This is a genomic window from Frankia canadensis (assembly GCF_900197875.1).
GTDB classification, from domain to species: Bacteria; Actinomycetota; Actinomycetes; order Frankiales; family Frankiaceae; genus Frankia; species Frankia canadensis.
Genome location: NZ_FZMO01000057.1, coordinates 1 through 57,671, shown reverse-complemented (window position 1 = coordinate 57,671; position 57,671 = coordinate 1). Strand labels below are relative to the sequence as shown.

Genomic DNA, 57,671 nt, shown 5'->3' with positions numbered 1-57,671 from the left:
AGCCGCGCGGCCAGCGCCTTGCGCAGCACGAACCGGGTCTGTGGCAGCGGGCCCTCGCTCGCGTCGACGAGCAGCAGCACGCCATCGACCATCGACAGCCCGCGCTCGACCTCGCCACCGAAGTCGGCGTGGCCCGGCGTGTCGATGATGTTGATCGTGATGTCGCCGTAGCGGACCGCGGTGTTCTTCGCGAGGATCGTGATGCCCTTCTCGCGCTCCAGGTCCATCGAGTCCATCACCCGGTCGGTGAGCTCGGCGTGCTCCCCGAAGGCGCCGGACTGGCGCAGCATGGCATCGACGAGCGTGGTCTTGCCGTGGTCGACGTGGGCGATGATGGCCACGTTACGAAGATCGGCACGAGTGGACACGGTGAGGCGCTCCGGGGCGGACATGGGGCTCTCGACCCCGCAAGGACACAGACAAAGGACACCGGCAACGGCCAGTGGTCGGCGGCGCATGGGCGCGCGAACCACCCCCGCCGACGCAACACCGGCCGGCGGCGGACGGCCGTACCACAACCCATGGTACGGACCGTTCCGCCCGTCCGTGCCCGGCCCACCACCGACCACCTCGCCAGCTGAGACGGAGGTCTCAGCCAGCCGGCCAGCCGACCGTGTCGGAGCCGGCCAGCACCTGATGCAGCCGGTCGACCAGCGGGCCGTCCGCCGGCATCCACCGCACGTCGTACAGTTCGGCGACGCTCAGCCACCGCAGCTCGTCGTGGTCCACCATCCGAGGGACGCGACCGGTGATCCGACCGAACCAGACCCGCAGCACCCAGCCGGGCCGGGCCAGCTCCACCTCCCCGAGCACGGGCCCGACCTCGATCTCGACGTCGAGCTCCTCCCGGCACTCGCGGACCAGCGCGTCAAGCTCGGTCTCGCCCGGTTCGACCTTGCCCCCCGGGAACTCCCACATCCCCGCGTACGCCGGCGGCTCGCGCCGGCGGGCGGCGAGCACCCGGCGACGCTCGTCGAGCAGCGCCACGGCGACGACCAGCCGTCCCCTCCCCGGCGCCGGGTCCGGCCCCGCGGCGGGCCGCGCGACGGGCTGCGCGACGGGCTCGGGCTCGTTCGACGCGGGAGCGGCCACGGCCCCGGACGTTACGCTCCGCGCCGGTGGGGTGACCGGAGGGGGAAGGGCGCAGGCACCCTGACCGCTCACATCCGCATTCATGGTGCCGGACTCTCCCAGACTCCGGCCGTCCTGGGATCGGATGCCGGCGGTTCGGGTCGCATGGCCCGATCGGGCCATGCATCCCCGGCGCGTCAGCGCGCCGACCGCCCCGCGAACCGTTAGGCAACACACCGGAGTCATCACACCGGAGTCATCCCCGGCCGCGGGCGTCGGATCCCGCGGGCCCGGACGGAGGGAGCACACACCGATGCCGACCAAACTGGACACCGCCGAGGTCACGGACGCGCTGGCGGCGCTTCCCGGCTGGCTCGGCGACGCCGACCGGATCCAGCTGCGGATCATGGTCGACGGCGACGAGGCCGACGCCATCAGCGCCGAGGTGATGCGCACCGCCGACGAGATGGACCACCACCCCGTGATCGACCGCGGGCCCGGCACCGTCACCTTCACCGTCTGGACACACTCCGTAGGCGGCGTCACGAACCTCGACATCGAACTCGCCCGTCGTATCTCGGCCCTGCTGCGCGCCGCGGGGGTGTCCTACTGATCAACCTCCCCGGTGTGCAGTGCTGATCGACCCGACCTGGGGCATGATCACCTCTGACGGATCCGTCGTTTTCGGCCGGGTCCAGGGAGGTGAGCGCAAGCCGTGGGCGCACAGGCGGCGGCGGAGATCCGCGCCGGGGGCCGGTTCGGCCGGCTTCCCCCCGGCGCGGACCTCCCCCGCGCGGGCGCTCTGCGGATCACCCCACTACCGCCCAACTTCCGCTTATCATCGGTCACACTCAGTCACGCAGCCAGCGGGCTGGGGCCGTCCTGCTTCGATGTCGATCACGATGCCTGGCACCGCGTCCTCACCCTCCCCCACGCCGGCGCGCTGACCATCACCGTCCACGAGCCCGCGCCCGAGCCCGCGCCCGAGCCCGAGAGTCTGGCCGTCACCTGGGGACGAACACCGGGCGAGGAAGCGGACGCCGCCGCCATCCGCCGCCAGGTGCGGCACGCACTCGCCCTCGACGAGGACCTGTCCGGCCTGTACGCCGCCATCGCGGGCGAGACCGGCCTGGCCTGGATCGCCGAGGGCGGGCACGGCCGGCTGCTGCGGTCCCCGACCGTCTGGGAGGACCTCGTCCGCGCGCTCGCGGCGACGAACGCCTCGCTCGCCCGGACCCGCACGATGCTCGCCGAGCTCACCGACCGCTTCGGTGCCCGCGGCCCGGCCGGCGAACGCGCCTTCCCCGAGCCCGCCGCGGTGGCCCGCGCCGTCGCCGACGAGGGCCCCGAGATCCTGCGTGACCAGGCCGGCTGGGGCTACCGCGCCGGCCCGCTCGCGCTGCTCGCGCAGCGCGTCGACGCCGGCACCCTCGACGTCGAGTCCTGGCGCCCCAACGCCCCGCCCGCCTCGCCCGCCTCACTCGCCTCGCCTCGCCTGAGTGACGACGAGATCGCCGCGGCCATCCGCGCCCTGCCCGGCTTCGGACCGGTCAGTGCGGACCTGATGCTCGGCCTGCTCGGCCGCCCCCGCGGCCTCGCCCTGGACACCTGGGCGAGAGCACGCGTCGGCGAGGTGGCGGACCTGTCCGGCCCCGCCGACGACCGGACGATCCGCGCCCGTTACGCCCGCTTCGGCCCCTGGGCGGGCACGGTCTGCTGGTTGGAGATCACCAGAGGGTGGACGGAATGGTGAACCTCCCGTCCGCCTCCGGCGGGAACGGCACCACCGCCGTCACCGCCCCCGCGTCGATCGGCCCGTACAGATGCGGAAACAGCTCCCCACCCGCCGTCGCCGTTCCCCCTGCCCGGACGGCTCCCGCCAGGCCCGACGTTCCCGCGGGAACACTCTGCCTTGCTGAACCGGCCGCCCCAACCGCACCGGGCACCGCCGGTTCCTCCGATCCGGCCGGTCCCGCGGGACTGGACTGGCTCACTGCACCGGGCTGGCTCACGGCGGTGGCCGGCTCGGCGGGCGGCTCCCAGCGCAGCGGCGCGCTCAACCGTGCCGGGTCGACCACGACCAGGAGCAGGTCGTCCCGCCCCTGGTAGAACCGGTTGGCGGTGGCCACGACCTGCGCCGGCGTGGAGAAGTGGATGAACCCCTCGCTCCCGAGGCTCGCCGGCCGATACCCCGCCGCCCCCACCGACCACGCCGAACGCCCCACCAGATGGCAGATCACCCGCTCGTCCACGTCCTGACCGTCGCCAGCCTGCCCGTCGTCGCCCGCCACGGCCACCCGCCCTCCGAGACCTCGCCGACGCGGACCGACCGCCGCGCTCTCGGCCGTTGTACCCCGTGGCCGCCGAGCCTCGCCCGCACCTTCGTGACAGACCGCCCATCCGGGCGGATCACGGGCCAGCCGGTCAGACGTTGAGGCGAAAATCGACACGTCGCCGGTCGCTCAGGCGGCCGCCGCGGCCTCCCGGTAGGGACGAACCGCCACGAGGTCCGCGGCCAGCATCTCTCGGAACAGCTCGTCCACCCGCCGGGCGACGTGACCATCAAGCCATGTCCTGCCGCAGGACGGGCATTCGTCCACGGGGATGTCCGTCACCACCGCGACCCGACCGTCCCGCTGCACGACCTTCGGCTTCAGGCCGGGGCGAATCTCGCCGTTGCCGCACTCGTCGCAGCGCACTACCGCCTCCTCCGAAGATCGCCCGACCACTCCGCCGGGTACGGCTCGTAGACCGTAATCAGTGTCTCGCACCGCCGGCTCTCGGCAACGCCGACAACGACATGCAGCGGTCGAAGCCACTCGATCAGGAGGACGAGTTCGCGGACGACGAGCAGGCCGCTCGGCGCCTCCGCGATCACCTCGCCAACGCCGAGCAGGCGCTCGAACTCGGCCAGCGCGATGTCGATGAGCTGAAGTTTGTCGAACACGTGCTCGGTGTAGCGGTATTCGAACCGTCGGACGTACGGCCGGGAGACAGGTCGGTAGTGATCCCCGCCGTCGGGCATGGGGCCTCCGCCGCGCGAGATGAGGACACGGTCGTTTCAGACCGTAGGCAACGTCTGGGGCCGTGAGGCATCGACCACGTGGCCCAGGGGTTGGCCCCACGCTGTCGCGGGACCGATGGCTCAGACGTTGAAGCGGAACTCGACGACGTCGCCGTCGGCCATGACGTAGTCCTTGCCCTCCATGCGGACCCGGCCGGCGGCGCGGGCGGCGGTCATGGAGCCGGCGGACATCAGGTCGCCGTAGGAGACGATCTCGGCCTTGATGAAACCGCGCTGGAAGTCGGTGTGGATGGCGCCGGCGGCCTCGGGGGCGGTCGCGCCGGCCCTGATGGTCCAGGCGCGGGACTCCTTCGGGCCCGCGGTGAGGAACGTCTGCAGGCCGAGGGTATGGAAGCCGATGCGGGCGAGCTGGGCCAGGCCGCTCTCGCCCTGGCCGAGGGAGGCGAGCAGCTCGGCGGCGTCGGCGTCGGCGAGCTCGGCGAGTTCGGCCTCGACCTTGGCGCACAGGACGATCGCGTCGGCGGGCGCGACCGAGTCGACGAGCTCCTTGTGGCGGCCGGGGTCGGCGAGCACGTCCTCGTCGACGTTGAAGACGTACAGGAAGGGCTTCGCGGTGAGCAGGAACAGCTCGCGCAGCTCGGCGCGGTCGATCGAGGGCTCGGAGGAGATCGTGCGGCCGGCGTCGAGCACCTCGCGGGCCGCCTTCACCGCGGCGAGCAGGGGCTGCTTCGCCTTGTCGGCGCGGGCCTCCTTCTCCAGCTTCGGCAGGCGGGCGTCGAGGGTCTGCAGGTCGGCGAGGATGAGCTCGGTGTTGATCGTCTCGATGTCGGACGGCGGGTCGACCCTGCCCTCGACGTGGACGACGTCGGGATCGGAGAAGACGCGCACGACCTGGCAGACGGCGTCGGACTCGCGGATGTTGGCGAGGAACCGGTTACCCAGGCCCTGGCCCTCGGACGCGCCGCGCACGAGCCCGGCGATGTCGACGAAGCTGACCGTGGCCGGCACCACACGGGCGCTGTCGTACAGCTTCGCGAGCTCGTCGAGACGCGGGTCGGGGACGCCGACGACGCCGACGTTCGGCTCGATCGTCGCGAACGGGTAGTTCGCGGCGAGCACCTCATTGCGCGTCAGGGCGTTGAACAACGTGGACTTGCCGACGTTGGGCAGCCCGACGATACCGATCGACAAGCCCATGGCGGATCAGTCTACGGGCCGCCGGGCGCGGCCCGCCGCGGCCGCCGCGGAACTGTCGGTGGGGCGTGATTGCCTTGCGATGTGAACACGACCAGCGCGTTCCTGACCCTCGTCGGGCTGGCCCTCGGCGCCGTGGGCGGGTTCCTCGCCGCCCGCCGGCTGGCCGATCCGCGGCACGCGGCGCTGGCGGCCGCGCACGCCACCGTCCTGCGCGAGCGGGACGCCGCGCGGGCGGCCACCGAGGCCGCCACCGAGCGCGCCCAGCTGGCCGAGGCGGACGTGAAGGGCCTGCGCACCGCGCTGGACTACGAGCGGCGCGCCGCGGACGAGCGGGTCGCTCTGGTCGAACAGAGCCAGCAGCGGCTCACCGAGAGCTTCCAGGCGCTGTCCGCGCAGGCGCTGGAGGGGGCGAGCCGACAGCTGGTGGAGCTCGCGACCGCCCGGCTGGACGAGGCCGGTGCCCGCGCCCGCGGCGATCTCGACGCCCGCCGCGCCGCCGTGGAGTCGCTGGTCACCCCGCTGCGGGAGGCCCTCGGGCGGGTGGAGGGCCGGCTGCGCGAGCTGGAGACGGCCCGCACCGAGGCGTATGCGGGCCTCGTCGAGCAGGTCCGCTTCGCCCGGGAGGCGTCGGAGAACCTGCGGACGCAGACGGCGGCGCTGGTCACCGTGCTGCGGCGGCCGCAGGCGCGCGGCGCCTGGGGGGAGATGCAGCTGCGCCGGGTCGCCGAGGTCGCCGGCATGCTCAACCGCTGTGACTTCACCGAGCAGATGACGGTCGCCGGCGACGAGGGCCCGCTGCGGCCGGACATGGTGGTTCACCTCGCCGGCGGGCGCAACGTGGTGGTCGACGCGAAGGTGCCGCTCGCCGCCTTCCTCGACGCCGCCGAGAGCGCCGACGAGGAGTACCGCGCCGGACGGATGGCCGCCCACGCCCGTCACCTGCGGGCCCACGTCGACGGGCTGGCCGCCAAGTCCTACTGGCGGAGGCTGCCGTCGTCGCCGGAGTTCGTGGTGCTGTTCGTGCCGGCCGAGGCGTTCCTCGCCCCGGCGCTCGACCACGACCCCACGCTGCTGGAGCACGCCGCCGCCCGCAAGGTGATCATCGCGACGCCGACCACCCTGATCGCGATGCTGCGGACCATCGCGCACGCCTGGACGCAGGAGGCCCTGACCGCGCGCACGCAGGAGATCTTCGAGCTCGGCCGGGACCTCTACACCCGGCTCGGCACCCTCGGCGATCATCTCGACCGGCTCGGCCGTTCCCTCGGCCGCGCGGTCGGCGATTTCAACGCCACGGTCGGCTCGCTGGAGAGCAGGGTGCTCACCCCCGCACGCCGGCTGGCCGCCATGGAGGTCGTCGAGGCGCCTCTGCCGAGCCCCGGCCCGGTCGAGACGGGTGTGCGCCCGCTGTCGGCCGCGGAGCTGCTGGCCGGCATCCCGGCCGACCGGCCCGCGCCCCCGCCCGCCGCGCCGACTGGGGAGTCTCCGGCCGCCGAGCAAGACGATGTCGGGTATCGGACCTGACCAGCGACCGTCCCGGCAACGTTTGGAGGACATCGAGGGCAAACGGCCAGAAAGACGATGACGACCCCACGGAATGGAGCGATCCGGCCACCGAAAGTTCCGGTGCACAGGCGGAAGCGGCCGTCTGATGCATCGTCCTGACGCATTGGAAATCCGCGAGCGGTACCTTGCGTTCGTGAGTGTGCCGCCACATCGGCAGTCAGCCGGGCCGCAGGGAAGGTCCGCGCGCGCCGACAGGTTCGACGACCCGTATGTCCGCGGCTCACGCGGTCGCTCGTCGGCGCCGCCGCCCACGCTGTTCACAGGCAGCCGGCGAGGTCTTACCGCGCTCGGCACCGCCCTCGTCGTCCTGGTCATCGGCGGTCTCGGTGCCCTCATCGACTCGGTGGCGTTCGGCTCGCTGTCCTATGGCTTCGGGGTGCTGTTCATCGGCGGCTGCGTTCTGGTGGCGGTGCGGGTCCATACCGACGATCTGATCGGCGTCGTGATCATGCCGCCGCTCGTGTATGCGCTCATCACGATCGGCGTCGGCTACCTCGACCCGTCCACCGGCGACGGTAGTTCCGGGCTGAAGAACAAGGCGCTCGACATCGGATCCGAGATGATCCTGCACGCGCCGATCCTGCTGGCCGCCTTCCTGCTGGTGACCGCGATCGCACTGTTCCGCGGCCGGCGCGCCCAGATCGCCCGGCGGGAGCGGGCCCGCGCCCTCGCCCAGTCCGCCGGCGACCGCCGCCGACGCCCCGACCTGTAACTCTGCGATCTGTCCGTGCCGGCACCACGACGCGAGCACGGCACCACGACGCGAGCACGGCACCACGACGCGAGCACGGCACCCACGTGAGTCCCGTCACGACATCGGCTGCCGGTAAGGTCACGGATCGGTGACGCCGACACAAGGGGATGCCGTGAGAGGGATTTCCTCCTGGTGGAACCGCTGTCGCTGCGGCCACCACCGCGACGAGCACCGGCACTACCGCCGAGGCAACGACTGCGCCCGCTGCGACTGCCGGACATTCTCCCGCGTACGCCGCGACTCCGGCTCCGCCCCGGGCTCCGCGCCCTGATCCGACGGGCACCACCGGCCCATCATCCACGCCATTGGTGCACAACGCCCACACGGTCTTCGACCAACCCACACCGCGCGTTTTCCACCACGACTCGGCCGCGAAGAGTTCTGCTTTCTTAATTTGCCTAAGGATGACCTGCGGAGACAGTCGATCGGCGAGATAGGCACCACCGCCGCCTCCCCAGCCATTGCAGCCGCTCGTGCTACATTTCATGCCGCATCACGGCTCCATCCGGACGTACTTCCGCGCAATCATCCGATGCCGCGTCCGCCGTCGCGGCGATCGCAGGGAGGCCCGCTTGTCGTTCGCTCCGGACGCCCCGCCCGGCCCACGCCGCGCCGCCGTGCCCGGCCCGCGGTGATGCCCGGCCGGCCCTCGATCCGGCGCGGCCAGGTGATCCCGGTCCTGCGCTACCGCTCGCTCGACCCGCACACCTCCCGGGGCGCCCGGCGCCGGCCGATGCCGCTGGCCACGTTCGCGCGCCACTGTCGGCTGATCACGGCCTCCGGGCGGGTGCCGATGACGGTCTCCGGTCACGTCGCCACCGTCGGCACCGCGTCCGCCCCCGGGAATCCGGTCATCATCACGATTGACGACGGCGGCGCCGAAACAATGAGCGCCCTGCGCCAGCTGGCCGAGTCCGGGCTGACGGCCACCGTGTTCGTCACCAGTTCCCGAGTAGGTGATCCGGGCTATTTCCATCGGACGGACCTGCATAGGATCCGCGGTCTGGGAATCGAGATCGGCGGTTCCGGCCATACCGGTCGGCCGCTCAACGAGCTGGCCCGCCCGGACGTGATCGCGGAGCTCACCCTGTCGCGGCGACGGCTCGCGGTGGCCGTCGGCGACGAGCCGCGCACGTTCGCCTACCCGGGCGGCGGCTACGATCTGTCCGTCCGCCAGCTGGTGATCTCCGCCGGCTACAGCTCGGCGTGCGCGGTGCGCGACGTCCTGTCCCATCCCGACGACGACCGCTTCGCCCTGGCCAGGCTGACCGTGGAGGCGACGACGCCGGACAGCCGGCTCGTCGCCTGGCTGGACGGACTGGGCCAGCCGGGACCGCACCCGGTGCTGGCACGCGGGCGGGTCTTCCGGCCGCGCCGCACCTCACGCGAGGCCGGCCCGTTCCGCCCGCGCCTCGGCGGCGGCGACTCCGACAGTGCCGACATCGCCCCGGCGGCCGTGCCGGCCGCGGACGGCTCCGACCTCTCCTACGCGGCGGCGCCCCGCGCGGTCGGCGACAGCGGCACGGCGTCCCTCGGCGGGCTGGTCCGCAGCACCATGTCACCGAGCGGGCTGGTCACCCCCAGCCAGAACCGCTCGTTGCGGTAGTGGTGCAGCCGGTGCCCCCGCCACAGGCGCCGGTAGTACGCCGAGCGCGGCGCGACGCGGCTGTGGATGAGGAAGTGCGTCCAGTCGTAGGCGAGGACGCCGAGGCCCGCGCACAGCGCCCCGGTCGCCGCCCACGGCGGCGCGAGCAGCGCCGGGACGGCGAGGACGGCGGTGCCGCTGATCACCTCGCGCGGGCGCAGGAACATCGTGTCCAGGTCTTCCGGGTCGCGATGATGCTGCTCGTGGCCGTAGCCGGCGACCTGGTAGCCGAGGGCGCCGAGCCGGGTACCGGGCCGGGCGTGCAGCACCAGCCGGTGCACACCCCATTCGACGAACGGCTGCGCGACAGCGGCGGCCACGGCGACGCCGAGGTCCCGCCGGCGCCACGGCCCGCGGGCCATCCGCACAGCGCCGAGCAGGCCCACGCAGCCGACCAGCACCCGAGGCCGCGGATGACGCAGGAAGCGCCGGACGGCCGCCGGCAGCGTGCGGACCTCCGCCGCGCTGCCGTGCGGCCCCGGCCGGTCGAGGCGGGCGAACACCACCGACGGCCGCAGCGCGGTGACGGCGGGGCGCGGCGGCGAGCCGCCCAGCCGCGCCCCCCGATCGCCTCCCGCCGTGACCTCAGAACGGGACGGTGGAGTACGCCTGCAGCTTGGTCAGCTGGTGCTGGCTGTCCACGCGCCGGATGGTGCCCGACCGCGACCGCATGACCAGCGAGGACGTGTTGGCTCCACCCGGCCGGTACCGTACCCCGGCCAGCAGCTCGCCATCCGTGATTCCGGTCGCGACGAAGAAGACGTTGTCGCTGGCCACCAGGTCGCGGGTGGACAGCACCCGGGCGGGATCGTGGCCGAGCTCGACGACCTTGCGGCGCTCGGCGTCGTCCTTGGGCCACAGCCGACCCTGGATCACTCCGCCGAGGCAGGTGACCGCGCAGGCGGCGATGATCCCCTCCGGCGTGCCGCCGACCCCGAGCAGCAGGTCGACGCCGGTGCCCGAGGTCGCGGCCATCACCGCGCCGGCCACGTCGCCGTCGGAGATCAGCTTCACCCGGGCGCCGGCGGCGCGGATCTGCTCGACCAGCTCGGTGTGCCGGGGACGATCGAGGACGACCACGGTGACGTCGCGCGGGTGCACCGCCTTCGCCTTCGCGACCGCCCGCACGTTGTCCTCGACCGACGCCGTGATGTCCACCACGGCGGCCGCTTCGGGGCCGGTGACCAGCTTCTCCATGTAGAAGCAGGCGCTGGCGTCGTACATCGAGCCGCGCTCGCTGACCGCCATCACCGACACGGCGTTGTTCATGCCCTTGGAGGTCAGGGTCGTCCCGTCGACCGGATCGACGGCCACGTCACACTCCGGGCCCTCGCCCGAGCCGACCTGCTCGCCGTTGAACAGCATGGGGGCCTCGTCCTTCTCCCCCTCGCCGATGACGACGACGCCGCGCATCGACACGGTGCCGACGAGCCTGCGCATGGCGTCGACGGCGGCGCCGTCGGCGCCGTTCTTGTCACCGCGGCCGACCCAGCGCGCGGCGGCGAGCGCGGCGGCCTCGGTCACACGGACGAGTTCGAGAGCGAGGTTGCGGTCCGGGGCCTGCTCCTGCACGGCCAGCGTGTCGGGCACGGCCGAGTCGGGCCTGGCGGCGGAGGCATGGGGAGCGGAAGGCACGGCCGTGAGCCTAGTTCGGCCGCTGCCCGGGCGCCCGTGATACGAGCGGGGGTGACGTCCGCTACCCGCCTCAACGGTACCGCCGACAACCGGAGCGCGCGGACCGGATCGCACCTCCCGTCTGTCGTACGGGCGACACGAGGCAGGCCGAAAATTTCCGTGCAACCTTCCGCCCCACACACGCGTCCAACGCTTTGATCGGGTGGCCGTCACGCGGAGGGGGCGTGACGGCCGCCCGCGCTCGTACGGGCGGTTCCCACGGGTGGCGCGCGCCCAGCGACCCACCGTGGGCGAGATCCCGGCCACAGCCAGGCCGGATGGGGCCCGTCCAGCCGCTCCCGCGCCGCCGCCGGCCGGCGCTTACCTGGAAGATGGGGACGTGGCACAACGACAGCGACGCGGCCAGGAGACGGTCCGCGACATGGTGCTCTCCCTCGGCGCGGTGATGGCCGGCGTCCTCGTCTTCGTCATCTTCGTGATACCGCGCGGCAGCGACGAGCAGGCCATCAAGGTCGTCCCGACCGCCGAGCCGATGACGGCGTTCGCCCGGCAGACCCCCTACACCCCGCTCGCACCCGCCGGCCTGCCCGCCGATCTGTGGAAGGCGACCTCGGTGCGGATGACCGTGCCCGAGGGCGGCGCCGGCGACACCGTCGCCGAGGTGACCATCGGCTACGTCATCGACCGGCCCGGCAGCCGGACGTACGCCCGGCTGCGGGAGAGCAACGCGCCGGACGCGGTGCAGAAGCTGCTCGGCGACCGACCCGCCCGCGGGACCGTGGACGTCGACGGCGTCACGTGGCAGGCGCGCCCCGACTCCGCCGGCCATGTGGCGATCAGCCGCGCCGACGACGGCCTCACCGTGGTCATCGACGACGGTGGCGGCGGCCACGGCGGCGGCGCCGACCAGCCGGACCTGGTCACGCTCGCGCGGTCACTGCGCCCGGTCGAGGCCACCGGCGGCGGCTGACGTCCGCGCCTCGTACCCCGCCCCCGAGGGTTCTGACGGGAGATCACACCTCGACGCGCCACCTGGTGGCTGGGCGACCCGCGCCGTCGCCGGCATCGGCATCGGCGTCTCGACGCGAGACCTAGGCCGCGTGTCGAGGTGTGATCTCTCGGGCCGTCCTCGTGTGGACGCCGCCGCCCGCCTGCGGCGCCCCGACACCACCCATTCATGATCAATCTTGGTGTGGGTGGCGGCCGGAACGGCGAGGAGGCGGGGGACTTCCCGTGGAGGGGGAGTGGCCGCAGGGGAAGGCGGCGTGATGCCAATTTCCTGGCGTGTCGTGTCCGGTTTGTCCCTAGGTTTCTGACAGCGAACGCGGTGACGGTGTCAGAACGCTGTCAAGGACCGCCGGCCGTGAACGGCCTCGGACCGCTGACGCGACTGCCCGACACAAAGATCGCAACCCGAGGCACGGCCTAGCTAGTGCTGGGCGACCCCGGCGGCCACGGAAGGCGGCCGGGTCGGGTGGGAGACGTGCGGGCTGCGTGAACCGTCCAGCGCGGTGGCCGCCGGAATGAGGACGGCCATTCCCACGATGAGGCCGACCGCGCGCCGCAGGAGCGGGCGGCTGGCCCGGGCGCGCGACCAGGCGCCGGCGGCCGGACCCGGCCCCGACCGGTGGGAACGGGGGCCGGGGAACGCCGCGTCGGCGGCGGAGACCGCCTGCCGACTGAAGTGATCTCCGACGGCGGGACGTCGGGGGGACGGACGTGCGCCGGGCATGTGCTGGTACCTCCGAGCCGCCCGCGCCAGGCGGGCGGTCAGCCGAGCGGGGCCCACGCAACCGCGGACCGCCGCCAATCGGAAACGTCCTGCAGTGACCTTGTACTATGGGTCTCCACCAGGCCAACCCACTTCGACCACGATTGTCGCCCGATTGATATCACGTTGCGCTGGGCGAGGGTGGCATTGCCCCCTCCGAAGCACGTGCGTGCGAGGTGTCGGATCGGCTGCGCAATAGGCTGACGCGTGCTGTTCGAATTGTGCTCGCACCGCCTGCGCCGCGCCCTGCGCCCCGATGGGGCCACGGTTTCGGGTTGGCCGGGATTTGAGCAATAGAAGGCACCCGGAGGTGGCGATGTCCGAAGGCCCGTCGTCCAACGCCTCGACGCCCGGCGGTCCGACGCCCGGCGGTCCGGCGCCCGGCGGTCCGGCGGCCGGGGACCCGGCGTTCGATGGCCCCAGGCCGTCCGCGCCGAGCTATGAGGCGGCGCGGGCCGAGCTGGAGGATGTCGTGCACCGGCTGGAGGCCGGCGGGGTGTCGTTGGAGGAGTCACTCGCGCTGTGGGAGCGCGGCGAGGAGCTGGCCCGGGTCTGCCAGTCCCTGCTGGAGGGCGCCCGCACCCGGCTGACCGCCGCCGACCAGCCCGCCACCTGACGCGCGCGCCGGCGCGCGGCGGTTCAGTCCGCGACGGCCTCGGCGCGCAGCTGGCCGCCGGCCAGGCGCAGGGCGAGCCGCTCCCCCGGCCCGACCTGCCCGGGCGCGCGCACGACCGCGCCGTCGGACTCCCGCTGCACGACGGCGTACCCGCGGTCGAGCGTGGCGGCCGGCGACAGTGCCCGCATCCGTGCCCGGGTGGACACCAGGTCGCGCTCGGTGACGTCGAGCGCGTGGTGGACGCAGCGGCGGGACCGGGCCAGCAGCGCGGCGACGTCCTGCTCGCGGCGGTCCAGGTCGCGCCCCGGCGCGGCGAGGGCGGGCCGCCGGCGCAGGTCGGCGAGGTGGCGCTCCTCCCGGTCGAGCCGGTGCTCGACCGTGCGGCGAGCGCGGGCACGCAGCTGGGCGACGGCGGCCGACTGCTCGCCGACGTCCGGCACGATCCGCTTGGCGGCGTCCGTCGGTGTGGACGCGCGCACGTCGGCGACGAAGTCGAGCAGCGGCGCGTCCTGCTCGTGTCCGATGGCCGACACCACCGGGGTCCGCGCGGCCACCACGGCGCGTAGCAGCGCCTCGTCGGAGAACGGCAGCAGGTCCTCCAGCGAGCCGCCGCCGCGGGCGATGACGATCACCTCGACCTCGGCGATCCGGTCGAGCTCGGCCAACGCGTCGATCACCTGGGACACCGCCAGCGGCCCCTGGACGGCCACCTCCCGCAGCACGATCCGCACCGCCGGCCAGCGCCGCCGGGCGTTCTCAACGACGTCCCGCTCGGCGGCGCTGGCCCGCCCGGTGATCAGCCCGACGGCCGCCGGCAGGAACGGCGGGCGGCGCTTGCGGCCCGCCGCGAACAGGCCCTCGGCGGCGAGCGTCGCCCGCAACTGCTCCAGCCGGGCCAGCAACGCCCCCGCGCCGAGCGGGCGAATCTCCACCACCGCAAGGGAAAGCGTGCCCCGCCCCGGGTGAAACGACGGCTTCCCCCAGACGACCACCCGGGCACCGTCGACCAGCGCGGGGCCGACCGCCTCGCAGACCGCCCGGGGGCAGGTGACCCGCAGGGAGATGTCCGCGACGGGGTCCCGCAGGGTGAGGAAGACAGTGCCCATTCCGGGGCGGCGGACGAGCTGGGTCACCTGCCCCTCGACCCATACCCGGCCGAGTCGGTGGATCCAGTCCCCGACCGCGCGCGAGACCGTGCGCACCGGCAGGGGCTGTTCGGGAGTCGAGGTCAGGGCCATGCGGGGCACGGTAGCGGGGACCTGTGACCGGACCCGCGAGGTCCCGTCGACCGCCACCCCCGGACCGGATCGGACGTTGTCGCCATCGGGTGATGCATCGCCCGCGCCTCTTCCAGCCCGCCCCGCGCAGCGTAGACTGCCCAGCATGGGCCGGGTCCTTCTTGCCAAGCCGCGCGGCTACTGCGCCGGTGTCGATCGAGCTGTCGTGACCGTGGAGAAGGCGCTGGAGCTCTACGGCTCACCTGTCTACGTACGCAAGCAGATTGTGCACAACCTTCACGTCGTGACGACGCTGGAGGCCAAGGGTGCCATCTTCGTCGACGAGACCGATGAGGTGCCCGAGGGTGCCACGGTCGTCTTCTCCGCGCACGGCGTCGCGCCGACCGTGCACGAGGAGGCCTCAGCGCGCCAGCTGCGCACCATCGATGCCACCTGTCCACTCGTCAGCAAAGTGCACTCCGAGGCGCGTCGGTTCGCCCGTGAGGACTACGACATCCTGCTCATCGGCCACGAGGGCCACGAGGAGGTCGTCGGCACCACCGGGCAGGCGCCCGACCGCATCCACCTGGTCGACGGTCCCGAGGACGCCGCCGGGGTCAACGTGCGCGACCCGGAGCGGGTCGCCTTCCTCTCCCAGACGACGCTGTCCGTCGACGAGACGATGACCACCGTGCACGCCCTGCGCGAGCGCTTCCCGCACCTGCAGGGCCCGCCGAACTCGGACATCTGCTACGCGACGCAGAACCGCCAGGTCGCCGTCAAGGAGATCGCCGAGAAGGTCGACCTGCTCATCGTCGTCGGCTCGCGCAACTCGTCGAACTCGGTCCGCCTCGTCGAGGTCGCCCTCGACGCCGGCGTCCCCGCCTCCTACCTCGTCGACGACTCCACCGAGGTCGACGCGGGCTGGCTCGACGGCGTCGAGACCGTCGGCGTCACCTCCGGCGCGTCGGTTCCCGAGGAGCTCGTCACCGGCGTCATGGCCTGGCTCGCCGAGCGCGGCTTCGCCGACGTCGAGGAGGTCACCTCCGCCGAGGAGCACCTCCTGTTCGCTCTCCCCCCGGAGCTCCGCCGCGACCTGCGCGCCCACGAGCGCGAGACCGCCGCCTCCTGACCGAGGCACCCGTACCTGGCCCGGCCTCCGGGCTCCATCCCGACGCCGCGACGCCTCCCGCGTCGCGGCGTCGCCGTTTTCTCCCGCGCCCACCGCGGTGACCGTCCGTGCCCGGCCAGCCGACGACGGTCGAAGGGCCGCCCCGGCGGGAAGGACTGTGAGAGCGCCCATGGCCCGGATCGGAACGGGCGCCGTCCGCCGAACATGTCCTAGGGTCGCCCCTGGGGCCGGCGTCCGCGCGGCCTTCCGCCGGAGGGTGGGCGCCGGCGTGCAGACCAGCTGGCCGCTGCCAGCCGGGGCGTCGGCCGCGGCCGCGTCGCCGGCTGCCGGCGGGAGTCGATGATGACGGAACTTCGGGAGAACGGGCGCATGAGCGAGCAGGAATACCGCATCGAGCACGACAGCATGGGCGACGTCCGGGTACCGGCGTCGGCCCGGTGGCGGGCCCAGACGCAGCGGGCGGTGGAGAACTTCCCCGTCTCCGGCCAGCGCATCTCCCGCGCGCACATCCAGGCGCTCGCGCGGATCAAGGCGGCCGCGGCGACCGTGAACGCCAAGCTCGGCGTGCTCGACGCCGACATCGCCGAGGCGATCTCCGATGCCGCCGCCGACGTCGCCCGGGGTGACTGGGACGAGCACTTCCCGCTCGACGTCTTCCAGACGGGCAGCGGCACGTCGTCGAACATGAACACCAACGAGGTGCTCGCGTCACTGGCCTCCGAGCGGCTCGGCCGGCCGGTGCACCCGAACGACCACGTCAACGCGTCGCAGTCGTCGAACGACGTGTTCCCGTCGTCGATCCACGTCGCCGCCACCCAGGGCATCGTCCAGGAGCTGATCCCGGCGCTGGAGCACCTGGCGGCGTCGCTGGGCCGCAAGGAGGCCGAGTTCGCTGACGTGGTGAAGTCGGGTCGCACGCACCTGATGGACGCCACCCCGGTGACCCTCGGGCAGGAGTTCGGCGGGTACGCGGCGGCGGTCCGGCTCGGCGTCGAGCGCCTGAACGTGGCGCTGCCCCGGGTCGGGGAGCTGCCCCTTGGTGGCACCGCGGTCGGCACCGGGATCAACACGCCGCCCGGCTTCTCCGCCGCCGTCATCGCGGAGCTGGCGGCGAGCACCGGCCTGCCGCTGACCGAGGCCCGCAACCACTTCGAGGCGCAGGCGTCGCGGGACGGGCTCGTCGAGGCGTCCGGCGTGCTGCGGGTCATCGCACTGTCGCTCTACAAGATCGCGAACGACCTGCGCTGGGCCTCGTCCGGGCCGCGGGCGGGGCTCGGCGAGATCCACCTGCCCGACCTGCAGCCGGGCTCGTCGATCATGCCCGGCAAGGTCAACCCGGTGATCCCGGAGGCGGTCTGCCAGGTCGTCGCGCAGGTCGTCGGGAACGACGCGGCCGTCGCGTTCGGCGGTTCGGCGGGCAACTTCGAGCTCAACGTCATGCTGCCGGTGATCGCCCGCAACCTGCTGGAGTCGATCCACATCCTGTCGACGATCAGCCGCCTGCTCGCCGACAAGTGTGTCGACGGGATCAGGGCCAACGTCGAGAGGTGCCGGCGGTACGCCGAGTCGTCGCCGTCCATCGTCACCCCGCTCAACAAGTACATCGGGTACGAGGAGGCGGCGAAGGTGGCGAAGCTGTCGCTCGCCGAGGAGAAGACGATCCGCGAGGTCGTGCTCGAGCGCGGCTACATCGAGGCCGGCAAGCTCACCGAGGCCCAGCTCGACGCCGCCCTCGACGTGCTCTCGATGACGCACCCGTAACCACCGTAACCAGCATGAGAGGCGGGCTCCGGGCCCACGGGGGCCCGGAGTCACGCGCGGCGATGCCTACGGGCCGGCCCCGGAGTGACGCCACTCCGGGGCCGGCGCCCGACCGTGGCCGCCGCCAGGGCCGTCATCGGCTCCCGCGCACCGCCCGTGACGCGTGGGCGGGCGTCCGTCCCGGCAGCGATGACCCGCTGGGCGCGGCCACGGCGGGGACCGTGGAAGACCCCCCAGACAGCCTCCACGATCCCCGCGCCCTGTCTAACGAGACAGCGACGCGTGCGTTACGGGTACCCGGGCACCATCTCGCCGAACGACCGGATGGCGGGGCTGGGCGGCCGGACCGGCGGCCGGCACGGAGGCGACCGCGTCGGGCGCAACGGCACATCCTGGTTATCACGGACGGAATCCGTGCCATCTACGCCGCGTGATATCGCATGGCTGAAACACTGGCGGGAAAGCCCGGAGGAGAAATAAACGTAACAAGACCGTGCAACCTGCCGACCCGACCCCTCACGGCAGATAGCCTCTGGTTCTACCGGGAGCCGGAAAGAATGCGGGGAGGTGACGGTGTTCGACTATGACGTCCTCGTCATCGGGTCCGGACCCGGCGGGCAGAAGGCTGCCATCGCGGCCGCGAAGCTCGGCCGGCGGGTCGCGATCGTGGACAAGCGGGAGATGATCGGCGGGGTCAGTATCAACACTGGCACGATCCCGTCGAAGACGCTGCGGGAGGCCGTCCTCTACCTGACGGGCATGTCGCAGCGCGAGTTGTACGGGTCGAGCTATCGGGTGAAGGACGACATCACCGTCGGTGATCTGTCCGCCCGAACCCGGCATGTGATCAGCCGCGAGATCGACGTGATCCGCAGCCAGCTCAGCCGCAACCACGTCACGCTGCTGACGGGGCTGGCGAGCTTCATCGACCCGCACACGGTGAGCGTGCGGGCGGCGGGCGAGATCGAGGACCGGCGGGTCCACGCCGAGCGGATCATCATCGCGACGGGCACCCGGCCCGCCCGGCCGGACACGGTCGACTTCGACGGCCGCACGGTCGTCGACAGCGACCAGATCCTCGCCCTCGAGAAGCTGCCGCGGTCGATGGTCGTGGTCGGTGCCGGGGTCATCGGTATCGAGTACGCCTCGATGTTCGCGGCGCTGGGCACCAAGGTCACCGTCGTCGAGCGCCGAGACCGGATGCTCGACTTCTGTGACGTGGAGATCGTCGAGGCGCTGAAGTACCAGCTGCGGGACCTGGCGGTGACGTTCCGGTTCCGCGAGTCGGTGGTCTCCGTCGAGCGGCACAACGGCGGGACGCTGACGCTGCTGGAGAGCGGCAAGAAGCTCCCGGCGGACACGGTGATGTACTCCGCCGGCCGCCAGGGCCTCACCGACATCCTCAACCTGCCCGCCGCGGGCCTGTCCGCGGACAACCGCGGGCGGATCAAGGTCGGCTCGGACTTCCGCACCGAGGTCGAGCACATCTACGCCGTCGGCGACGTGATCGGGTTCCCCGCGCTCGCCGCGACGTCGATGGAGCAGGGCCGCCTCGCCGCGTACTCCGCGTGCGGGGAGGAGGTCAACGCGCTGCGCGCCGAGCTCATGCCGATCGGGATCTACACCATCCCGGAGATCTCCTACGTCGGGCGCACCGAGGACGAGCTGACCGAGCAGGCCATCCCGTTCGAGGTGGGCATCGCCCGCTACCGTGAGCTCGCCCGCGGGGCGATCCTCGGGGACTCGTACGGGATGCTCAAGCTGCTGGTCAGCCCGGAGAACCGGCGGCTGCTCGGCGTGCACGTCTTCGGCACCGGCGCCACCGAGCTGATCCACATCGGGCAGACCGTCATGGGTTGCGAAGGCACGATCGACTACCTCGTCGACAGCGTGTTCAACTACCCGACGCTCGCCGAGTCCTACAAGGTCGCCGCGCTCGACGCGACGAACAAGATGCGGGCCGTCGCCCGCTTCAGCGCCTAGGACCCACCCGGCGCCCCCGCGCCCGGTGGCGCACCGTCCCGCCAGCGCCCGTCATGGGCCGGGCCCAGGCTCCCGGTCCCCCGCCCGTGACGGCGCCGACGGCGAGGGCACGCTACCGGGCCGCCACGGACACCCCCACGGCGCGCCAGGCCAGCGCGGACAGGCCGGCGACGGTGCTCACGCCGGAGGACATGCTCGGCCCGTTCTTCGTGTAGACCGCCATCACATAGTCGCGGCCGGCGCCGTGGACGTGCGCCAGGCTGGTGATCACCCAACCGCTCGACCGCGGCAGCCAGCCGTTCTTCAGGTCCACCGTGACGCCGGCCGGCACGCCGCCGGTCAGCCCCCAGCGCTGCGAGGGCACGACCGTGCGCAGCAGCCCGCTGACGACCCCGCGCTGCGCCGCCGTCAGCACGCCCGGATAGGCGATGGCCCGCAGCACGGCCAGCTGGTCCGCCGCGGTCGTGCGGGTCAGGCCCCACCTGCCGCCCGGACCCGCCGTCGTCGCCCGCATCCCGAGCCGGGCGAAGAACGCCTTCATCCCCGCCGCGCCGCCGGCGTCGGCCCACAGGGCGCTCGCGGCACCGTTGTCGCTCACCGAGATCATGGTGCGGGCCAGCGCCTTCTGCCGCGCCGTGAGCTGGCCGGACGCACCGGCCCGCAGCACGAGCGCGGTGAGGATGTCGAGCTTGACGGAGCTGGCCGTCTCGTACCCCGACACGGCCGGATCGGTGACGGCGACGGTGGTCCCGGCCACCGCGTCGTACAGGGCGACGCTGACGTGCCCCGGCCGCCCGCGCAGGTAGGCCCGGAACGACGCGGCGAGCCCGCCGCCCGTCGCCGCGGAGCCGGCCGCCGGCGACGTCCGCGCCGCCGACGAGGACGTCGCGGTCGAGGTGGAGGTGGAGGTGGAGGTGGAGGTGGAGGTCGAGGTGGAGGTGGAGGTGGAGGTGGAGGTCGCGGCCACCGGCTGGACCGTGAGCGCGCCGCCGGCCGGTCGAGCCCTGCGCACCACGCCGTCGCCCAGCGCGGAGGAGACGCCCCCCGGCCAGTCGGCGGCGATCCTCGCCGGCACGGTGCTTCTCGACCCGGCGGCAGCCGGACTGCCGCCGCCCGCCGGTGCGGCGCCGCCGCCCGACCCCAGCAGTGCTCCACCCCCGACGGCCGCCGCCGTCAGCCCGGCGACCACGACACCCCTTCGGCGTACCCATCTCCCCTGCACGCCGCCTGTCTAACTAATACGGACCATTACCAGAAGAGGCCGAAGCAAACGACTTCCACCTTTTACGCCGACGAAAAGCCGGCGCCGCCGAGCCACAAGGATGTTTCCTCGACGATGTTCCACAACGACGCTATAAGACCATATTGACGGCAGTCGTCACCGTGACAACCCGGCGCCGAAAACAACACATCGATATCCGCTGGGACGTCACCCCAGTTCGCCGGGAGCCAGCTCCACGACGTGGTCGGCGCGGCGCGCCGTCGCGGCGACGAGGCGGCCGTTGGGAAGGTCGTTGCCCTCGACCAGTTCCCGGGCCTGCCGCGCGTCGAGCCCACCGGCCCGGTGCCGGGCGAGGAGCCGGGGCCGGGTGAGCTCGACGTCCGCGCGCAGGTACCACGTCTCGTCGAGCGAGGGCCGCACCAGCGCCCAGTCGCCGCTGGTGAGCAGCAGGTAGTTGCCCTCGCAGACGACCAGGCGGACGTCTGGCGTGATCAGGTGGGTGCCGGGCACCGGCTCGTCCAGGTCACGGTCGAACGACGGCGCCCGCACCTGCGGGAGCCCGTCGGCGCGCAGGCTGGCCAGCAGCGCCGCGTAGCCGGCGGCGTCGAACGTGTCCGGCGCGCCCTTGCGCCCGGCGAGGCCGCGGCGGCGCAGCTCGGCGCCGGGCAGGTGGAAGCCGTCCATCGGCGCCTGCCCGACGAGCGGCGCCTGCCCGGCGGGCGAGACCCGGCCGGCGGGCGAGACCCGGCCGGCGACAGCGGCCGGTCCGGCGAGCGGAGCCGGGCGGGCGTGCCGTGCCTCGAGTTCGGCGACGAGCCGCTCGGCGAGGGTGCTCTTGCCCGCGCCGGGCGGGCCGACGATCCCGAGCAGGCGTCGGCCCGCGCTCCGTGCGAGCAGCGCGTCGGCCCGGTCCACCGCCGCGGCGAGCCCGACGATCGTCGCGGGCCGCCGGTGGCGGCCGCCGTCATCGCCGGGCGCCGGCGAGGTCAGGGAACGAGCCGGGCCGCCCGGGAGGCGCGGCTGAGCTTGGTGCCGAGCCGGCCGTCGACCTGCCCGGGATCGATCCAGCGGATGCGGTTCGCGGCGGCGTCGGGCACGGCGAGGCTGCGATCCTCGATGTGGAACAGGTACGTCATGTCGTAGTGGACGTGGGCCGGCTCGCCGAGCAGCGGCGCGGCCTCGATGACGGTCGCGTCGACGTCGAACGGGATGATCCCGCCGGGGATGACCATGTTCGTCTCGACCCCGGCGCGGCGGGCGGCGAGGCCCAGGGCGGCGCCGAGCAGGGACGAGTCGTCGGCGTCGACGTGGCCGCCCGGCAGGTGCCAGCGGGACGTCGTGCCGTCCATGACCTCCAGGACCCGCCAGTCCGGGGACACGATCGCGGCACGGCAGGTGACGTGGGCCGGAGTCGTGCTGCGCGCCGTGATCGACGGCCCGTGGAGCGCGAGCACGACGAGTGACCGCAGCAGCTCCATCTCATCCGGGTTCGCCTCGATGTAGCCGAGGGCCACACCGATCACCCCGTTGTTGGTGACTGCCACGCTCAGGGAAGGTACAGCGGTCGAGGGTTCACCACGGAACACCTGGACGGGACACGCCGAAGTTCGTACTGCACACATACCCTCACTTAGAGTGTCGAGAGATCGTGCTGTATCGGTACAAATCGGAAAGCTACCTCGCCCCCGCAGGCCTCGCCACGGAGAGCGACACCCGGCGGCGGAGACGTGCGGCGTGCGCCCGTCGCGCCGCCCGTCGTCGACTCCGGCATGTCGATCAACCCCTCCAGGATCGGATGAAGCGGACAAACACGGCAAGACCTACCCTGCCGCATTCCCCGCCCCTACCATCACGAAACCTTCCTCGTGCCGCAAACACGAAATTTTGCATCATCTTAAGGTTGCCGCCCGGTAGCCCCCCCAGGTCAGTGCTCACACCCGCTGGTCGCGGCCCGGAGCCGGCCCCCGGCACGCCTCCCTCCTGGCGCCACCGATGGGCGGTCCTTGTGCTTCCGTAGGTGCCGACCCGCCCAAAGGTGCCACCCAGACGGGGGCAACCCGTCGCCCTCCGGGTGGAGCCGGCGACGCGGCGACGCGCCCGCGCCGGCTGACGCCCTGCCGACACCGTGCGTCGCGTTCCCGAGCGCCCGGGCTAGGGTCGGCGAGGAAACCGGGGCCAACGCGGACGACCGGCGCCCGCAGGACGGACCGGCGCACAGCGGCCCCGGACCGGACGGCCGTACGGGATCTCCAGGAGGACCACCATGCGGGACAGCCAGGCTCTCGAGGCGGCGCACCGGTCGCCTCGCCCGACCCGTCACCGGGCCGCGGTGATCGCCGCCGGGCTGGCGCTCGCCGGACTCGCCGGGCTGACCGCCGGCTGCGGCTCCGACGGCACCGACCTGCCCACGACGGGCGCCACGAGCCTGCCGTCCGGCCTGCCCACGGCACTGCCGACAGGCCTGCCCACGGCACTGCCGACAGGCCTGCCCACGGGCCTGCCCTCCTCGATCCCCGGCGTGGGCCGCATCGGCGCGGCAACCGGCGCGGACGCGCTGAAGGGGACGAACGTACCCGCGGACTTCCCCATCCCGCCGGGCGCCAAGGTGAAGGTCGGCACGACCACCGGCCGGACCTCCACGGTGACCCTCACCGGGGTCGACGGCGACAAGGCGGCGGCCTTCTACCGCACCGCGCTCCCGCAGGCCGGCTACCGCATCACCCAGGACGTCGGCGTCGGCGGAGTCGCCCGCGCGATGTCGTTCACCGGGCACGGCATCACCGGCAGCATCGGTTCGGCCGGGATCGGGCAGGCGGACGCGAGCGCCCTCGTCTTCACCAGGCAGCAGTAGGCGCCGCGGCGGCGCCAGGGCCCGCCGGCGCAGGCTGGCCCTGGCCGACGGCTCAGACCGCCGCGGACGCCAGGTCGGGCAGGTCGAAGTACCCGCGGATCTCGGTCTGGACCGCCCGCGGCGGGCGGCGGGCGTCCACGACCGCGACGAACTCCTTGCGCTGGAAGATCTCCATCACCGGCTGGGTCTTCTCGTGATAGTCGCGCAGCCGCACGGCCAGCGCGCGCGGGTTGTCGTCCGGCCGGATCAGCAGCGGTGCTCCGCAGACGTCGCAGGTATCCGGAATGATCGGCCGACTGGCTATCAGGTTGTAGTCGAGGCCGCAGCGTGAGCACAGCCGCCGGGCGAGCACGCGGCGGTAGACCTCCTCGTCCGGCAGGTCGAGATAGATGACCCCGTCGATGTCGTAGCTCTCCAGAAAGAACTCCGCCTGGCGCGCGTTGCGCGGGAACCCGTCGATGATGAAACCGTAGTTCCAGTCGTGCTCGTTCAGCCGGTCACGCACCACGGATTCCACCAGATGGTCGCCCACCAGTCGGCCTGCCGCCACAGTACGCTTCACCTGGGCGCCGATCTTTGTATGGTTCTTCACGTTCCACCGGAAGACGTCGCCGACGCTTATGTGGACGAGGTCGAAGTCCCGCGCCAGCATCGTCGCCTGGGTTCCCTTGCCGCTGCCCTGCACTCCCATGATGACGAACTTCCGCACGAAGTACCTCTCCCGCTCCGACCGTCCGCCCCGCCATTCCCTGCCGGTTACCGTATCCGCTCGGCGAATGGCCGGTCGCTGCCCCGGCGCGACCGCGAAGGAGTGCCGGCGGCGGCCCGGGCCGGGCGAGAGGCACCCCTACCCGGGTCTGCGTGCCGTCCCCGCCGGGCCGTCCGCCGCGGTCTCGAGACGCGCCTCACCCGCGGCGGATGGCCCGTAGGGGGCGATCCAGGCCCCCGGTCAGGCGTCCGGCAGGTACCGGGCCGGCACCCAGGTCTGGCTGTCTATCGGGGGCCGGCTGTACGCCGCGCGCTGGCGGTCCGGCAGCACGATGCGCTCATGCGGAACGTCCTCATAGGGGACGACGGACAGCAGGTGACTGATGAGGTTGAGCCGGGCGGTACGTTTGTCGTCGGCATCGACGACGTGCCACGGTGCCTCTCGGACGTCGGTGTACGCGAACATCTCGTCCTTCGCCCGGGCGAAATCCACCCAGCGGGCCCGGGCCTCGAGGTCCATCGCGGACAGCTTCCATCGCTTCCCGGGGTCGTCGATGCGCTCCTGAAAACGCCGCTCCTGTTCCTCGTCGCTCAGCGAGAGCCAGTACTTCACCAGGACGATCCCGGACCGGACCAGTGCGCGCTCGAGCTGCGGGCAGGTGCGCACGAAATCCTCGTACTCGGCCTCCGTGCAGAATCCCATGACCCGTTCGACCCCGGCCCGGTTGTACCAGCTGCGGTCGAACAGCACGATTTCGCCGGCGGCCGGCAGATGCGGGACGTAGCGCTGGAAGTACCATTGCGTGCGCTCGCGCTCGGTCGGCGTCCCGAGCGCGACGACCCGGCACTGCCGGGCGTTGAGCCGCTCGATGATCCGCTTGATGGTGCCGCCCTTACCGGCGGTGTCGCGCCCCTCGAACACCACGACCAGCCGGTACCCGGTGTGGACGATCCATTCCTGCATCCGGACGAGCTCGGTCTGCAGCCGGGCCAGTTCCTTCTCATACTCCTTGCGGGACAGTCGCCGCGGCGTGATCCCGGCCGCGAGCGCGGCCGTGACCGAGGGATCCGCCGCCCCCGACCCGCCCTCGCCGGCCTGACCGCCCCGGCCGTCCCGAGCACCGTCACCGGCCATGTGCCCACCGCCTCTCCGCGCCACGCGAACCCCACCGGACCACCGCCGTCACCGAACCGTCAACCCCGCCGGGCCGGCCGGCCGGCGCGGACGCGCCATACCGGTGCGGGGGAACGAATCGTCAAAGAGCAGGATGTGTATCGGAATGCGGGTGGTGGGGAACGGCCGCGCGGGTGGCGAGCTCCCGTATTGCAGGAGGGGAACGCGGGTGTCGAGGGGACTGCGGCGGGCTCTCGGTGCGGCCCTGGCCGCCGCCACACTGACGGTCGGGCTCGGGGCGTGCGGCTCGGGCTCGAAGACGGCCGACCCGCCGCCCGAGGTGGTGCTGAACCGCGGGCAGGACGCGTCCGTGCCGTTCCGGACCGGCGCCGACGGCGAGGTCCTGCTCGACGTCACCACCGCGGCCCCTGGCGTCTCCTGGGGTTCACCGGGCAGCGAGTCGGCGGTGGTGTCACTGTTCGTCGACAACGCCTACGCCACCGACGTGGTCATCCCCGCCTCGTTCCCGATCAGGCGGAGCCTGGCGCTGGGGCACCTGGCCGCCGGCGCCCACACCCTGCGCGCGGCCTTCGCGGCCGACCGCTCGCCCCGAGGCGCCGCGTCGGCCCGCCTGACCAACCTCACCTTCCGCGCGGTGACGCCGCAGGACACCGGTTACCAGGCGCTCGCGCACGCGCCGGTCCTCTACGGCCGGACCGCGGCCGCGGCGACCGCCGGCACCGGCACCGCGTCCGGCTCGACCGGCACCTCCAGCACCGCCGGCACCTCCAGCACCGCCGGCACGTCCGGCACTGCGGGGGTGGCCGCGGACCCGCTGGCGGGCGGGCCGTTCCAGAACGCCGTCACCGACACCCCGCTGCTCGCCTTCCACTCCGAGGCACCGACCGCCGTCGCCGGGCACCGGCTGCTGACCTACTCGACGGTGTGGAGCAACGAGGACGGTGGCACGTCCACGCCGGAGCTCATGGCGGTGTGGGGCCGCACCACCGACATCGAGTGGACCTACCAGGTGGAGATCGACGCGGCAGGCAACGCGGTCCCCGGCAGCCCCGTGCTCCAGGGCCCCGACCACACCACCGTGCCGTTCACCGGCCGCTACGAGGGAACGCACGCGATCATCGGCACCTGCTCGATGAACAACGGCGTCTGCCCGAACCCGGACGGCCAGATGCGCTTCGCCCTGTCGGCGGCCACGAACCTCGACCCGAACGCCGTCGCCCGTGAGCGCGCGATGGACGAGAACCCCTGGACCTACTGGGTGATGTCGCAGGAGATCGCCCGCGAGGGCAAGGTCGACAACGACAAGACGCTGAACTCGGCGACGAGGATCAGCGACCCGCGCAACTACGTCTATCTGATCATCCGCAAGAGCACGGTCGGCCCGCCGAACACCGACACCAGCTGGGTCGGCGTGTCGATCGGCGTGCGGCTGTCCGGCAGCGCCGAGACGTACCGCTCGGCCAAGATCTACCCGGCCTGGGCGATCGAGCGGGACCAGCCGGCGGCGACCGCCGTCGAGCTGCCGGCCGGCACCGTCGCCGAGGACATCTCGGCGATCGAGGCCACCCGGGTCGTGGGCGCGGGCCGCGACCGGGGTGCCCGCATCCAGGTCGAGTCGATCGAGCGGGCGTTCCTGCTCGGCCCGAACGGCCAGCCGCAACAGTCGTTCCTGTTCACCCCCGCGAAGGCCACCCTCACCCCGGCCGCGCCGACCGCCGTCCTCTTCCGCCGTCCCACCGGCGGCTCCTGACCGCCGCGCCCGGATGGCCCGCCAGCGGTGACGGGCCGGCGGGTGACGGGCCGGCGGGGACGGGCCGGCGGGGTCGGCGGCTGCGCGGCGGCCCCCGGACGGGGCACCGCGAACGGTGCCGTCGGCTAACTCGCCGGGACGATCTGGGCGGGGGCGCCGATCTGGGCGGCGAGGGTCGTCCACTGGCCGTCGGCGGTGTTGAGTGCCTCGGTGGTCCGCGCCAGCAGGACCGGCGGCGGCAGCTGGGTACCGTCGAAGAGGTTGCCGCAGGCGGTGACGGCCTGGGAGTAGGCGGTGGCGCCGGCGGTCCAGGTCCGGCTGGCGGTGGCGGTCGGCGGCTGGCCGAGACCGGCGATGCCCTCGACGATCTGGCCGAGCTGGACGCAGGCGGGCCGCAGCGCGGTCCCGTCGGAGGCCTGGATGTCGGCGCGGACGGCGTTGACGGCCGTCACGATCTGGGTGCGCAGTTCCGCCGTGCCGGCGTACCACGCGCCGAGCTGGGCGCCGGTGTCGACGGTCGGTGGCGCGGGCGCGCCGGCCGCTTCGGCCTGGGCGCCGCCACCGCCGACGACGAGATACACGGCGGTGACCGCGCCGGCCCCGACGATGGCCAGGACGGCGAGGCCGCGGCGGCGCTCCTGGAGGGAGAGTTCCTCCCAGGTCCGGTAGTCGTTACGACGCCGTCGCACGGATCCCCCACATGGTGAGAAGTAACCGACAGAAAAGACGTCCAGGTCAACCCCGACGTTGCCCCGGACTGGCCGGCGACCATCGCGTCCACGCACCGTCATCTCCGCGTCATCCGGCGTCCGCACGCCCGTGACCAGCGGCGCCCTCGTTGCCACCGGGCAGTACCCGCCCCCGCACGGGTACTCCGCTCCCCCTTCGGGCCATCCCCGACGGAACGTCGCTCACCCTTGACGGTTCGCCCCGTGCGGGTTTCCCACGCTTTCCGACCGCGCGGGCACGCCGGGTTCCGCCACGTATGCCTGGTGAGAGTGACCGGGCAGCGGCCAATGCAGATGCACGTTCCACCGCGGGACGAAAAGGATCAGCCGCGAATAATGCCGTTTCGTGGACACCTGCCGAAAAACGCGCAGGATATCGAGGAGAAGCCGTCCGTGGCACGCGGTGGGATGGGGATCAAACGGCGATCATTCCGGCGAGAGCCGGTCCGCGCCGAATTATGTGCCGTGGTCACGGGGGTCATCACCGAGAACACTGGGGGCTGGAATGGTAAACACGGCACCGGTCTGGTGGGAATCCCCCGCCCTGCCGGAGGAGACGGGAAGCGCCACCGCCGACGCCTGGGCGGTGGTGGTGCTCGGCGGCTCGGGCGACCGGGTCCGCGGCGTGGTGGGGCCCTTTCGGGCCCCCGAGCACGCCCACCGGTACGCACGCGATGAACGGCTGCGGATGTGGCTCGTGGTCCCCGCGCTGTGCCTGACACTGCCCGTGGGCCAGCAGGCCGCCGGCATCGCGGTGCTGTGAGATCGGCCGCGCCCGCGGAGCCCACCGTCGCGCTCCCGGGGCCGGCGGCACCGTGAGACACCGCTCGCAGCGGCCACCCCGCCCGTCCGGGCCGCGCCCGGGCGGGCAGAATCAGTGGCCATGTCGGAACGGATGATCGAGAACTATCTCATCGACATGGACGGCGTCCTCGTCCACGAGGAACACCCCATTGCCGGGGCGGACGCGTTCATCGCCGGCATCATCGCGGCGGGCCTCGGATTCCTGGTACTCACGAACAACTCGATCTACACGGCTCGTGATCTGTCCGCGCGGCTGTCCCGCTCGGGACTGTCCATTCCGCCCGAGCGGATCTGGACCTCCGCGCTCGCGACCGCGCTGTTCCTGCACACCCAGCGGCCCGGCGGCTCGGCGTATGTCGTCGGCGAGGCCGGCCTCACCACCGCCCTGCACGACATCGGCTATGTGCTCAGTGACCGATCACCGGACTATGTCGTGCTCGGCGAGACCCGGACCTACAGCTTCGAGGCCATCACCCGCGCCGTGCGGCTGGTCCGCGACGGGGCCCGGTTCATCGCGACGAACCCGGATCCGACCGGCCCGTCCATGGAGGGCCTGTTGCCCGCGACCGGCGCCGTCGCGGCGATGATCACGAAGGCGACCGGTATCACCCCCTACTTCGTCGGCAAGCCGAACCCGCTGATGATGCGCAGCGCGCTCAACACGCTGGCCGCGCACTCGGAGACCACAGTGGTGATCGGCGACCGGATGGACACCGACGTCGTCGCGGGCCTGGAGGCCGGCATGGACACCGTCCTCGTCCTGTCCGGCATCACCGGCCGCGACGACGTCGAGCGCTTCCCCTACCGCCCGACCGCTGTCGTCGACAGCATCGCCAAGATCCCCGTCGGCCGCGACGTCCACACCATCGACGGCGCCCTCACTCCTGTCACCCCCGCCCGCGACATACGGGACGATCTCAGGTAGGCCCGCCGCACGTGGGCGGACACGCGCTTCGCGGGTGGGCACCGGGCGCGGGAGATGACAGCCGGGGTCAGGCGTGGGCGCGCAGGGCGCGGGCGTACCACTCCCAGGCGTCGATGACGTCGGCGGGCGCCTGGTCGGGCGCCCAGCCGTTGATGATGCCGACAAGCGTCCAGTACCGGCCGACCCGCCGGTCCGTGAACGCGTCGATGCGCTCGGCCGCGCGGAGGCGCTCCTCCACCCGGGTGCGGTCGTCCGGCTGGGTGCCGTCCGCGGGCCGCGCCGGGCCCAGGGCCTCGAGACGCTCGACGATGTCCAGGGCCTGCGGTGAGGCGGGGTCGACGCCGGTCCGGGCGGCCGGGCCGGCGAGCCGGCCGATGGCCTTGCCGACCTCGAACTGGGCCACGTCCGGCTCCGGTCCCTCGGCCCGGGCCCGCTCGGCCATCCGGCGGCTGCTGGCGACGAAGTCGGGGTCGCGCAGCAGCCCGGCGATCTCCACCCAGGCCGCGACCTGCTCCGGGGTCGGATCGTCGGGCATCTCGGGCGTGGCCATCGAAAGCCTTTCGCCGACCGGGCCGGGATCGTCGCCGAAGACGGCGTCCAGGTACCCGTCGACGATCCGCCGCCGTTCCTCGGCGGTCATGGTGGTCAGCTCGCTCATCCGTCCCAGCTCCTCCGGGTCGGTGGATCCGATGAACGCGCGCAGCACCGCGCGCCGCAGACGCAGCACGCGGATCTGGGCGTCGAGGGCACGGACATGCTCGGCGGCCACGTCGTCCAACGACGTCTCGGCCACCAGCACCCGCCTGATGTCGTCCAGACCCACGCCGAGCTCGCGCAGGGTACGCACCAGGCGCGCCCGGGCCACCGCGTCGGGCCCGAACATCCGGTACCCCGACGCCGTGCGCCCGTGCACCGGAAGCACCCCGGCGTCGGCGTAGAACCGCAGCGTCCGCACCGACAGCCCGGTGCTCGCCGCGAGCTGGCCGATCATCATGGTCTCCACCGTGAACCCTCCACCGACTGGAGAGTCAAGACTTCGGTGTCGGCCTGCGTGGCGTCGACTCTGATCAGCAGAAGGCGACCATCTCGCGCAACCAGGTGCGCAGTGCGGCCACCTCGCTGTCAGCGGCGACGCCAAGCGGTGTCGACCGGACGAACCGCTCGGTCGACACCGCCGTGATCTCCTCGGTACGGGCGAAACTGGGCCTGGTCAGGCCGCTGGCCGGGGAGTCGATACGCACCTGATGCTCAAGCCCTCGATCCCGCGAGGTCAGCGGGACGACAAGAGCCATCTCGATGGGAAACCGGCTGTGCGGGGCCGAGCTGACCACGATGGCGGGGCGGATCCCGCCCTGCTCGTGGCCCACCGGTTGGCCGAAGTCCACCAGCCATACCTGCCAGGGCGTGAGCCTCGGCGATCTGCTCACCTGTTGTACTCCGGATACTCCTCCGCGGCGCTGGGCAGGCGCTCACCCGCGACGCTGTCCGTGAGACGGGCCTCGGCCTGGTAGCTGGCCCACTCCTCGGGGTCCGCGCGCAGGGCCTCGTAACGCCGAAGGATCCGCTGGATCTTGTACTCACGGACGAGGCGCCGCACGACCTCGCCCAGCGCAGCGCCCTCGAAGTCCCGCACGGCGATCTCCGCCAGCTCGTCGCGAAGAGCGGAGTCGAGCTGCATCGAGGTTGTCGCCATAGGGATCATTATGGGCGCCACTATAGATCGCGCAAGTATGGGCCGTAGCTGACAGGACCGTGATCCACCCGTGGTAGCTAGCCGCCAGGCCTTCCGCGACGGGGTCCGGTCAGGAGGCGGCTGATCTCGATCTCGGCGTCGTTCTGTCGCGGTCAGCCACCCCCAGGGCCACAGGCCACGCCCCGCCCACGAACTACCTTCGGGTTGTTCCCCGGCGATCCCGGCGCCGGTACCAGCTTCCCGGGGTACGTTCAGTGGAGGTCGAGGCATGCCCCGTCCACGACATCCGATCAAGGAACTTGAGTGTCTCCTTCGAGAGGCGGAGAGACAAGGTTGGATTGTCGAGAAGGGCAGAAAATATTTCAAGATCTACTGCCCTTGCGGAGCCCACAAGCACACGGTGCACCTGACCCCGTCGAGTTCGGGCTATGAGAGGAACCTCCGCGGGCACCTGAGACGGCAGACCTGCCGGGAGGAGGACGTGCCGTGAAGTACCGGATTCTGGTCGAGCTACAGGTCGTCGGGCCGCTGGATCGACTCGACGAGGTGTCCGACCTGCTGGCCGACGCTCTCTACGATCTTCATGGCGCGGACGACACCGACCTCGGTACCAACCTCACCACCGGTTGTCTACACGTGACGATGATCGTCGAGGCGAGTGACCTGGAGGAGGCGGTCGCACGAAGCCTCGCCGCCACCCGCTCAGCGGTTCACGCGGTCGGCGGCGCGACGCCCGGCTGGGATCGGTCGATCCGTGAGGTCGGAACGCAGGCCCGCGAACTCGCCGACGTCTGAACCGACCGCCTGCGCGATCCGCCCACCCGTTGTGCTCCGGGTACTCGTCAACCGCGCTCGGCAGGCGCTCGCCAGCGATGCTGTCCGTGAGTCGCGCCCCGTCTGATAGATCGATGGCGGGTCAGGAGTCGGCGGTGGCGATGCCGACGGGGCAGGACAGGCCGGTGCCGCCGAGGCCGCAGTAACCGTGCGGGTTCTTGGCGTCCGACAGGTACTGCTGGTGGTACTCCTCGGCGAGGTAGAACGGGCCGGCGGGGGCGATCTCGGTGGTGATGTCGCCGAAGCCGGCGCCGGCCAGCACGCCCGCGAACGCGTCCCGGCTCGTGGCGGCGGCCGCCGCCTGCGCGTCGGACGTGGTGTAGATCGCCGAGCGGTACTGGGTGCCGACGTCGTTGCCCTGGCGCATGCCCTGGGTCGGGTCGTGGCCCTCCCAGAACGCCTTCAGCAGCGTCTCGTAGCTGACCTTCGCCGGGTCGAACACGACCAGGACGGCCTCGGTGTGCCCGGTCAGCCCGGAGCACACCTCCTCGTAGGTCGGGTTCTCGGTGAACCCGCCCGCGTAGCCGACCGCCGTCGTGTACACGCCCGGGATCCGCCAGAACGCCCGCTCGGCGCCCCAGAAACAGCCCAGGCCGAACACGGCCGTCTCCAGCCCGTCGGGAAACGGCCCGACGAACGAGGTGCCGAGGACCGTGTGCCGGGAATCGCCCGCGAACACGGGGCGATCCCGGCCGGGCAGAGCCTGCTCGGGCGTGACCAGCGTGGACTTCTGACGGCCGAAGAACATCTGATGCCACCTCCGGTGGAGTGTCTGTCCTGACAACCAACCAGAGCGCCCGGACGTTCCCCGCCGTCCACCGGCGCGCCGACGGGGCCCCGCCCCCACCAGGGCCGGGGCCCGCTGGGGCCCCGAAACCGCCCCGTCCCCGAACGCGAACGCGAGCGCGAGCCGTCCAGCCCGCGCCCGCGACCCGTCTCAGAGGACGAGGTCCTCCAGCATCGTCGTGACCAGCGCGGCGATCGGCGAGCGCTCCGAGCGGGTCAGCGTGACGTGCGCGAACAGCGGATGCCCCTTGAGCGTCTCGATGACCGAGGCGACACCGTCGTGCCGGCCGACCCGCAGGTTGTCACGCTGCGCGACATCGTGGGTGAGCACCACCCGGGAGCCCTGCCCCAGCCGGGACAGCACCGTGAGCAGCACCCCGCGTTCCAGCGACTGCGCCTCGTCGACGATCACGAACGCGTCGTGCAGCGAACGGCCGCGGATGTGCGTCAGCGGCAGGACCTCCAGCATCCCGCGGTCGACGACCTCCTCGATGACCTCCGGGGAGACCAGCGCGCCGAGTGTGTCGAACACGGCCTGCGCCCAGGGCGCCATCTTCTCGTTCTCGCTGCCCGGCAGGTAGCCGAGATCCTGCCCGCCCACGGCGTAGAGCGGGCGGAAGACGACCACCTTGCGGTGCGCGCGGCGCTCCATCACCGCCTCGAGACCCGCGCACAGGGCGAGCGCGGACTTGCCCGTCCCGGCGCGGCCGCCGAGCGAGACGATCCCGATGTCCGGGTCGAGCAGCAGGTCGAGGGCCACCCGCTGCTCGGCGGACCGCCCGTGCAGGCCGAAGGCGTCCCGGTCGCCGCGGACGAGACGGACCTGCTTGTCGGCGGTGACCCGAGCCAGGGCCGACGCGCTGCCGCCCGCCGCCGTGAGCACCAGCCCAGTGTGGCAGGGCAGGTCGGCCGCCTCGATGATCTCGGTGTACTCCTGCGCGTACAGCCGGTCGAGGTCCTCCTGGGCGACGGCGAGCTCCGCCATGCCGGAGAAGCCGGTGTCCACCGGGGACAGCGCCTGGTACTCCTCGGCGGGCAGGCCCAGGACCGAGGCCTTGACCCGCAGTGGCAGGTCCTTGGTGACCAGCACGACATCGGCGCCCTCGGCGGCCAGGTTCATCGCGACACACAGGATGCGCGAGTCGTTCGTGTCCACCCGGAACCCCGGTGGAAGCACTGCCGCATCGGTGTGATTAAGTTCCACCCGAAGCGTTCCCCCACCCGCCAGCGGGATCGGCTGGTCGAGGCGACCATGCCGGATGCGCAGGTCGTCCAGGAGGCGCAGGGCTTCCCGGGCGAACCAGCCGAGTTCCGGATGGTTCCTCTTGCCCTCCAGCTCCCCTATGACGACGAGGGGGAGCACGACATTGTGCTCCGCGAACCGCAGCAGCGCGCCAGGATCAGAAAGCAGCACGCTTGTGTCGACGACATGCGTTCGTGGCACACGCCCACCCGCTTACTCGGAGGTAGTCCGGGACCGACCCCTCCAGGAGCCGGGCACCGGCCTCCTGGTGTAGTCGCGCTTGCGGCACCGAGGGGCCTCCCGAGAGGTCCGGCACCACGCCGGACCACGGCTTGAGACGCTAGGGCTCTCACGGTAGCCGTCACGTGCGGCGATGGCGACCCACTTCTGGCAACACGTTGTGTTAAGAACCGGAAACGTTTTGCCTACTCACGCACCTGCCGTGGCCTCTCCGTGACATCGCGCCGGTCCTGCGACGGTCCGCGACACCCTCCCCGCGCCCCGCACCCCGAACCGCCGAGCACCTGACTCCCGGGTTCGGGTGTCGGGTGTCGGGCGTCGGGTGTCGGGGCAGACGTCCCATGGATGGGAAGCGCGCGCGGGGGACAGCGGGGCCGTGTCGCGAACTGCGCGCGCCATGTCCGATTTGTCCCCATGTTCGCGGCACGGGCCGCTGCGACGTTGCCATCACGCTGCCACTACCCGCCGCACCGACGACCGTGAAGATCAGAACCCGAGACGCGATCCGGTCCGGGGCGGAGGTCCGAGCCCGAGCTGCGGGGGCCCCAGCCAGGCCCTGGTGTACCGACTCCCGCGAGCCGTCCAGCGGCACCCGCGCCTGGACTCTCGCTGCCGATGGCACCATCGGGCGCGACGGCGGTCGGCGAGGAGATCGAGCCAAGCCAAGCCGGGCAGGGCAGGGCTGAGCCGGGCTGAGCCATCCTTGGAGGCAGATACCGTCCGCCTGCGGAGTGCTCTGCCCACCGGACGGCGTGGCTCGGCCTGGCAGGGGACGGCGGCCTGGTGGTTTCCGCACGGTCTGCCGGGCGGGCCGGGTACCGGCCGGGAAGGCAACGCGGCTGGTTTCCGGGATGCTGCGGCGCGGTCCGGGTGTCCGGACGCGAGCCGTCCCAACGGATCCGTCGACCCAGGGGCGGCACCTGCCGCCCTGTGGTCGGAACCGACCGCCGCCGGCGGCGGTACACGGTAGAACCTGATCCTGGATTCGGTGTCGGGGATGGGTCGGGTACCCATGTTCGGGGGCACCCGGTGACGCGGGCCGGAAACATGCCGTACGGCCCACCGCTACGGGAAACATGGCCGACACTCGCAGGGCGGGATGGATCGGCTCGCCCGCACCCGGGCGAGCCGCGATTTCCGCTGGCCAGATGGCACCAGCACACCGGATTCCAAGCTCCGAGGCGCCGCCCGTGGCCCCGGTCCGAAAATTCGCGGATCCGAGGCAGATATTCCCGAAAAACACCGGCGTCATGCGCCCGAGCCGTCATGAACACGCACACGAGCCGGTGAGTTCCGTACTCCGCGGAAAGCAACCCCGCGTCGGAACGACGACCGCCGCCGACCCCGCCACGCGCGCCGGGAATACCGGCCGCACCCGCGCCGACAGCTACTGACCGTCACCGGGAATGGGGGGCTCCGGGATGGTGACCATGACGAACGGCCCGTGCCGGGGCGGTGGGAACCGTCCCGGCACGGGCCGTCAGGTCAGGGCATGCCGTGGTGGGTGCGGCGCCGGTCGGCCGCCGCGGCGCTGGTCAGGCCTGGTCGAGGCGGCTGACCAGAGCCTCGTGCTCGGCCCACAGAGCGGCCGGGAGCCGGTCGCCGAAGGTCTGGTAGTGCTCGGGGATGAGCTCGGCCTCCTGCTTCCAGAGCTCGGTGTCGACGGTGAGCAGGGTGTCGAGGTCGGCATCAGCGATGTCGAGGCCGTCGGTGGGCAGCGCGTCCCTGGTCGGCAGCACGCCCAGCGGGGTCTCCACACCGTCGGCCTCCCCCTCCAGGCGGCCGACGATCCAGGCGAGAACCCGGCTGTTGTCGCCGAATCCGGGCCAGAGGAACTTGCCCTCGGGGCTCTTGCGGAACCAGTTCACGTAGTAGATGCCCGGCAGCTTCGCCGGGTCCGCCTTCTGGCCGACCTCGAGCCAGTGGGCGAAGTAGTCGGCCATGTTGTAGCCGCAGAAGGGCAGCATGGCGAACGGGTCACGGCGCAGCTTGCCGATGGCGCCGGCCTGGGCGGCCGTCGTCTCGGAGGCGACGATGGAGCCGAAGAAGACCCCGCGCCGCCAGTCGGGCGCCTCGGTGACCAGCGGCACCGCGGTGGCCCGGCGGCCGCCGAACAGGATCGCCGAGATCGGCACGCCCTTCGGGTCCTCCCACTCGGAGGCGATGGTCGGGCACTGGCCGGCGGGGACGGTGAACCGCGCGTTGGGGTGCGCGGCGGGCGTGGTGGACTCGGGCGTCCAGTCCTGGCCCTTCCAGTCGGTGAGGTGGGCCGGCGGCTCCTTGCTCAGGCCCTCCCACCACACGTCGCCGTCGTCGGTGCGGGCGACGTTGGTGAAGACGGTGTTGCCCCACAGTGTCGTGATCGCGTTCGGGTTGGTCTGCTCGCCGGTGCCGGGCGCGACGCCGAAGAAGCCGGCCTCGGGGTTGACGGCGTAGAGCCGGCCGTCCTCACCGAACCGCATCCAGGCGATGTCGTCACCGACAGTCTCCGCCTTCCACCCGGGAAGGGTGGGGATGAGCATGGCCAGATTGGTCTTCCCACAGGCCGAGGGAAATGCCGCGGCGATGTAGTGGACCTTGCCCTTGGGCGACGTCAGCTTGAGGATGAGCATGTGCTCCGCCAGCCAGCCCTCATCCCGGGCCATGACCGACGCGATGCGCAGGGCATAGCATTTCTTGCCAAGCAGTGCGTTACCGCCGTAACCTGATCCGAAGGACCAGATCTCACGCGTCTCCGGAAAGTGCGTGATGTATTTCGTGGTGTTGCACGGCCACGGGACGTCGGCCACGCCCGGCTCCAGCGGCGCGCCCAGTGAATGAACCGCGGGAACAAAGAAGCCGTCCTCGCCGAGCTGTTCCAGGGCGGGCGTTCCCATACGGGTCATCGTGCGCATGGAAATAACGACGTACGGCGAGTCGGTAATTTCGACGCCAAGGGCGGAGATATGCGACCCGAGGGGACCCATGCAGAAGGGCACGACATACATCGTGCGACCACGCATACAGCCCTCGAAGAGGCCCTTGAGCTTGGTCCTCATCTCCGCCGGGTCCATCCAGTTGTTCGTCGGACCGGCGTCGGCGGCGTTCTCGGAGCAGATGTAGGTCCGATCCTCGACCCGGGCCACGTCATTGGGGTCGGAAGCGGCGTAGAAGCTGTTCGGGCGCTTGTCGTCGTTCAGCCGAACGAGCGTCCCCTTCTCGATCAGAAGGCTGGTCAGCCGATCGAACTCGGCCGCCGACCCATCGCACCACTCAACCCGTTCCGGCTGGGTGAGTTCGGCGATCTCACGCACCCAGGCGACCAGCCTGGCGTGCTTCGTGGGGGCCGCTTCCAGCCCCGGAATCTGTGCCGCGGTCGTCACAGCTCACACCTCCGGTCGAGTCGAAACCTGACGCGTTCTCGCCCTGTATGGGTGTGCCCACTTCAAGCACTTGAACGTACTTGTTCACGCTCCGACAAAACCCGCGGTACAGGGTCAGTTCGAGGCCGCGTTCAGGATCATTAGACTGTACCGCGCGTTCCGCCCGCAGTCGCGCGATAGCGAGCGGGCACAAGCGTCGGATCCATCACGCACCGGTACAGACGGACCGGCGCTGGGTGACTCCGTCTCGTGGGCGTCACAAGCTCCGGGTTATCGTCCTCCACGTGGCTTCCCTCACGCAGCAGCCTGCCGGGGCTCCGCAGGCGGACGGCCCCGCCCACCCACGTGACCTGGTGCGACCACGCATGCGGGGATGGCTACATGCCGGGGCATTCCCCGTAAGCCTTGCGCTCGGCCTCCTCGCAGTCGCCCTGGCCACCACGCTCCGTGCCCGACTCGGTATCGCGGTTTACGCGCTGAGTATTGCCGCGCTGTTCGGAACCAGCGCGCTCTACCACCGAACGATGTGGTCGACGTCACGTACCCGGGCGCGGATGAAACGCCTCGACCATTCAATGATCTTTGTATTCATCGCCGGGACGTATACCCCATTTGCCCTCATCGCGATGCCCACGTCGACGGCACGTGTGGTGCTGGCGGTCGTCTGGGGTGGTGCGGCACTCGGGGTGACGATCCGGATGCTCTGGCTCCACTCGCCGCGTTACCTGATCGTCCCGCTCTACATCGCGCTCGGCTGGGTCGCCGTCTTCGTCATCCCGCAGCTGGCCCACCACGCCGGCATAGCCTCGACGGTGCTGCTGCTGGTCGGCGGCGTCTGTTACAGCCTCGGCGCCCTCGTCTACGCCACCCGCCGGCCGAACCCCGCCCCGACGGTCTTCGGGTACCACGAGGTCTTCCACGCCTTCACCCTGGTGGCTGCGCTGTGTCACTACCTGGCGCTGATGTTCGCGATCTACTGATACCGACGATCCGCGCGGCCCGGTGCCGCCCACGTCCACGCGGGCGGCACCGTCACAGGCCGGGCCCCTCCGAACGGATCTTCTCGACCTGCTCCATCGCCTCCCGCAGCTGGCGCAGCCAGGTGTCGGCGTTGTCGCCGACGAGCCGAACACACCAGGCCAGCGCCTCGCTGCGGCTGCGCGCCACGCCCGAATCGACCAGGACGTCCAGGACCTGCCGCTCGGGCTGGCGCAGCCGGGTCATCACCGGCACGGACAACACGGTGAACAGCTCGCTGCGCTGCCCCGCCGCCGCCCCCCAGGCGATCCTGCGACCGTAACGCCGCTCCGCGTCGGCGGCGATGGCGATGCGCTCGTCCCGAGTGCGCTCCCGAAACAGCCTGATCCGGGCGGCGTCGTCGACGGGATCGCCGGCGACGCGATCGTCCCCGGGCGCATCGACGCCGACGGAATCGACGCCGACGGAATCGGCGCCGGCCGCGTCGCCGTCGACCAGCTCACCGATGACCGTGATCTCATCCCGGTCGACGATGACCTCCGGCGGGCCGGTGTACCACCCGGCCGGGATGCGGGCGCCGAACCAGTCGGCCGCGTCCCCCGCGGGCGACGGCTCCGCACGGTCGCCCGACCTGCCGAAACCACGCCCCCGCGGACCGGCCATCACCCGACTCCTCCCGCCCGTGCGCGCGGACGTGCCCGGCACACCCCGCCGACGATTACACGCTTACCCGGTCACGAGTGAAAGTCCTCCCGCCCTCAGGTGGCCACCTTCACGCCGAGCGAGCGCCGAACGTCCTCCGCGGTGTGCACGGGACGCTCGCAGACGAAGTCGCGACAGACGTACACCCCGGGGGACCCGCGCCCGGCGACCAGCGGGCCACCCGTGACGACGACCGCCCCCGGTGCGGTCGCGAGCCGGGCGATCCGCTCCAGCTGCGGGCTGTCCACCACGGCGACCTCCGCCGGCCCGGCGATCAGCGCCTCGGCGACGGCCCCGGCCCAGCCGGCGAACCGGGCGTCCCGGGACAGCAACGGCGCGAAGCGGGCCACCGTCCGCTCGGCGGCGCGCCGGTGCTCGGCCGACCCGGTCAGCGCGGCGTGGGTGAGCAGGGCGCCGGCCACGGCCGCCTGCCCCGACGGTGTCGCCGAGTCCGAGTCGTCCCGCGGGCGGCGCAGCAGCGCCTCGGCGTCGTCCGCGGTGTCGAAGTAGCCGCCGTCCGGCGCGCCGAAATGCGCCTGGACGACGCCGAGCAGGTCGCCCGCGATCGCCAGCCACTGCGGGTCGCCGGTGACCTGGTGCAGGGTGAGCAGGCCCTCGGCGACGTCGCCGTAGTCCTCCAGCACGCCGGCGTTGGTGCCCACCCGGCCGTCCCGGCTGGTGCGCCGCAGCCGGCCGTCGACCAGGTGGACGTCGCGCAGCAGCGTCGCCGCGCCCGTGGCCGCGCGAATCCAGTCCGGCTCGTCGAGCAGCGCCCCGGCCTCGGCGAGCGCGGCGATGGCCAGGCCGTTCCAGGCGGCGACGACCTTGTCGTCCCGGGCGGGCTGCGGGCGGGTGGCCCGCGCCGCGGCGAGCCGGGTTCGCACGGCGGCGAAGCGCGCCTGGTCCGGCGGGTCGGCCAGCAGCCGCAGGACCGACGTCCCGTGCTCGAAGGTGCCCTCGGCGGTGACACCGAGGACGTCGGCCGCCCAGGCGCCGTCATCCTCGCCGAGGGCGGCACGCAGCCCCGCCGGCGTCCAGGCGTAGCTCGCGCCCTCCTCGGGTCGCGAGTGCGTCCCGGTGGCGCCGGCCGGCACGGCGTCGGCGTCCAGTGCGGAGGCGAACCCGCCCTGCTCGGTGCGCAGGTCGGTGAGCAGGAACGTCGCCGTCTCGCGCACCACCCGGCGGGCGAGCGCCGAGCCGGTCGCGCGCCACAGATGCAGGTAGACCCGCAGCAACTGGGCGTTGTCGTACAACATCTTCTCGAAGTGCGGCACGGTCCAGGTGGCGTCGACGCTGTAGCGGGCGAATCCGCCGGCGAGCTGGTCGTACATGCCGCCGCGGGCCATCCGCTCGCAGGTCAGGGTGACCATGTCGAGGCTGTGTCCGTCGCCGGTGCGCGCGGCGTGGCGCAGCAGCATCTCGGCGACCATGGACGGCGGGAACTTCGGCGCCCCGCCGAAGCCGCCGTGGCGGGTGTCGAAGCGGGCCGACAGCCCCGCGACCGCCGTGTCCAGCAGGCCAGGGGTCAGTTCGTCGGCGACGCCGGAGGCCGGGTTCGAGGCGAGGCCGGCGACCGGGCCGCGCTCGGCGGCCTCGGCGAGCCGGCGGGCGATGTCCGCCCCCGACTCCTCGATCTCCTGGCGCCGCGTCCGCCAGGCGTCGACGACGGCCTCCATGACCTGACGGAACGAGCCCATGCCCGGGCGCGGCGTCGGCGGGAAGTAGGTGCCGGCGAAGAACGGCTCGGCGCCGGGGGTCAGGAAGACGGTCATCGGCCAGCCGCCGTGGCCGGTCAACGCCACCGTGACGTCCATGTAGACCGAGTCGACGTCGGGGCGTTCCTCCCGGTCGACCTTGATGTTGACGAAGTGGTCGTTCATGTACGCGGCGGTCATCGCGTCCTCGAACGACTCGTGCGCCATCACATGGCACCAGTGGCAGGACGCGTACCCGACGGAGAGCAGCACGGGCACCCCGCGGCGCTCCGCCTCGGCGAACGCCTCCGGGCTCCACGGCCACCAGTCGACCGGGTTGTCCGCATGCTGGAGCAGGTAAGGAGACGTCTGCTCCGCCAGCTTGTTCGGCACCGGGCGACTCCTCGCGATCCACTGTGTACCCCCGGGCCGGTCCCGGCGCCGGGGGCTGTCCACGCCTGCACGGCATGGGTTCCCTTGATATGCAACCAAAGCGCCGGGCCCCCACCCGATTCCCGCCACCCCGGCGCGCCGCCCGTCACCCGCGAACGGCCGCGCCGCGCGACGCGCGCACGTTCTCGCGGGGGTCGGTCGCCGCGCACGGTGACCCGGTGCGACGCGGACGGTCGACGTCCGTTCCCACCGGATAGGCTCGATGGACCGAACCGTCCGCGCCGTCCGCTCGCCTCGACCGCCGCCCTCCAGGTCGCCGTCCCCGCCGAGAGCATGGCGGGAGGGTCGACGTACCAACGATTCTGGGATGGCACGAGCGATGAGTGAGACGGCCCCGACCAGCGCGTCCGGCGACGAACCCGGCTTCCGGTACAACGCGCGGCTCGCCGCCGACATCGAGAGTCGCTGGCAGCGGCGCTGGGCGGACGAGGGCACGTTCAACTCCCCGAACCCGGCGGGGCCGCTCGCCGACGGCTTCGACAAGGTCGCCGGGCGCGCGCCGTTCTACATCATGGACATGTTCCCCTACCCCAGCGGCACCGGGCTGCACGTGGGGCATCCGCTGGGGTACATCGGCACCGACGTGCTCGCCCGCTACCTGCGGATGTCCGGGCGCCACGTGCTGCACCCGTTCGGCTATGACGCCTTCGGCCTGCCCGCCGAGCAGTACGCCATCAACACCGGCCAGCACCCGCGGGTGACCACCGAGGCGAACATCGCCAACATGCGCCGGCAGCTGGGCCGGCTCGGGCTCGGCCACGACACCCGCCGTGAGATCGCGACCACCGACGTCGCGTACTACCGGTGGACACAGTGGATCTTCCAGCAGATCTTCAACGCCTGGTACGACCCGGCGGCCGGCCGCGCCCGGCCGATCGGCGAGCTCGTCGCCGAGTTCGAGGCCGGCAACCGCTCCCCCGTCGCCGGCTCCGCCGCCGGCGCCACCGCCGTGTCCGTCGACGCGGTGCGGGCCGCGAACCCGGACGGCCTGCCCTGGGCCGAGCTCGACCGGGTCGCGCGGCGGCGGGTCGTCGACGCGCACCGCCTTGCCTACATCTCCGAGCAGCTGGTCAACTGGTGCCCCGGCCTCGGCACGGTGCTCGCGAACGAGGAGGTCACCGCCGAGGGCCGCAGCGACATCGGGAACTACCCGGTGTTCCGCCGGCCGCTGCGGCAGTGGGTGCTGCGGATCACCGCCTACGCGGAGCGGCTGGTCGACGACCTCGACCTGGTCGACTGGCCGGACTCGATCAAGCAGATGCAGCGCAACTGGATCAGCCCGAGCGACGGCGCAAGCGTCGAGTTCGCCGTCGAGTCCCCCGGCGCGGGTCGCGGCGCCCCCGGCGGCATCGAGGTGTACACCACCCGGCCGGACACCCTCGCCGGCGCGACGTTCCTGGTGCTCGCGCCCGAGCATCCCCAGGTCGACGCGCTGGTCGCCGACGCCTGGCCGGCGGACACCCCGGCGGGCTGGCGGTTCCCGGCCGGCCGCGCCGGCGGCGCCGAGGCCGAGGCCGCCACCGAGGCGGAGGTCACGGCGGCGGCGGCCGATCCGGCCTGGACTCCGCGGGCCGCCATCGAGGCGTACCGCGCGTTCGCCGGCCGGCGCAGCGACCGGCAGCGCGGTGAGGAGGTGGACCGCACCGGCGTGTTCACCGGCGCCTACGCGCGCAACCCGGTCAGCGGCGAGGCCGTTCCGATCTTCCTCGCCGACTACGTGCTGGTCGGCTACGGCACCGGGGCGATCATGGCCGTGCCCGCGCACGACAGCCGGGACTTCGGCTTCGCCCGCGCCTTCGGCCTGCCGACGCCGCCGGTACTGGCCCCGGACGCGGCCTGGTGCGCCGAGCACGGCGTCGACCCGGACGCGCCGGTGTCGGCCTGGCCCGACGCGTACGCCGGGTCCGGCAGCTACCTGCCCGTCCCGACCGTCGGCGCGCCCTCGCTGGTCGGCCTGGACAAGACCGAGGCGATCAAGGCGACCACGCACTGGCTGGAGGACGCCGGCATCGGCCGGGCGGCGCGTTCCTACCGGCTGCGGGACTGGCTGTTCTCCCGCCAGCGGTACTGGGGCGAGCCGTTCCCGATCGTCTTCGACGACGACGGGCTGCCGCATGCCGTCCCCGACGAGCTGCTCCCGGTCGAGCTGCCCGAGATGACCGACTTCCGGCCGACCGCGATGGCCGAGGACGACGAGAGCGACCCGGTGCCCCCGCTGGCCCGGGTGACCGACTGGGCGCACGTCACCCTCGACCTCGGTGACGGCCCGAAGCGCTACCGGCGCGAGACGAACACCATGCCGCAGTGGGCCGGTTCCTGCTGGTACCACCTGCGCTACCTGGACCCGACGAACGCCGACCGGTTCGTCGACGAGACCGTCGAGCGGTACTGGATGTCCCGCCCCGGCTCGACGGTCGGCGACGGCGGCGTCGACCTGTACGTCGGCGGTGTCGAGCATGCCGTGCTGCACCTGCTCTACGCTCGGTTCTGGCAGAAGGTCCTCTACGACCTGGGCCACGTCTCCACCCGCGAGCCGTTCAAGCGGCTGTTCAACCAGGGCTACATCCAGGCCGACGCGTTCACCGACGCCCGCGGGATGTACGTCCCGGCGGCCGAGGTGGTCCCGACCGGCGACGGCGGGTTCACCTTCGAGGGCGAGCCCGTCGACCGGCGCTCCGGCAAGATGGGCAAGAGCCTGAAGAACAGCGTCAGCCCGGACGAGATGTACGACCGGTTCGGCGCGGACACGCTGCGCGTCTACGAGATGTCGATGGGCCCGCTGGACGCGGACCGCCCGTGGCACACCGACGACATCGTCGGCTCGCACCGCTTCCTGCAGCGGCTGTGGCGGGCGGTCGTCGACGAGACCACCGGCGCCGCGGCCGTCAGCGCCGACGAGCTGGACGCCGAGGCCGCCCGGATCCTGCACCAGACGATCCTCGCGGTGTCGGCGGAGTACGCGGCGATGCGGTTCAACACCGCGGTCGCCCGGCTCATCGAGCTGACGAACTTCGTCTCGAAGCGCTACGGCCGCGCGGCCACCCCGCGGGCGCTGGCCGAGCCGCTGGTGCTGATGGCCGCGCCGCTGGCCCCGCACATCGCCGAGGAACTGTGGTCCCGGCTCGGGCACGACGGCGACCTGGTCAGCCACGCGACGTTCCCGGTCGGCGACGCAGGCCTGGCCGCCGAGGCAGAGCGGACCATTCCGGTCCAGGTCAACGGGAAGGTGCGCTTCACCCTGCGGGTGCCCGACGGTGCCGCGGAGGCGACGGTCCGGGAACTGCTCACCGCGCATCCCGAGTACGCCCGGCACACCGAGGGGCGGACGATCAAGAAGGTCATCATCGTCCCCGGTCGCATCGTCAACATCGCCCTCGGCTAGCGGACGCGCCCCGGCCCGCGGGCGGATCCGCCCGCGGGCCGGGCCGGTCAGGGCTCCGGCGGCGGTCAGCGCTCCGACGGAGGGCCAGGCTGGGCGGGCAGCTCCACCTTCGCGCCCCCGCCGTCCGAGGCCGCTGCGGCGCCCTCGACGACCTCGCCCTCGACCACCGGGGCCTTGCCACCCAGGACGGCCGAGCGGCGGCGCAGCGCCTGGCGCGGGTCGACCGGCTCGTGCAGACGCTCGGAATCCACCCCGAGGAACTGCCCGCTGGCCACGTTCGCCCGCATCCGGCGCAGGCTCTTCGACAGGAAGACGAACAGCACGGCCGACGCGGCGAGCAGCCCGACGACGATCAGCAGCCCCAGGCCGCCGGCACTGTGCTCCTCGGCGGCCAGCAGCTCCTGGGCTGCCAGCACGCCGCCGGTGGCGCTCTGGTTCACGGTCACGCCCTCGACACTACGCCCCGCGAACCGCCCGACCACCGGCCCGCGAACCGCCGCCCAGTACCGCGATTCGGTTCACACCCCGTTGAACAGGTCGTTCTCCGGCAACATCCCGACCTCGAGCAGGGACCTGGCCAGTTGGTAGTCCTCCGTCGGCCACGCCTCACGCTGCACCTCGAGCGGTACCCGGAACCACCATCCGGTCGGGTCCACCTGGGTGGCATGGGCGATCAGCGCCCGGTCCCGGGTCTCGAACCAGTCGCCGCACGGCACGCGGGTGGTGAGCCGGCCGGCGTCCTCCGCCCGGTCGACCCACTCCGCGAGGCGCTCGGCGTAGGGCGACTCCAGGCCGTGGGCCAGCATCGCCTCGTGCAGCGCGAGGATGCGCTCCTTGTGGAAGGTGAGGTGGTAATAGAGCTTCAGCGGCTGCCAGGGCTCGAGGCCCTCGTCCACGCCGACCTCGAGGTAGCGCGCCGCGTCGCCGGCCGCCTCGAACGCCTCGACGCTGATCTGGTGGGTCATGATGTGGTCCGGATGCGGGTACCCGCCGGACTCGTCATAGGTCGTGATGACCTGGGGGCGGAACTGGCGGATCAGGCGGACCAGCGGGCGTGCGGCCTCGGCCAGCGGTGTGGTGGCGAAGCGCCCCGGCGGGACCGGCGGCGGCGGGTCCCCCTCGGGCAGCCCCGAGTCGACGAAGCCGAGCCACTCCTGGCGGACGCCGAGGATGCGCCGGGCGTTGTCCATCTCCTCCCGGCGGACCTCCGCGATGCGGGCGGCGACGCCGGGGGTGTCCATCGCGGGGTTGAGGATGCTGCCCTCCTCTCCACCCGTACAGGTCACGACCAGCACGTCCACGCCCTCGTTGGCGTAGCGCGCCATCGTCGCCGCGCCCTTGCTCGACTCGTCGTCGGGATGCGCGTGGATGGCCATGAGGCGCAGGCCCTGCCGCTGGTTGACCGCAGTCATGCCCACCATTGTCGCTGACGCCCGGATCGGGTCGAGGCCACCGACGCCCCGGCTGCTGCCGTCCGGGCCCGGACCGGGGCGTTCCCCGCCGCCGGCTGGCCGGATGGTGACTGTCGTGGTACTCCAGCAGTGCGGAACCCGACGGCTCCGTCCAGCGTTTGATCTGGAAAAGTCACCCAACGCCGTGGCACAATACACCGTCCGCGCATGCGGCGACGGGTGTCACGTCGCTGGCCGGTGCATCCGACATCGTGGTCGGCCCGGCCCGGGTTCCGGCGGAACGTCGCGCCACCCGGCGGTGGCGGGTGTTCCGGCGGCCGGCGGCGGGCGGGCGATCGCGCCCGGATCCGCGGAAACGCCTGGTCGCGGGCATTTCCGCGCCCCAGAACCTTTGATTTTCGTTGGTACGATGACCCTTTTGATGTTCACCGAGGAGCGTGACCCGCGTGACGCAGCAGACATGGCTCACCCAGGAGGCATACGACCGGCTCCGCTCCGAGCTCGACTACCTCACCGGCCCCTGGCGCACGGAGATCGCCACCAAGATCGAGGCTGCCCGTGAGGAGGGCGACCTGAAGGAGAACGGTGGCTACCACGCCGCCAAGGAGGAACAGGGCAAGCAGGAGGCCCGCATCCGCCAGCTCACGGACCTGCTGCGGGACGCCCAGGTGGGCGAGGCACCCAGCGCGAGCGGCGAGGCCGGCCCCGGCGCTGTGGTCGAGGTGCGCTTCCCCGGCGAGCGCGAGACCGAGAAGTTCCTGATCGGCTCCCGCGAGGACCACAGCACGAGGATCGACGTGTTCTCGCCCGCGTCCCCGCTCGGCGGTGCCGTGACCGGGCACAAGGCCGGTGACACGGTCAGCTACACGCTGCCGAACGGCCGCTCCGCCAAGGTCGAGATCGTCTCGGTCGCGCCCTACTCCGGCTGACGCGTCCGGTCCCTCGCCGCTGCCGGCCGGCGTCCGCCGCCGGGCGGCGACGCGCGGTCCGGGGGTGGCGATGACGGGTCCGGGGTAACACGGTGGTGCCGGCTACGCCCGCAGCGGACGCGCACCGACTCGGCTGCGCCGCGCGCCACGGCGACGTACCGTCAACCCGTGGAGGATCTGCCGGCACCGCCCCGTCATTCCATCCCACCGACCCCCCCGACCTCCGTCACCCTGGGTGAGCTGCGCCGCAGCGGGCATGTACACCGCCCCGTGCGCGCGGAGCTGCGGAACAACCTCGTCGCCCTGATGCGGGGGGACGCGAAGCGCTTCCCCGGCATCGTCGGCTTCGACGAGACCGTCCTGCCGCAGGTCGAGCGGGCCATCCTGGCCGGGCACGACATCGTGTTCCTGGGCGAGCGTGGGCAGGGCAAGACCCGGTTGATCCGCACCCTGGTGAGCCTGCTCGACGAGTGGTCACCCGCCGTCGCCGGGTGCGAGATCAACGACCATCCGTACGCCCCGGTCTGCGGGCGCTGCCGGACGCTCGCGGCCGAACGCGGCGACGAGCTGCCCGTCGTCTGGCGGCACCGCTCCGAGCGTTTCGGCGAGAAGCTCGCGACCCCGGACACGAGCGTCGGCGACCTGATCGGTGACGTCGACCCGATCAAGGTCGCCGAGGGCCGCACGCTGGGCGACCCGGAGACGGTCCACTACGGCCTCGTGCCGCGGACCAACCGGGGCATCTTCAGCGTCAACGAGCTGCCCGACCTCGCCGAGCGCATCCAGGTCGCGCTGCTCAACGTCCTCGAGGAACGGGACATCCAGGTCCGGGGCTACCTGCTGCGCCTGCCACTGGACCTGCTGCTGGTGGCGTCGGCGAACCCGGAGGACTACACCAACCGGGGCCGGATCATCACCCCGCTCAAGGACCGCTTCGGCGCCGAGGTCCGCACGCACTATCCCCTCGCGCTCGTCGACGAGCTCGCGCTGATCCGCCAGGAGGCCGTGATCTCCTGGGCGGACTCACCGCTCGGCGCCCCGGCGATGGCCGACCACCTGTTGGAGATCGTCGCCCGGTTCACCCGCCTGGTGCGCGACGCGCCGCAGGTCGATCATCGCTCCGGCGTCTCGGCCCGGCTCGCGGTCGCCGCCGCCGAGACCGTGGCCGCCTCCGCCGTCCGCCGCGCGGCGCTGACCGGGGAGGAGACGCCGACCGCCCGCGTCGTCGACCTCGCCTCGATCGTCCCGGCGGTGCGCGGCAAGGTCGAGTTCGACCAGCTCGAGGAGGGCCGCGAGGACGAGGTGCTCGCCCTGCTGCTGCGCCGGGCGATCGCCGAGACCTTCCGCGCCCACCTCGCCGGCGCCGACCTGGCCGGCCTGCAGGCACGGTTCGACGCCGACGGCCCGGTCGAGACGGGTGAGCTCGTGCCCGCCGCCGAGCTGCTGCGCCGGGTCGGCCCGGTACCCGGGCTCGCGGCGATCCTGAACCGGCTCGGCGTCGACGGCGCCGAGTCACCCGGCCTCGCCGCCGCCGCGCTGGAGCTGGCGATGGAGGGCCTGCACCTCAACCGCCGGCTCGCCAAGGAGGAGCTGCCCGGCCGCACGGTCTACGGCGGCTCCTGAACCGGTGCCGGCGCCACGCCGGCGCCCTCGGCCGGCCGCGACCGGCGCCGCAGAGCACGACCCGAACGTTGGGAGGACAACCCGGTGAACTCCGGTACGTTCCGCTACGGTCCCTGGGACGGCGGGCCCGATCCGCTCGCCTCGCCGTTCACCGCGGCCGGCGCCCTCGACGAGATGTCCCGCCAGATCCTCGAGGGGCGCACTCCTCGCGAGGCCCTGGAGGCCCTGCTGCGACGGGGCATGCCCGGCCGGCGTGGGCTCGACGACCTGCGCCGCGCCATCGAGCGCCGCCGCCGGGAGGCCCGGTCCCGCGGCCGGATGGACGGCACCCTGCAGGAGGTCCGCCGTCTGCTCGACATCGCCGTCGGCCAGGAACGCGCGGCGCTGTTCCCCGACCCGTCCGACGAGGCCCGGCTGCGCGAGGACGAGCTCGACACGCTGCCCGCGGATCCCGCCCGGGCCGTGCGTTCCCTGGCCGAGTACGACTGGCGTTCCCCACAGGCCCGCGAGACCTACGAGAAGATCTCCGAGCTACTGCGCCGGGAGGTCCTCGACGCCCAGTTCAAGGGCATGAAGCAGGCGCTCGAAGGCGCCACCCCGGCCGACTTCGCCCGCATCCGCGAGATGGTCGGCGCGCTGAACTCCCTGCTGGAGGCGGACGCGCGTGGCGACGACACCGACGCCGCGTTCGCCGATTTCATGCGGGAGTACGGCGACTTCTTCCCCGAGCAGCCGCAGTCGCTGGAGGAACTGGTCGACACGCTGGCCCGCCGCTCGGCCGCCGCCGCTCGGCTGCTCGCCGGCCTCACCCCGCAGCAGCGCGCCGAGCTCGCCGACCTGATGTCCACCGCGATGGAGGACCTGGGCCTGGCCGCCGAGATGTCCCGTCTCGCCCAGGCGCTGCGGGCGTCGCGTCCCGATCTGAACTGGGGCGGGCGGATGCGCGGCCGCGGCGGGCGGATGGCCGAGGGCCTCACCGGCGACGACCCGCTGGGCCTCGGCGACGCCACCAGCGCGCTGGAGGAGCTCGCCGAGCTCGACGAGCTGGCCTCCTCCCTCAGCCAGGACTACGCCGGCGCGTCCCTGGAGGACATCGACCCGGACGCCGTCGCGCGGGCGCTGGGCCGCTCCGCCGTCGACGACCTGCGCAGTCTGCAGCAGGTCGAGCGGGAACTGGAGCGGCAGGGCTTCATCACCCGCAAGGCCGGCCGGCTGGAACTCACCCCGCGGGCGGTGCGCCGCATCGGTCAGGCGGCGCTGGCCCGGATCTTCCGCCAGGTCTCGGCCCACGGCCGCGGCGACCACGGCATGACCGACGCCGGTTCCGCCGGTGACCTGCTCGGCACGTCCCGGGCCTGGCAGTTCGGCGACACCCAGCCGCTCGACGTGGTCCGCACCGTCCGCAACGCGGTCCTGCGCGCCGGCCCGCCCGGCCCCGGCCGGCCCGTTCGCCTGCAGGTGGGCGACTTCGAGGTCGCCGAGACCGAGCGGCGCACCACGGCCGCCGTCTGTCTGCTGGTCGACCTGTCGTACTCGATGGCGCTGCGCGGGACCTGGGGAATCGCGAAGTCGACGGCCCTGGCGCTGCACACCCTCGTCAGCACGTCGTTCCCCCAGGACAAGATCCACATCATCGGTTTCTCCGACTACGCCCGCGAACTGCGCCCCGTCGAGCTCGCCGGCCTCGACTCGGAGATGGTCCAGGGCACCAATCTGCAGCACGCCCTGCTCATCGCCGGCCGCCTGCTGTCGCGCTATCCGCAGGCTGAGCCGGTCGTGATGGTGGTCACCGACGGTGAGCCCACCGCACACCTGCTGCGCGACGGCACCCCGTCGTTCTCGTGGCCGCCGATGCCGGAGACGCTGGAGCTGACCCTCGCCGAGGTCGACCGCCTGACGCGGCGCGGGGTGACCATCAACGTGTTCATGCTCGACGACGAGCCGAGGCTCGTGCAGTTCGTCGAGGAGATGGCCCGCCGCAACGGCGGGCGGGTCCTCTCGCCCGACCCGTCGGCGCTCGGCAACTACGTGATCCGCGACTACCTGCGCGCCCGCGGCCGCGGCCGGGTCGCCCGCTGAATCAGGTGGGCTCCTGCGCCGAGCCGCGCTCGCCGCGCAGGGCGGGGTCCGCGGCGAGGCGCTCCCAGAACTCGGCCACCAGCCGCTCGTAGCCGAGGCCCAGCTCCAGCGTCCGCCGCAGCGACCAGACCATCGCGTCCGCCGGCAGCGCTGCCAGCTCGCGGTACACCTCCAGCTGGGCGCGGTGCGCGGCGGCCTGCGCGCGCGCGAGCCGGGCGACGTCACCGGGCCGGCCCAGGTCGCTGAACGCCAGCTTGAGCAGCCCCGGATCCCGCAGCTCGGTGCGCCCCGCATCGCCCGCCGCGAGCCACTCTCGCAGGCTGCGCCACCCGGCCTCGGTGATCCGGAAGATCCGCCGGCGCCGCCCGCCCTCCTCCCGTTCCTCGGCCAGCAACCCGGCCTCCGCCAGCCGCGGCGGCTCCTTGTAGAGCTGCGCGTGCGGGAACGACCAGTAGTTCCCCACCGAACCCGCGACCGAGACCTTGAGGTCGTACGGGGTGGCGCTGCCGCGCCGGGCCACCTCCCCCAACACCAGGTACGAGACGGGTGTAAGCACGATCTCCTCCACAGTCTCAATCATACGGCTTGACTAGCACCGTCCTAATCAGACTATCCTGGGCCACAGCCGAACGGTACGAAACAGATGATCGGAAGGCGGCCGCCATGCCCACACTCCCCTGGACCCCCGCGACCGCCGCCGACGGCGACGCCGACGCCGACGGCGGCAGCGGCCCCTCGGCCGGCGCCGAGGTGATGGCGTCGCGTTTCACCCTCACCTCGCGGCGGCACACGTTCCGGATGCTGCGGGCGGCGACGGCCGTTCGCCGCGCGTTGCTCGCCTCCCCGGGCGCCGTCGGCGTCTCCCTGGTCGCCCGTCCGCTGCGCAACGAGTACCTCACCCTGTCGTCGTGGCGCGACCGGGCCGCGCTGGACGCCTTCGTCCGCGACCCGGTCCACCAGGAGGCCATGCGCTCCCTGCGACCCGCCATGGCGACGTCGGCTTTCACCTTCTGGCACACCCCCGCCGGCGGCGGCACTCCCACCTGGGAGCAGGCCCACCGTGCCCTCGCCGAGCATTCCGACCGCGACCGATGAGCACACCGCCGCGGCCGCGGCTCACCCCCGCCAGGTGAGCCGGCGGAACGTGGCGGGCGCCGGCCGCGTCCCGCTGGCGGCGATCACAAAGTCTGCTACCGTGCGCGATCGTGGTGTCACGGAGGGCAGATGCCGGAGCGAGACATCGACGGGGTCCACGCGGTCAGGGGCCCCGCCCGAGACCTCCGGCGCGCGCACGGCTGGTCGCCGCGGTCCTGCTGACCGCGGGCGTCGCCCTGGCTCCGGCCGCCCTGCCGGCGAACCCCGTACAGGCGTCGGGCGCCGGCCCGGTGCCTGCTGCCGGCCTGGCGGTATCCGCCGCCGGGGCCGGCACCGACGCGGCGGCGGAGGTCCTCGATCCGGCGGCGAGCGCCGTCACCCGTGGGCACCCCGCCCCGCTGTCGGCACCGTTGTCGGCCCCGGGAGCGATCTCCGCGGCCGAGCAGCAGCAGGTCGCCCAGTACTGGACGGCGCAGCGGCGGGACCGCGCGTTCGGCGCCCACTCCGCCGCCCGGCTCGGCGCCCCGGCCCCCGCGCGGCCACCCGCCACCCGGTTCGCCGACGATCCGGGCTCGGCGTCGACCACCACCCCGCCACCGCCCAGCGACGGCACGCCGTACACGCGGGGCGGGCTCGTCACCGCGACCACCGGCCGGCTGTTCACCACGATCGACGGCGCCGACTTCGCGTGCTCCGCCAGCGTCGTGACCAGCGCGGGCCGGGATCTCGTGGTGACCGCCGGGCACTGCCTGCACGGCGGCGCCGGGTCACGGTTCGGGCAGAACGTCGCCTTCGTGCCCGGCTACTCGGACGGCACACTGCCCTACGGCATCTGGACGGCCCGCCGCCTGACGATCACGTCGGCCTGGGCGCAGGGCTCCAACTTCGACGACGACGCCGGGTTCGCGCTGTTCAACCTCCAGCACGGCCGCCATCTGCAGGACGTCGTCGGCGCCCAGGGCATCGCGTTCGGCCTGCCGATCACCTACCCGCAGTTCAGCTTCGGCTATCCGCGCCTGGCGCCCTACGACGGCAGCCACCTTATCTACTGCGCCGGCCCCGGGTCCGCGGACACCTACGGCGGCCCGTCGATCGGGGTGACCTGCCGGATGACCGCGGGGGCGAGCGGCGGCCCGTTCATCACCGGCCTCGGCCGGCTGGGGGCGGGGCACGGCTGGATCGACGGCGTCGTCAGCTACGCCTACGCCGGCTCCGGCGACCGGCTGTACGGGACGCACTTCGGCGCCGCGGTCAGGCTGCTCTACTACCAGTCCGCCCAGCTCTGAGCGCTCGCCGCGGGGACACCCGCCCAGGCTCGGCCGGTGCGTGGCGAATGTCCACGGATCGGTACCGTCGGCCCATGCCGCATCCGGGTGCCTTCGGACTCCTCCTGACCCTGCACATCGTGCTTGCCATCCTCGTCGTCGGACCGCTCACCCTGACCTGCGCGGCTGTGCCCTCGTTGCTGCGGGCGGGGGCGGGCTCGCTGCCCGCGCTGCGGGTCGCCACCCGGCTCGTGCGCGGCTTCGCGGCGGCCTCCCTGCTGATCACGCTGACGGGTGTCGCGATGGTGCACGAGGGCTCGTTCGGCAGCGTCCGCTCACTCGGGGACACCTGGCTCGCCGCCTCCCTCGTCCTGTGGGCGGTGGGGTGCGCGGCCTGCCTGGGCGTCGTCGCGCCGGGGCTGTCGCGCGCGGCCACCGACATCGGCGCCGGCGGGGACGGCCGGGGCCGGCTCGTCCCGATCGCCGGCGGCGCGCTGGTGAGCACCGGCTGCTGGCTGGTGATCGTGGCGCTGATGGTGGTCAAGCCGGGCGGCTGAGCCGACGCGGGACCTCGCCGCGATCGACCACGTCCTCGATCTTGTCCAGCACCCGCTCCCACACCGGCCGCGGCAGCTCGTGGCCCATCCCGTCGATCTCCAGCAGCTCGGCGGACGGGATCGCGGCCGCGGTCAGCCGACCGCCGATGACCGGGACCAGCGGGTCGGAACCACCGTGGACGACGAGGGTGGGCGTGGCCAGCCGGGCGAGGTCCGCGGTGCGGTCCGGAGCGACGAGCAGCGCCGCCAGCTGGCGCAGCGTGCCGTCCGGACTGGTGCGCCGCTGCCAGTACAGCTCGGTGCGCTGGCGCAGCCAGATGTCGTCCGGGGTGAACTCGGGCGAACCGAGCACCCGCTGCGCCTCGATGGCGGCGAGCACGGCGGACTCCAGGTCGGGCGGCGCCGGGCGCAGGAAGAGCCCGATCGCCTCCGGCGTGGGCTGCACGCGATGGTCGCCGGGATGCGACATCACGGATGTGAGGCTACGTACCCGCTCCGGCGCGCGCAGGGCCGCCACCTGGGCGATCATGCCGCCCATCGACATCCCCAGCACGTGCGCCGAGTCGATGCCGAGCGCGTCGAGCAGGCCGAGTGCGTCGGCGGCCAGATCGGTGAGGCCGTAGGGGGCGAGATCGAACCGGCCGGCGAGGATCTCGCCGAGGTCCGGCCGGCCCAGATGGTCGAGGTGGGTGGACAGGCCGACGTCACGGTTGTCGAAGACGACCACCTGGAAGCCGCGGCGGACCAGGGCCGCGAGCAGGTCGGGATGCCAGCCGGCGAGCTGCTGCCCGAGTCCCCCGACCAGCAGCAGCGGCGGGCCCTCGCCGCCGTGGACCTCGTAGGCCAGTTCCAGGCCATTGACCGTAACGATGCTCATGGCCGGACGGTAGCGATCCGGTGGCTCAGGCGCACGCCTTCCCGACTCAACCTCATCGCTACTTTATGTATCGTCACAACTCCTTAAAGTAGCGATCGTGGATGTGGCACGCGCCGCCGAGGGCAGGCACAGGTGATCTTTCCGACGATCGAGTTCGCGGCCTTCCTGGCCGTCGTCATGACGGCGTCCTGGCTGCTCATGCCACGACCGCGGTTGTGGAAGCCGTTCATCCTGGCCGCGTCGTACTTCTTCTACGGCTTCGCGGACGCCCGGTTCGTCCTGCTCCTCGTCGCCTCGACGCTGCTCAACCAGGCCGCCGCCCACGCGGCCCACCGTCTGCGGGACCGGCGCGTCCTGCTCGCCGCGGTCGCCTGCGACCTCGGCCTGCTCGGCTGGTTCAAGTACTACGGCTTCTTCGCCCTGTCGGTCGACCGCGCCCTGGCCGACGTGGGCCTGCCCGCGCCGCTGCCGCTGGTGCAGGTCGCGCTGCCGGTGGGGATCTCGTTCTTCACCTTCCAGGCGATCAGCTACGTCGTCGACGTGCACCGCGGGAACTCCGCGCCGGCGCCGCTGCTCGACTTCGCCGTCTACGAGGCGTTCTTCCCGCACCTGGTCGCCGGGCCCATCGTGCGGGCCAGCGAGTTCCTCCCGCAGCTGACCTCCCCGCGCGACCCGCGCCGGGTACCGCTGGCCCGCGCCGCCTTCCTGATCGTCGGGGGCCTCGCGAAGAAGGTCGTCCTCGCCGACGTCCTCGCCGCCCGGCTCGTCGACCCGGTCTTCGACGCACCCGGACAGCACTCGTCGGCCGAGGTGCTCACCGCCGTCTACGGCTACGCGGTGCAGATCTACTGCGACTTCTCCGCCTACTCCGACATGGCGATCGGCATCGCCCTGCTGCTCGGCTTCCGCTTCCCGGACAACTTCGACCGCCCCTACGCCTCGAGCAGCCTGCGGGAGTTCTGGCGACGCTGGCACATGACCCTGTCCCGCTGGTTGCGCGACCACGTCTACCTGCCGCTCGGCGGCAACCGCCGCGGCCCGCGCCGCACCTGCGTCAACCTGCTGGTGACGATGACCCTCGGCGGGCTGTGGCACGGCGCGTCGTGGACCTTCGTCCTGTGGGGGGCGCTGCACGGGACGGCGCTGGCCCTCGAACGCCGCTGGCGCCCCCACCGCCCCGGCGGACCCGGGCCGGCGGTGCCCGCGGTCTCGGCGGGGACGACCACGGCGACGGACCCGGGGGCTGACGGGCACGGGCCGGCGCTGCCGCGGCAGCGTGTGGACGGCGGTGACGGCGGGTCGCTGCTCACCACGGCCAGGCCAGTGGTCACCACCGAGCCGGCCACCCCCGCCGCCACCCCCGCCGTGGCACGGCGAGTACTGGCGCGGCAGTGGGTGGCGCGCCTGGCGGTGTTCCACTTCGTCTGCGCGACCTGGGTGCTGTTCCGGGCGCCGGACCTGGCGACGGCCGGCGCGGTGTTCGCCCGGCTGGTCAGCGCCCCGGGACCAGCGCCGCTGGTGACCCCGGCGGTCGTGCTCGCGATCGTGGCGGGCCTCGCGACCGCGGCCGTCCCGCGGGCCTGGTGGGCGGCCGGGCAGGCACGCTTCGCCCGACTGCGCCCCCCCGCGCAGATCGCCCTGCTGACCTGCGCCGTGATGGTTCTCTACGCCGCGGTGGGCCAGCACGAGGTCGCCCCGTTCATCTACTTCCGCTTCTGACTCCCGTGACTCCCGTCCCGGGCCCCGACGCCGCGTGAGGTGACATATGACCAGACCCGACGACGACACGGTGCCCGCACGCCGGGCCGTCCTGGTGGTGGTCACGGTGCTGGGACTGCTCGCGGTGCTGCGCGCCCCGGCGATGGTGCACGCCGGCGAGGGCATGCCGCCGGGCCTCACCCGTTCCCTCGTGCTCGGCGCGGGACACGGCCTGGACCGTGTCAGCCGCCCGCTGGGACTGGACGGTCCGGACCGCTGGCTGGCGTCAGCCTTCGGCCACGGCGGCGCCGCACCGTCCGCGACGACGTCCGAACTGGTGACGGCGGGCGACCGGGACCGGACATCACCGGGGCTCGTGGCACCGGGGCCGCCGCCGCTCGAGCCCCTGCGGCGACCGAGCGCCGCCGACCCGCTGCGGGTGCTGGTCACGGGGGACTCGCTGACCGAGACGCTCGGACCCGCGGTCACGAACGCGGCGCCGGCGACCCTGCGGGTGTCGACCGAGACGCACTACGGCACGGGACTCGTGCGCCCCGACTTCTTCGACTGGGCGGCGCGGGCCCGCGCCCAGGTGGCCGAGCTGCGTCCCGAGGTGGTCATCGTCGCGATGGGCGGCAACGACGGTCAGGGCATGACGCTGCCGGACGGCACGGTGCTGGCCGCCGGGTCGGACGCGTGGGCGGCCGAGTACCGGCGCCGCGCCGACGTCATCATGCGGATCTGGACGGGCGGCGGCGCGCGGCGGCTGGTCTGGCTCAGCCTGCCGCCGGCCCGCTCCACCCGGCTGGACGGGTACTTCCGCCAGCTGAACACCGCGACCGCAGCCGCCGCGGCGGGGGTCGGCGGCGCCCGCTACCTCGACCTCGTCCCCTGGCTGTCCCGCGGCGGCGCCTACAGCGACTACCTCCCGGACGCCAGCGGCACCACGGCGCTCGCCCGCTCCCGCGACGGCGTGCACCTCACCCGCGACGGCGCCCGCATCGCCGCCGGCCACATCGTGGCCACGCTCCCCGGCCAGACACCGGCCGACCAGACACCGGCCGGCCAGGCGGGGCTCGGACGGCCGGGCTGAGTGGCGCGACAGCGGCAGAACGCCGCCTACCGGACCCGGAAGCCGAAGCCCGCGCCGTCGAGGTCGGCCCGGGCGCGCGTGACCGCGATATACGCGTCGGTGAGCACGTCTCCGCCGCCGGGAGGCCCGGCAGCAGCGGGGGGCGGGGCAGCGCCGGGCCTCCCGGCGGCGGAGACGTGC

The 57,671-nt window shown here is 72.7% G+C and carries 52 protein-coding genes and 1 pseudogene (1 of these 53 running past the window's edge); 25 read left to right on the top strand and 28 right to left on the bottom strand.

Annotated features, from left to right (window positions below):
• Positions 1-368, bottom strand: partial view of a translational GTPase TypA gene (gene typA / locus C1A33_RS06750; protein WP_101830668.1) — the beginning only. 1,471 nt of this gene lie to the left of the window's left edge; the window shows 368 of its 1,839 coding nt (coding positions 1-368); the start codon lies at positions 366-368; its stop codon lies beyond the left edge, outside the window.
• Positions 369-591: 223 nt separating this feature from the next.
• Complete coding sequence (locus tag C1A33_RS06745) at positions 592-999, bottom strand: (deoxy)nucleoside triphosphate pyrophosphohydrolase (protein ID WP_243407265.1); 408 nt, start codon at positions 997-999, stop codon at positions 592-594.
• 385 nt (positions 1,000-1,384) lie between these two features.
• Between C1A33_RS06745 and C1A33_RS06740 the strand changes: the two genes are divergently transcribed.
• Both C1A33_RS06740 and C1A33_RS06735 read left to right on the top strand, forming a co-directional pair.
• A complete protein-coding gene (locus C1A33_RS06740; RefSeq protein WP_101830649.1) occupies positions 1,385-1,684 on the top strand; it encodes a 4a-hydroxytetrahydrobiopterin dehydratase in 300 nt (99 codons plus the stop codon).
• Positions 1,685-1,786: 102 nt separating this feature from the next.
• On the top strand, positions 1,787-2,824 hold the full coding sequence (locus C1A33_RS06735) for a DNA-3-methyladenine glycosylase family protein (protein ID WP_101830648.1): 1,038 nt from the start codon (positions 1,787-1,789) through the stop codon (positions 2,822-2,824).
• On the opposite strand, the gene C1A33_RS06730 is transcribed toward C1A33_RS06735, so the two are convergent.
• The 4 genes from C1A33_RS06730 to ychF all read right to left on the bottom strand — a co-directional run bounded on the left by C1A33_RS06730 (position 2,799) and on the right by ychF (position 5,293).
• The gene (locus tag C1A33_RS06730; protein WP_243407263.1) at positions 2,799-3,368 is read right to left on the bottom strand and encodes a DUF952 domain-containing protein; all 570 of its coding nucleotides are present in this window, start codon (positions 3,366-3,368) and stop codon (positions 2,799-2,801) included. The genes C1A33_RS06735 and C1A33_RS06730 overlap by 26 nt on opposite strands.
• A 165-nt stretch (positions 3,369-3,533) precedes the next feature.
• Positions 3,534-3,770 (bottom strand): YgiT-type zinc finger protein, encoded by a 237-nt coding sequence (locus C1A33_RS34635; RefSeq protein WP_165818258.1) that lies wholly within the window; start codon positions 3,768-3,770, stop codon positions 3,534-3,536.
• Positions 3,770-4,096, bottom strand: coding sequence for a DUF4258 domain-containing protein (locus C1A33_RS34630; protein ID WP_165818257.1), 327 nt, complete (start codon positions 4,094-4,096; stop codon positions 3,770-3,772). The genes C1A33_RS34635 and C1A33_RS34630 overlap by 1 nt, the downstream gene beginning before the upstream one ends.
• A 120-nt stretch (positions 4,097-4,216) precedes the next feature.
• Entirely contained in the window at positions 4,217-5,293 is a 1,077-nt protein-coding gene (ychF, locus tag C1A33_RS06720) for a redox-regulated ATPase YchF (RefSeq protein ID WP_101830647.1), read from the bottom strand.
• Positions 5,294-5,374: 81 nt separating this feature from the next.
• Here ychF and C1A33_RS06715 point away from each other — a divergent pair, with 81 nt between their 5' ends.
• The 3 genes and pseudogenes from C1A33_RS06715 to C1A33_RS37680 form a co-directional block, all read left to right on the top strand.
• Positions 5,375-6,817, top strand: coding sequence for a DNA recombination protein RmuC (locus C1A33_RS06715; protein ID WP_101830646.1), 1,443 nt, complete (start codon positions 5,375-5,377; stop codon positions 6,815-6,817).
• Positions 6,818-6,944: 127 nt separating this feature from the next.
• Positions 6,945-7,571, top strand: coding sequence for a DUF6542 domain-containing protein (locus C1A33_RS06710; RefSeq protein ID WP_207770190.1), 627 nt, complete (start codon positions 6,945-6,947; stop codon positions 7,569-7,571).
• A gap of 574 nt (positions 7,572-8,145) precedes the next feature.
• Positions 8,146-8,754: pseudogene (locus C1A33_RS37680) on the top strand (polysaccharide deacetylase family protein); the annotation flags it as partial.
• Between the two features lie 344 nt (positions 8,755-9,098).
• Here the strand turns inward: C1A33_RS37680 and C1A33_RS06700 are convergent.
• Positions 9,099-9,764 carry a sterol desaturase family protein gene (locus tag C1A33_RS06700; protein ID WP_243407262.1) on the bottom strand — a complete coding sequence of 222 codons (666 nt, stop codon included), beginning with the start codon at positions 9,762-9,764 and terminating at the stop codon, positions 9,099-9,101.
• Positions 9,765-9,843: 79 nt separating this feature from the next.
• Positions 9,844-10,830 (bottom strand): class II fructose-bisphosphatase, encoded by a 987-nt coding sequence (glpX, locus tag C1A33_RS06695; protein WP_101830663.1) that lies wholly within the window; start codon positions 10,828-10,830, stop codon positions 9,844-9,846.
• A gap of 442 nt (positions 10,831-11,272) precedes the next feature.
• Between glpX and C1A33_RS06690 the strand changes: the two genes are divergently transcribed.
• On the top strand, positions 11,273-11,863 hold the full coding sequence (locus C1A33_RS06690; RefSeq protein ID WP_101830644.1) for a DUF4245 domain-containing protein: 591 nt from the start codon (positions 11,273-11,275) through the stop codon (positions 11,861-11,863).
• Between the two features lie 459 nt (positions 11,864-12,322).
• Here C1A33_RS06690 and C1A33_RS06685 read toward each other — a convergent pair whose 3' ends face one another.
• Positions 12,323-12,625 carry a hypothetical protein gene (locus C1A33_RS06685; RefSeq protein WP_101830643.1) on the bottom strand — a complete coding sequence of 101 codons (303 nt, stop codon included), beginning with the start codon at positions 12,623-12,625 and terminating at the stop codon, positions 12,323-12,325.
• Between the two features lie 355 nt (positions 12,626-12,980).
• Here C1A33_RS06685 and C1A33_RS06680 point away from each other — a divergent pair, with 355 nt between their 5' ends.
• Positions 12,981-13,280 carry an exodeoxyribonuclease VII small subunit gene (locus C1A33_RS06680; protein ID WP_101830662.1) on the top strand — a complete coding sequence of 100 codons (300 nt, stop codon included), beginning with the start codon at positions 12,981-12,983 and terminating at the stop codon, positions 13,278-13,280.
• A gap of 23 nt (positions 13,281-13,303) precedes the next feature.
• Here C1A33_RS06680 and xseA read toward each other — a convergent pair whose 3' ends face one another.
• The gene (gene xseA, locus C1A33_RS06675; protein WP_101830661.1) at positions 13,304-14,518 is read right to left on the bottom strand and encodes an exodeoxyribonuclease VII large subunit; all 1,215 of its coding nucleotides are present in this window, start codon (positions 14,516-14,518) and stop codon (positions 13,304-13,306) included.
• 145 nt (positions 14,519-14,663) lie between these two features.
• Here xseA and C1A33_RS06670 point away from each other — a divergent pair, with 145 nt between their 5' ends.
• The 3 genes from C1A33_RS06670 (at position 14,664) to sthA (ending at position 19,373) form a co-directional block, all read left to right on the top strand.
• Positions 14,664-15,629 carry a 4-hydroxy-3-methylbut-2-enyl diphosphate reductase gene (locus C1A33_RS06670; RefSeq protein WP_101830642.1) on the top strand — a complete coding sequence of 322 codons (966 nt, stop codon included), beginning with the start codon at positions 14,664-14,666 and terminating at the stop codon, positions 15,627-15,629.
• Between the two features lie 369 nt (positions 15,630-15,998).
• Positions 15,999-17,390 (top strand): class II fumarate hydratase, encoded by a 1,392-nt coding sequence (locus C1A33_RS06665; protein ID WP_101830641.1) that lies wholly within the window; start codon positions 15,999-16,001, stop codon positions 17,388-17,390.
• A 573-nt stretch (positions 17,391-17,963) separates the two neighbouring features.
• Entirely contained in the window at positions 17,964-19,373 is a 1,410-nt protein-coding gene (sthA, locus tag C1A33_RS06660; protein ID WP_101830660.1) for a Si-specific NAD(P)(+) transhydrogenase, read from the top strand.
• Between the two features lie 112 nt (positions 19,374-19,485).
• Here sthA and C1A33_RS06655 read toward each other — a convergent pair whose 3' ends face one another.
• From C1A33_RS06655 to C1A33_RS06645, 3 genes are all read right to left on the bottom strand, one after another.
• Positions 19,486-20,562, bottom strand: coding sequence for a serine hydrolase (locus C1A33_RS06655; protein ID WP_243407261.1), 1,077 nt, complete (start codon positions 20,560-20,562; stop codon positions 19,486-19,488).
• 240 nt (positions 20,563-20,802) lie between these two features.
• Entirely contained in the window at positions 20,803-21,510 is a 708-nt protein-coding gene (locus C1A33_RS06650; protein ID WP_243407260.1) for a nucleoside/nucleotide kinase family protein, read from the bottom strand.
• A 71-nt stretch (positions 21,511-21,581) separates the two neighbouring features.
• The gene (locus C1A33_RS06645) at positions 21,582-22,139 is read right to left on the bottom strand and encodes an NUDIX hydrolase (RefSeq protein WP_243407259.1); all 558 of its coding nucleotides are present in this window, start codon (positions 22,137-22,139) and stop codon (positions 21,582-21,584) included.
• A 719-nt stretch (positions 22,140-22,858) separates the two neighbouring features.
• Between C1A33_RS06645 and C1A33_RS06640 the strand changes: the two genes are divergently transcribed.
• The gene (locus tag C1A33_RS06640) at positions 22,859-23,446 is read left to right on the top strand and encodes a hypothetical protein (protein WP_101830639.1); all 588 of its coding nucleotides are present in this window, start codon (positions 22,859-22,861) and stop codon (positions 23,444-23,446) included.
• A 52-nt stretch (positions 23,447-23,498) separates the two neighbouring features.
• On the opposite strand, the gene C1A33_RS06635 is transcribed toward C1A33_RS06640, so the two are convergent.
• On the bottom strand, positions 23,499-24,155 hold the full coding sequence (locus C1A33_RS06635) for an adenylate kinase family protein (protein ID WP_101830638.1): 657 nt from the start codon (positions 24,153-24,155) through the stop codon (positions 23,499-23,501).
• Positions 24,156-24,395: 240 nt separating this feature from the next.
• A complete protein-coding gene (gene ppk2 / locus C1A33_RS06630; RefSeq protein ID WP_101830637.1) occupies positions 24,396-25,289 on the bottom strand; it encodes a polyphosphate kinase 2 in 894 nt (297 codons plus the stop codon).
• A 208-nt stretch (positions 25,290-25,497) separates the two neighbouring features.
• Between ppk2 and C1A33_RS06625 the strand changes: the two genes are divergently transcribed.
• Entirely contained in the window at positions 25,498-27,039 is a 1,542-nt protein-coding gene (locus tag C1A33_RS06625) for a hypothetical protein (protein WP_101830636.1), read from the top strand.
• A 125-nt stretch (positions 27,040-27,164) separates the two neighbouring features.
• On the opposite strand, the gene C1A33_RS06620 is transcribed toward C1A33_RS06625, so the two are convergent.
• Entirely contained in the window at positions 27,165-27,728 is a 564-nt protein-coding gene (locus C1A33_RS06620) for a hypothetical protein (RefSeq protein WP_101830635.1), read from the bottom strand.
• A gap of 544 nt (positions 27,729-28,272) precedes the next feature.
• Here C1A33_RS06620 and C1A33_RS06615 point away from each other — a divergent pair.
• Both C1A33_RS06615 and C1A33_RS06610 read left to right on the top strand, forming a co-directional pair.
• Positions 28,273-28,530, top strand: coding sequence for a hypothetical protein (locus C1A33_RS06615; RefSeq protein WP_101830634.1), 258 nt, complete (start codon positions 28,273-28,275; stop codon positions 28,528-28,530).
• A 120-nt stretch (positions 28,531-28,650) separates the two neighbouring features.
• Positions 28,651-29,496, top strand: coding sequence for an HAD-IIA family hydrolase (locus C1A33_RS06610; RefSeq protein WP_101830657.1), 846 nt, complete (start codon positions 28,651-28,653; stop codon positions 29,494-29,496).
• 67 nt (positions 29,497-29,563) lie between these two features.
• On the opposite strand, the gene C1A33_RS06605 is transcribed toward C1A33_RS06610, so the two are convergent.
• The 3 genes from C1A33_RS06605 to C1A33_RS06595 all read right to left on the bottom strand — a co-directional run bounded on the left by C1A33_RS06605 (position 29,564) and on the right by C1A33_RS06595 (position 31,189).
• Positions 29,564-30,490 carry a MerR family transcriptional regulator gene (locus C1A33_RS06605; RefSeq protein WP_101830656.1) on the bottom strand — a complete coding sequence of 309 codons (927 nt, stop codon included), beginning with the start codon at positions 30,488-30,490 and terminating at the stop codon, positions 29,564-29,566.
• A gap of 73 nt (positions 30,491-30,563) precedes the next feature.
• On the bottom strand, positions 30,564-30,923 hold the full coding sequence (locus C1A33_RS06600) for a type II toxin-antitoxin system PemK/MazF family toxin (RefSeq protein ID WP_101830633.1): 360 nt from the start codon (positions 30,921-30,923) through the stop codon (positions 30,564-30,566).
• Complete coding sequence (locus C1A33_RS06595) at positions 30,920-31,189, bottom strand: hypothetical protein (RefSeq protein WP_243407258.1); 270 nt, start codon at positions 31,187-31,189, stop codon at positions 30,920-30,922. Before C1A33_RS06595 ends, C1A33_RS06600 begins: the two co-directional genes overlap by 4 nt.
• 486 nt (positions 31,190-31,675) lie before the next feature.
• Here C1A33_RS06595 and C1A33_RS06585 point away from each other — a divergent pair, with 486 nt between their 5' ends.
• On the top strand, positions 31,676-31,984 hold the full coding sequence (locus tag C1A33_RS06585) for a hypothetical protein (protein WP_101830631.1): 309 nt from the start codon (positions 31,676-31,678) through the stop codon (positions 31,982-31,984).
• A 121-nt stretch (positions 31,985-32,105) separates the two neighbouring features.
• Here C1A33_RS06585 and msrA read toward each other — a convergent pair whose 3' ends face one another.
• From msrA to C1A33_RS06570, 3 genes are all read right to left on the bottom strand, one after another.
• On the bottom strand, positions 32,106-32,771 hold the full coding sequence (msrA, locus tag C1A33_RS06580) for a peptide-methionine (S)-S-oxide reductase MsrA (protein ID WP_101830630.1): 666 nt from the start codon (positions 32,769-32,771) through the stop codon (positions 32,106-32,108).
• 189 nt (positions 32,772-32,960) lie between these two features.
• Complete coding sequence (locus C1A33_RS06575; protein ID WP_101830629.1) at positions 32,961-34,253, bottom strand: RNA 5'-3' helicase PhoH2; 1,293 nt, start codon at positions 34,251-34,253, stop codon at positions 32,961-32,963.
• Positions 34,254-35,827: 1,574 nt separating this feature from the next.
• Complete coding sequence (locus C1A33_RS06570) at positions 35,828-37,654, bottom strand: phosphoenolpyruvate carboxykinase (GTP) (protein WP_101830628.1); 1,827 nt, start codon at positions 37,652-37,654, stop codon at positions 35,828-35,830.
• A gap of 365 nt (positions 37,655-38,019) precedes the next feature.
• On the opposite strand from C1A33_RS06570, the gene trhA reads away from it, so the two are divergent.
• Complete coding sequence (trhA, locus tag C1A33_RS06565; protein WP_101830627.1) at positions 38,020-38,634, top strand: PAQR family membrane homeostasis protein TrhA; 615 nt, start codon at positions 38,020-38,022, stop codon at positions 38,632-38,634.
• A gap of 52 nt (positions 38,635-38,686) precedes the next feature.
• Here the strand turns inward: trhA and C1A33_RS06560 are convergent, their stop codons facing one another.
• Positions 38,687-39,295, bottom strand: coding sequence for a hypothetical protein (locus tag C1A33_RS06560; RefSeq protein WP_101830626.1), 609 nt, complete (start codon positions 39,293-39,295; stop codon positions 38,687-38,689).
• A gap of 95 nt (positions 39,296-39,390) precedes the next feature.
• Complete coding sequence (locus C1A33_RS06555; RefSeq protein ID WP_101830625.1) at positions 39,391-41,421, bottom strand: thioredoxin domain-containing protein; 2,031 nt, start codon at positions 41,419-41,421, stop codon at positions 39,391-39,393.
• 367 nt (positions 41,422-41,788) lie between these two features.
• On the opposite strand from C1A33_RS06555, the gene C1A33_RS06550 reads away from it, so the two are divergent.
• Positions 41,789-44,863, top strand: a complete 3,075-nt coding sequence (locus C1A33_RS06550; RefSeq protein WP_101830624.1) for a leucine--tRNA ligase — start codon at positions 41,789-41,791, stop codon at positions 44,861-44,863.
• A 65-nt stretch (positions 44,864-44,928) separates the two neighbouring features.
• On the opposite strand, the gene C1A33_RS06545 is transcribed toward C1A33_RS06550, so the two are convergent.
• Together C1A33_RS06545 and mca are read right to left on the bottom strand one after the other, a co-directional pair.
• On the bottom strand, positions 44,929-45,303 hold the full coding sequence (locus C1A33_RS06545; RefSeq protein ID WP_243407257.1) for a hypothetical protein: 375 nt from the start codon (positions 45,301-45,303) through the stop codon (positions 44,929-44,931).
• A gap of 78 nt (positions 45,304-45,381) precedes the next feature.
• Positions 45,382-46,284 (bottom strand): mycothiol conjugate amidase Mca, encoded by a 903-nt coding sequence (gene mca / locus C1A33_RS06540; protein ID WP_101830623.1) that lies wholly within the window; start codon positions 46,282-46,284, stop codon positions 45,382-45,384.
• Between the two features lie 437 nt (positions 46,285-46,721).
• Here mca and greA point away from each other — a divergent pair, with 437 nt between their 5' ends.
• The 3 genes from greA to C1A33_RS06525 all read left to right on the top strand — a co-directional run bounded on the left by greA (position 46,722) and on the right by C1A33_RS06525 (position 50,906).
• Complete coding sequence (greA, locus tag C1A33_RS06535) at positions 46,722-47,204, top strand: transcription elongation factor GreA (protein WP_101830653.1); 483 nt, start codon at positions 46,722-46,724, stop codon at positions 47,202-47,204.
• Between the two features lie 168 nt (positions 47,205-47,372).
• Positions 47,373-48,827 (top strand): magnesium chelatase ATPase subunit I, encoded by a 1,455-nt coding sequence (locus tag C1A33_RS06530; protein ID WP_243407256.1) that lies wholly within the window; start codon positions 47,373-47,375, stop codon positions 48,825-48,827.
• 84 nt (positions 48,828-48,911) lie between these two features.
• Positions 48,912-50,906, top strand: coding sequence for a vWA domain-containing protein (locus C1A33_RS06525; RefSeq protein WP_101830622.1), 1,995 nt, complete (start codon positions 48,912-48,914; stop codon positions 50,904-50,906).
• Position 50,907: 1 nt separating this feature from the next.
• On the opposite strand, the gene C1A33_RS06520 is transcribed toward C1A33_RS06525, so the two are convergent.
• Complete coding sequence (locus C1A33_RS06520) at positions 50,908-51,486, bottom strand: helix-turn-helix transcriptional regulator (protein ID WP_101830621.1); 579 nt, start codon at positions 51,484-51,486, stop codon at positions 50,908-50,910.
• An 83-nt stretch (positions 51,487-51,569) separates the two neighbouring features.
• Between C1A33_RS06520 and C1A33_RS06515 the strand changes: the two genes are divergently transcribed.
• The 3 genes from C1A33_RS06515 to C1A33_RS06505 all read left to right on the top strand — a co-directional run bounded on the left by C1A33_RS06515 (position 51,570) and on the right by C1A33_RS06505 (position 53,823).
• On the top strand, positions 51,570-52,001 hold the full coding sequence (locus C1A33_RS06515; RefSeq protein WP_101830620.1) for an antibiotic biosynthesis monooxygenase family protein: 432 nt from the start codon (positions 51,570-51,572) through the stop codon (positions 51,999-52,001).
• A gap of 290 nt (positions 52,002-52,291) precedes the next feature.
• Positions 52,292-53,287 carry a trypsin-like serine peptidase gene (locus tag C1A33_RS06510; RefSeq protein ID WP_243407255.1) on the top strand — a complete coding sequence of 332 codons (996 nt, stop codon included), beginning with the start codon at positions 52,292-52,294 and terminating at the stop codon, positions 53,285-53,287.
• A 74-nt stretch (positions 53,288-53,361) separates the two neighbouring features.
• The gene (locus C1A33_RS06505) at positions 53,362-53,823 is read left to right on the top strand and encodes a hypothetical protein (protein ID WP_101830618.1); all 462 of its coding nucleotides are present in this window, start codon (positions 53,362-53,364) and stop codon (positions 53,821-53,823) included.
• Here C1A33_RS06505 and C1A33_RS06500 read toward each other — a convergent pair.
• A complete protein-coding gene (locus C1A33_RS06500; RefSeq protein ID WP_101830617.1) occupies positions 53,807-54,700 on the bottom strand; it encodes an alpha/beta fold hydrolase in 894 nt (297 codons plus the stop codon). The genes C1A33_RS06505 and C1A33_RS06500 overlap by 17 nt on opposite strands.
• Positions 54,701-54,832: 132 nt before the next feature.
• Between C1A33_RS06500 and C1A33_RS06495 the strand changes: the two genes are divergently transcribed.
• Positions 54,833-56,419, top strand: coding sequence for an MBOAT family O-acyltransferase (locus C1A33_RS06495; protein WP_101830616.1), 1,587 nt, complete (start codon positions 54,833-54,835; stop codon positions 56,417-56,419).
• 46 nt (positions 56,420-56,465) lie between these two features.
• Positions 56,466-57,491 carry a DUF459 domain-containing protein gene (locus tag C1A33_RS06490; protein WP_101830615.1) on the top strand — a complete coding sequence of 342 codons (1,026 nt, stop codon included), beginning with the start codon at positions 56,466-56,468 and terminating at the stop codon, positions 57,489-57,491.
• Positions 57,492-57,671: the final 180 nt, after the last annotated feature.

Coding starts and splice junctions, on each gene's coding strand:
- C1A33_RS06740 (WP_101830649.1), top strand. CDS start 1,385: ATGCCGACCAAACTGGACACCGCCGAGGTCACGGACGCGCTGGCGGCG.
- C1A33_RS34630 (WP_165818257.1), bottom strand. CDS start 4,096: ATGCCCGACGGCGGGGATCACTACCGACCTGTCTCCCGGCCGTACGTC.
- ychF (WP_101830647.1), bottom strand. CDS start 5,293: ATGGGCTTGTCGATCGGTATCGTCGGGCTGCCCAACGTCGGCAAGTCC.
- C1A33_RS06710 (WP_207770190.1), top strand. CDS start 6,945: ATGCATCGTCCTGACGCATTGGAAATCCGCGAGCGGTACCTTGCGTTC.
- C1A33_RS06685 (WP_101830643.1), bottom strand. CDS start 12,625: ATGCCCGGCGCACGTCCGTCCCCCCGACGTCCCGCCGTCGGAGATCAC.
- C1A33_RS06680 (WP_101830662.1), top strand. CDS start 12,981: ATGTCCGAAGGCCCGTCGTCCAACGCCTCGACGCCCGGCGGTCCGACG.
- xseA (WP_101830661.1), bottom strand. CDS start 14,518: ATGGCCCTGACCTCGACTCCCGAACAGCCCCTGCCGGTGCGCACGGTC.
- C1A33_RS06670 (WP_101830642.1), top strand. CDS start 14,664: ATGGGCCGGGTCCTTCTTGCCAAGCCGCGCGGCTACTGCGCCGGTGTC.
- C1A33_RS06665 (WP_101830641.1), top strand. CDS start 15,999: ATGAGCGAGCAGGAATACCGCATCGAGCACGACAGCATGGGCGACGTC.
- C1A33_RS06640 (WP_101830639.1), top strand. CDS start 22,859: ATGCGGGACAGCCAGGCTCTCGAGGCGGCGCACCGGTCGCCTCGCCCG.
- ppk2 (WP_101830637.1), bottom strand. CDS start 25,289: ATGGCCGGTGACGGTGCTCGGGACGGCCGGGGCGGTCAGGCCGGCGAG.
- C1A33_RS06615 (WP_101830634.1), top strand. CDS start 28,273: ATGGTAAACACGGCACCGGTCTGGTGGGAATCCCCCGCCCTGCCGGAG.
- C1A33_RS06610 (WP_101830657.1), top strand. CDS start 28,651: ATGTCGGAACGGATGATCGAGAACTATCTCATCGACATGGACGGCGTC.
- C1A33_RS06605 (WP_101830656.1), bottom strand. CDS start 30,490: ATGATGATCGGCCAGCTCGCGGCGAGCACCGGGCTGTCGGTGCGGACG.
- C1A33_RS06595 (WP_243407258.1), bottom strand. CDS start 31,189: ATGGCGACAACCTCGATGCAGCTCGACTCCGCTCTTCGCGACGAGCTG.
- msrA (WP_101830630.1), bottom strand. CDS start 32,771: ATGTTCTTCGGCCGTCAGAAGTCCACGCTGGTCACGCCCGAGCAGGCT.
- trhA (WP_101830627.1), top strand. CDS start 38,020: ATGCGGGGATGGCTACATGCCGGGGCATTCCCCGTAAGCCTTGCGCTC.
- C1A33_RS06560 (WP_101830626.1), bottom strand. CDS start 39,295: ATGGCCGGTCCGCGGGGGCGTGGTTTCGGCAGGTCGGGCGACCGTGCG.
- C1A33_RS06550 (WP_101830624.1), top strand. CDS start 41,789: ATGGCACGAGCGATGAGTGAGACGGCCCCGACCAGCGCGTCCGGCGAC.
- mca (WP_101830623.1), bottom strand. CDS start 46,284: ATGGTGGGCATGACTGCGGTCAACCAGCGGCAGGGCCTGCGCCTCATG.
- C1A33_RS06520 (WP_101830621.1), bottom strand. CDS start 51,486: ATGATTGAGACTGTGGAGGAGATCGTGCTTACACCCGTCTCGTACCTG.
- C1A33_RS06515 (WP_101830620.1), top strand. CDS start 51,570: ATGCCCACACTCCCCTGGACCCCCGCGACCGCCGCCGACGGCGACGCC.
- C1A33_RS06505 (WP_101830618.1), top strand. CDS start 53,362: ATGCCGCATCCGGGTGCCTTCGGACTCCTCCTGACCCTGCACATCGTG.
- C1A33_RS06500 (WP_101830617.1), bottom strand. CDS start 54,700: ATGAGCATCGTTACGGTCAATGGCCTGGAACTGGCCTACGAGGTCCAC.
- C1A33_RS06490 (WP_101830615.1), top strand. CDS start 56,466: ATGACCAGACCCGACGACGACACGGTGCCCGCACGCCGGGCCGTCCTG.